A 55,665-nucleotide genomic window follows, 5' to 3' on the forward strand; every position below is an offset into this window, starting at 1 on the left:
AGGGTCGCCTTTTCTTTGCTTACTTTCTTTTGGCGAAGCAAAAGAAAGTGAGGCGCCCGCCGGGGCGAGACCCGGCCCCCGCCCCCAGAAAAAGCACAACATCAACTACTAAAACAATAGCCGTCAGCGATTTATAAACAAGCTTCAGAGCCGCAAATTACCCCAAATCACCCCGCCCCATCTCCTCCAGGCAAGCCCGCATGACCAAAGGGTGAAACGCCATCTGCATATGCGCCACCCCCTGCACCAACCGGTTGTCCGCCCCCGCCAACATGGCCGTACCCGCCGGAAAAACGATGTTGTCGCAGTTCGAATACCAGCAGGTGAACAAGGCTGCACGGGCAGCCGGCTCGCCCTGCTGCAGCTGCTGCACCCATGCACCGCCCAACGCCATCTGCTGGCCGTTGACCGAACGGCTGAAACGCCCCGCCCAGGCGCCACCATGCGGTGTGCCCAGCGTGATGACCCGGTGCACGCGCGCGGTGGCGCTGTCTGCCGCCAGTGAGCGCAGCCAGGCGCGGGCCGCCAGCCCGCCCATGCTGTGCCCCACCACCACCGGTGCCAGGCCGGTGGCCTCTTGCATGCGTTGCACGGCGGCGTCGATGGTGGCCGCGTAATCGTCGATCGAGCCAAAAGCCGGCTCCAGCGTCACCGCCACAAAGGCATGGCCGCGCTCGCGCAGCGCCGCCATCCACGGCAGCCAGAAACCCCGGTTGCACAGAAAACCGTGCACCAGCACCACGCCCCGGCGCGTGGCCCGCTGGTTGGGCGCCAGGGGCGGAAGCCAGTCGGGAATGGCGCTGTGGCGAAAGGGCTGGCGCCAGCCAAACACCGCCAGCGCCAGGCGCGCCTCGGCCCACCAGGCCGTGACCAGTTGCCACCCTGGCGGCCGTGGCGCGGGGTCCGAGCGGTTCACGCGCAGCATGGTCGCGAACTGCAACCCCAGCACCAGCCCGAACAAGGCCAGCGCGGCGGCGACGCCCGCCAGCGCGGTCAGCGGCGAACGGGGCCACTGCCATGCCAACCAGGCGATCGTGGCCAGGGTGTTGACGAGGACCACGGCTTGCTGCCAGCGTGCGTTCATGGATTCGGGTGTTGCAAGGAAGGAGCACCATTGTGCGGCCTGCCCCCGGGAGGACTTGCACTGGATGCGGCCCACACCGTCCGCCACCGCAGCGCCGATGCCACGGCCCTGTCGCCAGCGGGACGGAGCTGGCACGCACCCTAGGACAAGCCCGGTAGCCGGCCCCCTGCCCCGCTCCCACAATCTGGGCCTTCCCCCACTGGAGCACCCGAGGACACCGCATGGAAAAGATCTGGCTCAAAAGCTACCCTCCCGGGGTTCCCCACGATGTGCAGCCAGAGCAATACCGCTCTGTGGCGCACCTGCTGGAAGAATCCTTTCGCAAGCACGCATCGAGCCCTTTTTCGGTCTGCATGGACCAGTGGATGTCCTATGGCGAACTCGATCGCCTGTCGGCGGCCCTCGGGGCCTACCTGCAGGGCCTGGGGCTGGAGTCTGGCGCGCGCGTGGCCATCATGCTGCCCAACGTGCCGCAGTTTGGCGTGACCATGGCCGCCGTGCTGCGCGCCGGCTACACCTGCGTCAACGTGAACCCGCTCTACACCGCCCGCGAGCTGGAGCACCAGCTCCAGGATTCGGGCGCCACGGCCATTGTGATCCTGGAGAACTTCGCCCACACCCTGAGCGAAATCGTCGAGCACACCGCCGTGCAGCATGTGGTGATGGCATCCATGGGCGACCTGCTGGGCGCGGTCTATGGCCCCTGGATCACCTTTGCCGTGCGCCATCTCGCCAAGATGGTGCCCGCCTACGAACTGCCCCTGTCCCAGGGCCGCAAGGTCGTCCGCTTCAAGAAAGCACTGGCGCTGGGCGAGCGCCGCACCCTGGCGCCCAGCCAGGCCACGCTCGATTCGATCGCTTTCTTGCAGTACACGGGCGGCACCACGGGCCTGTCCAAGGGCGCGGTGCTGACCCACCGCAATATCGTGGCCGCCACGCTGCAGGCCGAGGCCTGGTTCACACCGGCGCTCGCCAAGGTGGGCGACGTCAGCCGCGCCAACAGCATTGCCGCGCTGCCGCTGTACCACATCTTCGCGCTCACGCTGTGCCTGCTGGCCATCCGCCAGGGCTCCAGCCTCACGCTGATCCCCAATCCGCGCGACATTCCCAAATTTGTCGAGGTGCTCAAGAAGCGCCCCTTCCACATGCTGCCCGCCGTGAACACGCTGTTCAACGCACTGCTGCAGAACCCGCAGTTCAAGTCGGTCGACTTTTCGCACCTGTGCGTTTCGCAGGCCGGCGGCATGGCCGCGAGTGAAGGCACGGCCAAGCAGTGGCAGAAGGTCACCGGCAGCACCATGATCGAAGGCTGGGGCATGAGCGAGACCTGCGCCATCGGCACCAACAACCCCGTGACCAACACCGCGTTCAGCGGCACCATCGGCCTGCCCCTGCCCGGCATCGACATCGCCATCAAGGACGACGCGGGCAACAGCCTGCCCCAGGGCGCCTCGGGCGAAATCTGCATCCGCGGCCCCAACGTGATGGCGGGCTACTACAACCAGCCGGAAGAGAACGCCCTGGCCTTCACGGCCGACGGCTTCATGCGCACGGGCGATATCGGCACCATGGACGCGCAGGGCTACACGCGCATCATCGACCGCAAGAAGGACATGATCCTGGTGAGTGGCTTCAACGTGTTTCCGAACGAGCTCGAACAGGTCATCAGCCTGTGCCCCGGTGTGGTGGAATGCGCGGCCATCGGCATTCCCGACGCCATGCAGGGCGAATCCATCAAGATCTTCGTGGTCAAGAACGACCCCGCCTTGACCGAGGACCAGGTGGCCAGTTTCTGCCACGCCAACCTGACCGGGTACAAACGCCCCAAGTACATCGAGTTCCGCGACGAGCTGCCCAAAAGCAATGTGGGCAAGATATTGCGGCGGGAGCTGAGGACCACCTCCTGAGCGGCGGGGCGGCCGCGGGCCCCGGTCGCACCCACCTAATTACTTGATTTTGCATAGCTTATGACGCTTACCCCACCTGCGCTACCAGCCGAAATAACGGTATTCGAGCGCGGCTGGCTCTCTGCCAACAACATTCTGTTCATCGGTCAGCGCGACACCGCACTGGTGGACACCGGCTACTGCAGCCACGCCGACCAGACGGTGGCGCTGGTGCAGGGCGCGCTGGGCAACCGTGCGCTCGACCGCATCCTCAACACCCACCTGCACAGCGACCACTGCGGCGGCAACGCCGCGCTGCAGCAGGCCTGGCCGGGGGTGGAGACATCCATTCCGCCCGGCCAGGCCGCCCATGTGCGCGACTGGGACGCCTACGCGCTGAGCTACACCCCCACCGGCCAGGAATGCCCGCCCTTTCGCTACGACAGCCTGCTGGCCCCCGGCACCACCACGCTGCTGGGCGACAAACCCTGGCAGGTGCACGCCGCGCCGGGGCACGATACGCATTCGGTGGTGCTGTTCGAGCCGCAAGACAGCATCCTGATCTCGGCCGACGCGCTGTGGGAAAACGGTTTTGGCGTGGTGTTTCCCGAGCTGGAGGGCGACAGCGCCTTTGCCGACGTGGCCGCCACGCTGGACCTCATCGAGCGCCTGGCGCCGCGCACCGTGATTCCGGGCCATGGACCGGTGTTTGCCGACGCGCCCCGCGCACTCGCCGTGGCGCGCAAGCGGCTTGACGGCTTTGCCGGCAACCCTGGCAAGCACGCGCTCTATGCCGCCAAGGTACTGCTGAAATACAAGCTGCTGGAGTGGCAGCGCATCCCCGTGTCCGAACTGCGCGCCTGGACGGACGCCACGCCCTACTTCGGCGCCATGCACCAGCGGCATTTCAATGATCGCGGCCGAGGCGAGTGGCTGGAGGGGTTGATGGACGAGCTGGTGCGGTCGGGGGCAGCGCGGCGGGAGGGGGAGTGGTTGGTGAATCTTTGAGGATGGTGGGTTCGGTTGGTCTGCCTGCTGGTCTGAATTTTTAGCTTCGGCGCTGATGTATCAGGCGTTGATAGCTATTTTTTTGATAGCTGTCGCTGTGCCTTTGCATGGGGCGGGGGCCGGGGTGTGCGCCCGGCAGCGCAGTGGCTTTCTTTTGCTTCGCCAAAAGAAAGCCACCAAAGAAAAGGCGACCCTACAGGCTGCGTCCCTGCGCTTCGCTGCGGGCAACCTGCGGTGCTCGCGTTCAGCGGAGTCTCGCTCGAACTCGCTGCGCTCAGACAATCGCGAACCCTGATCCGCTGGCCGCTGCGCTCCTCGGCGCAGCCTGAAGGGAACCGGAGCAAACATCCCTTCGGGCCATCGCTGCGCTCGGCCCAGGCAGCACAGCGCGTGGCGCTTGCGTCCGCGAGAGGAGGCCGAGCGCAGCGATGGCCCGAATGGATGTCTGGATGTTCTTTTCCCACCCCATCTGGCTGCGCCTGCGGCGGGGCGGTTGCGGGGTGAGCATGCGCGTCGCAGCGCGCATGCCTCGTCAACTGACTCGCCGTGGCTGTCCGAGCGGCGCGCGCAGCGCAAAGCGAGTTCCACGGCGCACCCCGCAACCGCCCCGATGCAGGTTTGCCCCGTAGCAACGCGAAGGGGTCGCAGACTGTGGGTCGCCTTTTCTTTGCTTACTTTCTTTTGGCGAAGCAAAAGAAAGTGAGGCGGCCGCCGGGCCGAAACCCGGCCTCCGCCCTCAACCAAGGCACACTACAAACCATCAAAACAATAGCAACCAGCGCCTGATAAACAAGCACCAGCGCCTAAAAAGACCTCAAGGAAGCTCCTTGTTCGCCTCCGGCTCCGCACTCTCCCGCGGCCCCACCGTGCCCAGCCGGCTCTTGAGCGACTGCGGCTGCCCCGTCAGCAAGGCCGCGTAGTTGGTGGTGTTGGCCAGCACCTTCTTGACGTAATCGCGCGTCTCGGCAAAAGGCACGTTTTCGGCCCAGATGGCGGCATCGAGCACCGGGCCGTTGCGCCAGCTGCGCGGGCGGCCGGGGCCGGCGTTGTAGGCGGCCGCAGCCATGGGCATGGAACCCGCGAAATCGTCGAGCGCCAGCTTGAGGTAGGCCGTGCCGATGGTGATGTTGGTGTCGCGGTCGGTGATCTGGTCGGGCGTGAAACCGGCCAGCCCGATCTTGCGGGCCGTCCAGCGCGCGGTGGCGGGCATCACCTGCATCAGGCCCGAGGCGCCCACGCCCGAGCGGGCATCCATCACAAAGCGGCTTTCCTGGCGGATCAGGCCGTAGACATAGGCAGGGTCGAGCCCGATGCCCTGCGCGCGCTCCACCACGGTGTTGCGAAACGGCGTGGGAAAGCGCTGTGCCGCATCGGTCACGGCCTTGGTGCGCTCGCTGGTGTTGATGCAGCGGTCCCACACCTCGCGCTGGCAGGCAAAATCGGCTGCGGCCAGCAGTTCGCGGTCGGCCATGCCGCCGGGGGTGTGCAGGTTGGTGGTGTAGTTCCACTCGCGCACGCCTTCGCTGCGCAGGCCCAGCAAGATGGCGTAAAGGCCCCGGTTGAGCCCCGGGTTGGCGCGCGCAGCCGCTTTTTCCTCGGCGGTGAGCGGTGCCGGTGCGGGCGGCGTGGCAATGCGCTGGCCCAGCTCTTCCAGGGCCAGCTGCTCATAAAAACCGCGGGTGCCGGCAATGCCCTCCAGCAATTGCCGTGCTTCAGCGCGCTCGCCTTCGCTGGGCCTGGCGGCCAGCAAGGCGCGGGCTTTCCAGTACACCCAGGTACTTTCCTGGCGGGTATCGTCGCCCATGGCGTCGATGGTCTTGCGCACCACCTTCCATTGGCCGGCACGCAAGGCGGCGCGCGCCTTCCAGCCCAGGGTGTCGTCGTTCAGGTCGCTGTCGCGGGTCACGTTGGCGAAATACCCCATGGCATCGGGCGAGAGCTTTTGCGCGGCCTGCTTGCCGATCACGCCCCAGACCCAGTTGCGCTCTTCGGCCGACAGCTGCACGCCCCATTTGGCGTCCAGCAGGTTGGCGGCGGCCTGCGGGTCGCCGGTGGCCAGCTTGACCAGGGCCAGCACCACCAGCTCCTGGTGCATCTTGCCGCGCACGGTGGTGCGGCCGAGCAGGTATTTGGTGGGCGAGTCGAACACATCGCGCAGCTGGGGCAGGGCATCGGGCGCGACAATTTCCACGGCATTGCGCACCACGCGCATGCGGTTGGCCTCTATGCCCAGGCGCGCCTTGCGCCACACATCCAGCGCACTGAGCTTCTTGTCGCTGTAAAACTCGCTGGCCGCGTGGGTGCAGCCGTCGTCCGCATCGCGCAGCGCATACCAGGTGCGGCGCACATCGTCGGCAGCACTGGTGGGTGCCGTGCCCTTGATCTGGTCGATCAGCAGGGCGTAGCAGCGCACCTCGCGGTCGTCCGACATGCGGTACTGCGGATGGTGCTCGGCAAACTGCGACCAGTCGCGCCGCTGGCCCAGCAGCAACAGCCAGTCATTGCGCAGGCGGTCTTCCTGGTAGCTGCCGGCATAGCGCTGCAAAAAGGCCTGCACCTCCTGCGGCGCGGCCTCTTCCAGACGCGCCTTCAGCGTCCAATAAGCGGCCCAGGGTTCCAGCGCATGGCCGCGCGCGGCGGGCAGCAGCTGTTCGAGCTTCCTGCGGTCGCCCTTGCGGAAGGCCTGCTGCATCTCCAGCAGGGTGTCGTCGCCACGGTTTTGCGCCTGGACCAGGGGCGCAGCAATGGCCAGCACGGCAGCGGCCACAAGGGGTGTCAGAATGGCTCTGAGTAAATGCATGGGGGAATTATCTGATGGACAAAGCAGCCCTTCGGCGCGCATTGATACAAGAACGCCTCAATTTGCCCGATCGCCTACAGCGATCCGACCTGTTGCAGCAAGTCATGCGCATCTGGCTGGTGAACCGGCCCGACACCGTGATCGGCGCCTACTGGCCCATCAAGGGCGAGTTCGACCCCCTGCCCGCCCTGCACCGCTGGAAGGAAGACGGCGAGCTGCTGGACGAGCCCCTGCGCCGGCGCATCGGCCTGCCGGTGGTGAACAAGCAGCACAAGACGCTCACCTTCCACGCCTGGCACCCCGGCTGCCCCATGGAAGAAGACGCCTACGGCATTCCCAAGCCCAAGGACACCGAGATGATCGTGCCCACGCTGCTGTTCGTGCCCTGCGTGGGTTATGCGCCGGGCGGCTACCGGCTGGGCTATGGCGGCGGCTTTTACGACCGCACCCTGGCCACGCTGCAACCCAGGCCATTCACCGTGGGCCTGGGCTTCACCCACGGCTACCTCGACGACTTCGAGCCCGACGCGTTCGACCTGCCGCTCGATGCCATCCTGAACGACAACGGCGTGGTCTGGCCGGTATGAGGAACACATCCCTGATGTGGCCTGCTCTGCGGCCTTCTGACAGGTGACCGCGCTTCAGTTTCAAAAGAAAGGTGCACCATGATCCAGCTCTACATCGGCAACAAGAACTACTCGTCCTGGTCCATGCGCCCCTGGGTGCTGCTGCGCCAGGCGGGCATTGTGTTCGAGGAAGTGCGCGTGCGCTTCGACAGCTTCGAGGCCGGCTCGGAGTTCAAGCGCACCGTCGGCACCGTCAGCCCCACCGGCAAGGTGCCGGTGCTGGTCGATGGCGATCTGGTGGTGTGGGACACGCTGGCCATTGCCGAGTACCTGGCCGAAACCTACCCCGAAAAGCAGCTCTGGCCCCAGGACAAGGCGGCCCGCGCCCGCGCCCGCAGCGTCTGCGCCGAGATGCACAGCGGCTTCACCGCCCTGCGCGGCGCCTGCCCCATGAACATCGAGGCCCAGTTGCCCGACACCGGCGCCCTGCTCTGGCGCGACAAGGCGGCCGTGCGCGCCGACGTGCAGCGCCTGGTCGAGATGTGGACCGGTCTGCTTGCGCAATATGGCGGGCCGATGCTGTTCGGCCAGTTCACCATCGCCGACGCCTACTTTGCCCCGGTGTGCATGCGCCTGCACACCTACGCCCTGCCAGTGCCGCCCCACATCGCCGCCTATGTGGACCGCGTGCGCGCGCTGCCCAGCGTGAAGGCCTGGATCGACGAGGCCCTGGCCGAGAAGGACTTTCTGGATTTTGAAGAACCCTACCGGTTGCGGCGCTGACGGGCCCGTTACCGGAACTGCTTGCGCAAAAACGGCTTGTGCCGCACGATGTGCGCCATCTGCGCCCCGGCAATCGTGCCGCCCAGGTCTTCCTCTTCCGCGTTGAGCACCGCGTTGGCATAGGCCAGTGCGCGGGCCACCACTTCCTCATCGCTCACGCCCTGCTGCGCGGCCAGGTCCAGCGCCACGCGCTTCATGGCGCGCTGCGACAGCATCCACATGGCACCGAAGGCATCCCAGGCGGCGGCAGCCTCCTTGAACCTGTCGCGGTCGGCCAGGATTTCATTGAGCGGCTTGGCCAGGATCTCCTGCAGGTCGTCCACCTTGGCCTGGAGGGCGTCGAACTGCGCCTCGCGCTGCAGGGCGGCGGCGGCCGCGTTGGCGGCGGCATCGGGCGCCGTGGGCACGGGCACGCTGCCGTCGGGGTTGAGTTGGGCAATGGTGAGGTCGGACGACAGGGGCATGGTGGGCTGGAATATACGGCCGGGGGCAGGTCCTAAACTACGCCGATGCAAATCTACATGGTGGGCGGCGCCGTCCGCGACAAGCTGCTGGGCCGTCCCGTGAACGACCACGACTGGGTGGTGGTGGGCGCCACACCCCAGCAGATGATCGACCTGGGCTATCTGCCCGTGGGGCGCGACTTCCCCGTCTTCCTGCACCCCGAGACGCGCGAGGAATACGCGCTGGCGCGCACCGAGCGCAAGAGCGGGCGCGGCTACCGCGGCTTCGTGGTGCAAAGCTCGCCCGATGTGACGCTGGAGGAAGACCTCTCGCGCCGCGACCTCACCATCAATGCGATCGCGAGCAGCGCAGGTGGACCGAGCGCTGAGGCTCTGTTTGACCCCTATGGGGGTGCCCGCGACCTGGAACAGCGCGTGCTGCGCCATGTGACCGACGCCTTCCACGACGACCCGGTGCGCATCCTGCGCGTGGCGCGGTTTGCGGCGCGCTTTACCGATTTTTCGGTGGCACCCGAGACCATGGAATTGATGCGCTCCATGGTGGCGCACGGCGAGGCCGACCACCTGGTGGCCGAGCGCGTGTGGCAGGAGCTCGCGCGCGGGCTGATGGAAGCACGGCCTTCGCGCATGTTCGAGGTGCTGCGCGCCTGCGGCGCCCTGGCCGTGGTGCTGCCCGAGGTGGACCGCCTGTGGGGCGTGCCCCAGCGGGCCGAATACCACCCCGAGGTGGACACCGGCGTGCACCTGATGATGGTGCTGGACATGGCGGCGCACCTGCAGGCGCCGCTCACCGTGCGCTTTGCCTGCCTGGTGCACGACCTGGGCAAGGGGACGACGCCAGCCGACATGCTGCCGCGCCACATCGGCCACGAGCAGCGCGGCGCCAAGCTCCTCAAAGGCCTGTGCGAGCGCCTGCGCGTGCCCACCGAATGCCGTGAAACGGCCGACGTGGTGGCGCGCGAGCACGGCAACATCCACCGCAGCGGCGACCTGGGCGCGGCCGCCCTGGTGCGCCTGATCGAGCGCTGCGACGGCATCCGCAAGCCGGCCCGCTTTGACGAGATCCTGCGGGCCTGCGAATGCGATGCGCGCGGGCGTCTGGGGTTTGAAGAAGCGCCCTACCCGCAGCGCCAGCGGCTGCGCGAGGCGCTGCTTGCGGTGCAATCGGTCGCTACCAGCGGGGTAGCTGCCCGCGCTGCAGAATTGGGCATTACAGGGCAAAAAGTGGGTGACATGATCCACGCTGCACGGGTGCAGGCCGTGGCGGCCTGGCCAGGGCTGGTGCCGGCGCCCGGCGCCTGATCAGGAAGCCTGCACCGAGCGCACCCAGCGCACGATGTCGGCCGCGCCCAGCGCGCCCGAAATGCGCGCCAGCTCGCGCCCGCCCTGGAACAGCACCATGGTCGGAATGCTGCGGATGTTGTAGGGCGCTGCCACCTGCGGGTAGGCCTCGGTGTCGAGCTTGGCCAGGCGCACGCCGGGCTCCAGCTCGCGGGCGGCCTGGGCAAACGCGGGCGCCATCTGGCGGCACGGCCCGCACCAGGGCGCCCAGAAATCGACCAGCACGGGGATATGGCTGCGCTGCACATGCTTGGCAAAGCTGGCGGCGTCCAGCGCCAGCGGCGCGCCCGTGAACAGCGGCTGGTGGCAGCTGCCGCAATCGGGCGCGCTGGCCAGCTGGGCCTGCTGGACACGGTTGGTGGTGTGGCAGTGGGGGCAGACGATGTGCAAGGCTTCGGTCATGGCAGGGCTTTCAGGGCGGTGTCTTTGGGACATCGGGCCACGGCCCCCGAAATTCAAGCCCGCAGACTTCAGCCATCAGAGCCACTTCACCAGCAGGCTCAGCACAAAGCTCAGCAGCACCGTGCTGGCCAGCGGAATGAACCATTCGCGCCCGAACAGCCGGAAGCGAAAGTCCCCCGGCAGCCGCCCCAGCCCCATGCGCTGCAGCCAGGGCGAGAGGCCGTTGATGAACACCAGCGCCAGGAAGACAACAATCAGCCAGCGGATCATGGCGAGGCCTGCTTCATAGCCTGTGCGAGCGGTCGCCTTGCGCAAACCCCAAGGGCTCCCACGCCTCGCCCACGCCCAGGGCCAGCACCTTGAACAGCTCGCCCATCTCGTGCTCCATGATCAATTTGGCTGCCAGCGCACGATCTGATTGCGGCAGAAGCTCCATTTTCGATAGCAAGCCGCAGTTGATCAGGAAATGCGCCTGCGTGGTGTAGCCCAGCACGTTGAGCCCCGCCTCCTGCGCCGCCAGCGCCATGGCGGTGAAATTGACATGGGCAGTGATGTCCTTCAGGCCCACCTTCGCCAGCGGGTCGCCGTCGGCCAGATGGCCCTGGTGGCACATCACGGTGCCCATGTGGCGCTGGGGGTGGTAGTACTCGCCCTCGCCAAAACCATAGTCCAGCAGGAAGATGGCGCCGCGCACCAGCCGGTCGGCCAGGGTGCGGATGAAGGCTTCGCCCTGGGCGTGAATCTCGGTCAGGTAGTCCTGCGGGCCTTCGATGGCTATGGGCGGGCGCAGGTCGGTGGGGCGGTCGGCCCAGGCAAAACTGCCGTCCTCGGCCAGCACCACGCCGCGCTCGTGCCACCGCCCACCCTCTTGGCCGCCATGGCGGGCCAGCAATTGCACGGGCATGGCGTCGAGCACCTCGTTGCCCACCACCACGCCGCTGAATTGTTCGGGCAGCGCATCCACCCAGCGCAGCTTGTGCGCATGGGCCACCAGTTTGGCCTGCTGGCGCGCGCGCAGGCTGCCCGACAGGTCGACGATGGTGTAGCGCTGCACCTGGTCGCCCAGCGTGTCGAGCAGCTGCAGCGCCAGTGCGCCCGAACCCGCGCCGAACTCCCAGACCTCGTGGGTGCCAGTGTGCGCCAGGGCCTCGCCCACCTGCACGGCCAGCGTCTGGCCGAACAGCGGCGTCATCTCGGGCGCGGTCACGAAGTCGCTGCCCGACCCGGGCATGGCGCCGAATTTGGTGGAATCGTTGGCGTAATAGCCCAGGCCGGGGGTATAGAGGGCCAGCGCCATGAAGCGGTCGAACCCGATCCAGCCGCCCGCGGCGGCAATGGCCTGGGCGATGTGGGTTTGCAGGGCGGTCGTTAAACTGTCGGGTGTTTTTGTCACGGCCCGCATTGTCCCCCACATGTCCATTTCTCCCCGACCGCGCACGGTTCTGGTGACGGGCGCCGCCCGGCGCCTGGGTCGCAGCATTGCGCTGGCGCTGGCGGCTGGCGGCTGGCAGGTGGCGGTGCACTACCGCGCGTCGGCCCAGGACGCTATCGATACCGCAGCTGCTTGCGCAGAACTGGCAGGTACCAGCGCCCATTTTGATGCGGATTTCTCTGACGAGGCAGCGGTGCGCGCCCTGCTGCCCCAGGTGATCAACCACTTTGGCAGCGTGGATGCAGTGGTCAACAGTGCCTCGCTGTTCGAGCACGACGATGCCCAGACCTTCGGTTTTGCCGCGCTGGAGCAGCACCTGCGCAGCAACACCGGCGCGCCCATCGTGCTGGCCCAGGCCCTGCACCGGCATCTGCAGGACCGCGCCGCTGCGGGCGAGGCCGACGCGCACGGCGCCGTGGTCAACCTGCTGGACCAGAAGCTCTGGAACCAGAACCCCGATTTCCTGAGCTATACGCTCTCCAAGGCCGCGCTCGAAGCCGCCGGCACCATGCTGGCGCTGGCGCTGGCGCCGCGCGTGCGGGTGGTGGGCGTGGCGCCTGGCCTTACGCTCACCAGCCACATGCTGAGCGACGAGAAGTTTGCCCGTCTGCACGCGCTGAGCCCGCTGGGCCGCTCGTCCACCGCCGACGATGTGGCCGCCACCGTGCGGTTTGCGCTGGAAAACCGGTCGATCACCGGTACCACGCTGCTGGTCGACGGTGGCCAGCACCTGATGAAGTTCGAGCGCGACTTTTCCCTGATGTGAGCGCATGCTCAGCCCCAATACCATGAACCAAGCCACCGGTCTCCAGACCCTGACCCTCACCGGGCTGCGCTTCGATGCCAACCTGGGCATCCTCGCGCACGAGAAAAACGCGCCCCAGCCCATCCAGGTCGATGCCGAGCTGAGCCTGGGCGCGCAGCCGCTGGCGCCGCACGACGACGACATCGCGCATGTGCTCGACTACCGCAAGGTGCGCCAGATCATCATCGACGAGTGCACGGCCGAGCATGTGAACCTGCTGGAGAGCCTGATCGGCAAGCTGGCCCAGCGGCTGATGCAGCTGCCCGGCGTGTGCGGCGTGCGCGTGAAAATCGCCAAGCTCGAAATTTTTGACGACTGCGAAGTGGCGATCCGCATGGAAACAGGACAGTGGTGAACGCAATGAATGCAATCGACAGCAACGCCTGGACGGGCGAGGAAGCCGCAACGGCGGTGGCGGAACCGGCCCGCGCGCCGGCCGACTTCAAGATCGAGCGCGAAACGCACAAGCTCGAAAAACGCCTGTGCCGCGAAGTGGGCAAGGCCATCGTGCACTACAACATGATCGAAGAGGGCGACAAGGTCATGGTCTGCATGTCGGGCGGCAAGGACAGCTATGCGCTGCTCGACATCCTGCTCAAGCTCAAGGCCCGCGCGCCCATCCATTTCGACCTGGTCGCCGTCAACCTCGACCAGAAGCAGCCCGGCTTTCCCGAGCATGTGCTGCCCGATTATCTGAAGAGCACCGGCGTGCCGTTTCACATCGAGAACGAGGACACCTACAGCATCGTCAAGCGCCTGATCCCCGAGGGCAAGACCACCTGCAGCCTGTGCAGCCGCCTGCGCCGGGGCATTCTGTACCGCGTGGCCGACGAACTGGGCTGCACCAAGATCGCCCTGGGCCACCACCGCGACGACATCCTGCAGACGCTGCTGCTCAACATGTTCTTCGGCGGCAAGATGAAGAGCATGCCGCCGAAGCTGGTCAGCGACGACGGCCGCCATGTGGTGATCCGCCCGCTGGCCTTCGTGGCCGAGAAGGACACGGCACGCTGGGCGCAGCACCGCAACTTCCCCATCATCCCGTGCAACCTGTGCGGCAGCCAGGAGAACCTGCAGCGCAAGCAGGTGGGCGAGATGCTGCGCGATTGGGAAAAGCGCTTCCCCGGCCGCGTGGAGAACATGTTCAACGCGCTGCAGAACGTGGTGCCCAGCCACCTGCTCGACGGCGCACTGTACGATTTCAAGGGCGCACGCGCCACGGGCGTGGCCGACGAGAATGGCGACAAGGCGTTTGACGCCGAGGAATTCCCCGCGCCATCGGCCCTGCCCGGTTTGCAGGTGCTGCGCATCCAGTAAAGGTCGGAGCAGCGCTGCCGGCGCTTTTTTCAAGGAGCTGCCATGAAATGGATCACTTTGCCCCTGCTGTGCGCGGCGCTGTGGCTGACCGGCTGCGCCAGCAGCCGCCTGGTGGACAGCGATGTGCAGTCGTTCTCGCAGCTCGCCCGCGCGCCGGCGCGGCCCACCTACCAGTTCGAGCGCCTGCCGTCGCAGCAGGCCCAGGGCGCCCAGCAGGACGCCGTGGAAGAACAGGCCCGGCTGGCGTTGGCCAAGGTGGGCCTGCGCCAGGACAGCGCCGCCCCGTTCCTGCGCGTGCAGGTCCATGCCCGCACCAACCTCCAGGCCTATCCGGACTACTGGGATGGCCCCGGCTGGGGCTGGGGCGGCTGGGGCGGTGGCCGCGGTTTTCATGGCGGCCTGTCGATGCGCTTTCCACCTCCCACGCTGTACCGGCGCGAGGTCGGCCTGGTCCTGCGCGAGGCGGCCAGCGGCACCGTGGTGTATGAAACCCGTGCCGTGCACGAGGGCGTGTGGAGCGACAACCCGGCCGTGTTCGCCGCCATGTTCGACGCGGCCCTGAACGGCTTTCCCACCCCACCCGCCGGGCCGCGCCGCATCGTCCTGGAAATACCGCGCTGAGGCGCTCTGCACCCATGAACGCCACCCGCATCATTGCTGTTCGCCACGGCGAAACCGCCTGGAACGTGGACACCCGCATCCAGGGGCATCTCGACATCCCCCTCAACGACACCGGCTTGTGGCAGGCGCGGCAGCTGGCGCGGGCCCTGGCCGACGAGCCCCTGGCCGCCATCTACACCAGCGATCTGCAGCGTGCGCAGGCCACGGCCCAGGCCGTGGCAGATGCCACGGGCGCGCCACTCACGCCCGAGACCGCCCTGCGCGAACGCAGCTTTGGCGCGCTGCAGGGGCGCACCTTTGCCGAGATCGAGACCGCGCTGCCCGAGCAGGCCTTGCGCTGGCGCAAGCGCGACCCGCACTTTGCGCCCGAAGGCGGCGAATCGCTGACCGCGCTGCGCGAGCGCATCAACGCCACGGTGCACCGCCTGGCCGCACGCCACCCCGGCGAGCAGGTGGTGCTGGTGGCGCACGGCGGCGTGCTCGACGTGCTGTACCGCCTGGCCACCGGCCAGGAAATCCAGGCGCCCCGCACCTGGCAGCTGGCCAACGCCGCCATCAACCGCCTGCTGTGGACGCCCCAGGGCCTGAGCCTGGTCGGCTGGGCCGACACCCAGCACCTCGACCACGCCGCCCGCGATGAAGCCACTGCCTGAGACGCTGGAGGCCCGCATCGGCCTGCGCGTAAACCAGCTCGACACGCCCGCGCTGGTGGTGGACCTGGACGCCATGGAGCGCAACATCGCGCGCATGGCCGACTTTGCCCGCAAGCACCGCGTGCTGTGGCGCCCGCACGCCAAGATGCACAAGAGCGCCGAGATCGCCCTGCAGCTGCAGCGCGCCGGTGCCGTGGGCGCCTGCGTGCAAAAGACCGCCGAGGCCGAGGCGCTGGCCGCAGGCGGCGTGCGCGACATCACCATCACCAACCAGGTCATCGCCCACCCCAAGCTGCTGCGCGTGGCGCGGCTGGCCGCACGCCTGCAGGCCCAGGGCGGGCGCCTGGCGCTGGCGGTGGACAGCGCCGAGGGCATCCAGCGGCTGGCCGAGGCCATGGCCCAGGCAGCGCCGCAGGCGCGCATCGACGTGCTGGTCGAGATCGACGTCGGCCAGGGCCGCTGCGGCGTACCACCGGGCGAGCCGGCCCTGGCGCTGGCCCAGGCCGTGGCGCGGCTCACGCAGCTGCGCTTCGCCGGCCTGCATGCCTACCACGGCCGCGCCCAGCACCTGCACGGCGCGGCCGAGCGGCGCGATGCCATCGCGGCGGCCGTGCAGGCCGCGCGCCACACGCGCGACCTCCTCACCGCCGCCGGGCTGCCGGTGCCGCTGGTCACCGGCTCGGGCACCGGCACACTGGTGCACGAAGCGGCCAGTGGCGTGTATGGCGAACTGCAGGCGGGCTCGTTCCTGTTCATGGACGCCGACTACGCGCGCAACGAGCGCGAGCCGGCCCAGCCCGCATTCGAGCAGGCGCTTTTCGTGAAAACACAGGTCATCTCGGCGTGTGACAGCCATGCCGTGTGCGACGCGGGGCACAAAAGCCACGCCATCGACTCGGGTCTGCCCACCGTGGCCCTGCTGCCGCCCGGGCGCGCCCTGCGCTATGCCAACGGCGGCGACGAGCACGGCCTGCTGTATGCCGACAGCCCCCAGGCCCGGCTGCCCGCGCTGGGCCAGATGCTGTGGCTGGTGCCGGGGCACTGCGACCCCACGGTGAACCTGCATGATTTTTTGATCGGCGTACGCGGCGGGCTGGCCACGGGCGTGGTGGAACGCATCATCAGGGTTGATGCCAGAGGCGCCTTGACCTGATTGGGGCAAGAATCCGGCGGCATGAGCCCCAGCCAGATCATCGTTCTCGCCACGCCCGTATTCTTGGCACTGATCGCCATCGAGCTGGCCGTCGGCATCCGGCGCCAGCGCAACACCTACCACCTGGCCGACGCGGTGAGCAGCATCAGCCTTGGGGCTCTGAGCCAGACCAGCGCGGTGTTCACCCGGCTGCTGCGCATCGGCATCTACACCGCGCTGTTCGAGCAGGTGGCGCTGTGGCGCAACGATGCATTCTGGACCAGCCTGCCCGGCTGGCTGCTGGCGCTGGTGTTCTACGATTTCTGCTATTACTGGCTGCACCGCATGGGGCACGAATCGGCCGTGCTGTGGGCCGCGCACGCCGTGCACCACCAGAGCCAGGACTACAACCTCGGCACCGCGCTGCGCCAGACCAGCTCGGGCGCGCTGCTGGGCTGGGTCTTTTACGTGCCCATGGCGCTGGCCGGCGTGCCGCCGCTGGTGTTTGGCGTGGTGGCGCTCATCGACCTGCTCTACCAGTTCTGGGTGCATACCGAACAGGTGGGGCGCCTGGGCTGGTTTGACCGCTGGTTCTGCAGCCCCAGCAACCACCGCGTGCACCACGCCGTCAACGACGCCTACCTCGACAAGAACTACGGCGGCATCCTCATCCTGTGGGACCGCCTGTTTGGCACCTTCAAGGACGAGGACGCGCAGGAAAAATGTGTATACGGCACGCGCGGCCGGCTCGATAGCTGGGACCCGGTGTGGGCCAATGCCCAGGTGTATGCGGGGCTGGCGCACGACAGCTGGCACGCGCGCCGCTGGGGCGACAAGCTCAGGGTGTGGCTCAAGCCGCCAGGCTGGCGGCCGGCCGATGTGGCCGAGCGCTTTCCCAAGCCGGCCTTCGACATCGCGCAGATGCCGCGCTTCAACCCGGCCATGGCGCCGGCCACGCGCTGGTTTGCCTGCGTGCAGTTTGCGCTGTTGCTCGCGGGTATTTCGGTATTTCTGTGGCACGCCGACAGCGCCCCGCTGGCGCACAACCTGGCCTGGTTCGCGGCGCTGCTGGCCGTGCAATGGGCCCTGGGCGCCGTGGTGCAGGGGCGCATCGGCATGCTGTTGGCGCTGATGATCGAAGCGGGCGCCCTGGCCACCGCCACCAGTGCCGTGGGCTGGACCGAGTGGCACTGGTTTTTCAAACCCCTGGCGATGGTCATTGCTATTATATTAATAGCATTTAATGCTTTATCCATAGGCGACAAAAGCCAATTCGATGCAAAACCCTGGGCCACGATGGTGCTGGCGCTGGTGCTGTCTCTGGCCGGTGATGTGTTCCTGATGCGGAACGGATTTTTCATTCCCGGCCTGGTGAGCTTTCTGGGCGCGCACCTGGCCTATATCGCCCTGTTCCGCCGGGGGGTGCCGTGGTTTGCCCACCGCGGCGCAATGGCAGGCACGCTGGCCGTGGGCGCCGCCATGTACGCCTTTTTATGGGCCGGTGGCCTGCCCGCCGCATTGCGCGGCCCGGTGGCGGCCTATGTGCTGGTGATCGCCCTGATGGCCGCGCAGGCCCTGGGGCGCGCCCAGGTGCTGGGCAGCAGCGCGGCGCGCAAGGTGGCGGCGGGCGCCTGCTTTTTCATGCTGAGCGATTCACTGCTGGCCACCCACCGCTTTGTGCAGGCCTTGCCCATGGCGCAGTTCTGGGTGCTGTCCACCTACTACGCCGCGCAGATGCTGATCGTCTGGGGCTGGCTGCGGAACCCCTCGCCCCTGCAGGCAGACGCCACCCCAGGGGCTGGCGCACCCGAGTGCGCAGCGGCAATCCCAGCGGCGCTCGACCATCCCCGCGCCGTGGCGACCCGCGCAGGCTGATCAGGCGGTGCAGGCCCGTGCCGGTGCGGGCGCAGCGTCGGGGGACCCCGGCAAGCCGGTGAACACCCCGATGGGCGATCCGATTTGCGCCTGCAGCGCCACCGTTTCACCAATCATGATCAGCGCAGGCGGATGCACGCCGTGGGCCACACTCAGCGCGGGCAGTGTTTGCAGCGTGCCCACGATGCTGCGCTGGCCGGGCAATGTCGCACGCTCGACCATCGCCGCCGGTGTGCTGGCGGGCAAGCCATGGGCGATGAGCTGGGCACAGATGGTGGGCAGGGTGCCCACGCCCATGTAGATCACCACGGTCTGGCGGGGCCGCGCCAGTGCAGCCCAGTCGAGCGCAACGGTGCGCTCGCCCTCTTCGCCCTGCAGGTGGCCCGTGGCAAACACCAGCATGGCGGAATGGTCGCGGTGCGTGAGGGGGATACCCGTGGCCGCTGCGGCACCCTGGGCCGCGCTGATGCCGGGCACGGTCTCGCAGGCAATGCCCATAGCGGCCAGCGCCTGGGCCTCCTCGCCGCCGCGCCCGAAGATGTAGGGGTCACCCCCCTTGAGCCGCACGAGCGACCGGCCGCTTTGCGCCAGCCGCACCATCAGATCGATGATGCCCTCCTGCGGCAGGGTGTGGTTGCGGCTTTGCTTGCCCACGTAGATCCGCTCGGCGCCGGGGGCCACATGCTGCAGCACGTCATCGGACACGAGGTGGTCATACAGCACCAGGTCGGCGCTGGCGAGCACGCGGGCCGCCTTGAGCGTGAGCAGTTCGGCATCGCCGGGCCCGGCGCCCACCAGGGTCACCCGCCCCCACTCGGAAGACGCCAGCCGGTTGGAAGGACCACCCGAAAGGGCGGCGGGAGTGCTGTCGTGGGAGGGCAGCGAAGTGGGGCAGGCGGTATCCATCGGGGTTTCCATGTGGAACGGGGCACGGTTGTAAGGCAATGGCTCGATTGTCAAAACGCCAGGGTCTGCCGTCCTTGATAAACATCAAGGACGATGGCGGCAAATCCAGCGATATTGGGCCATGCACGACAAGAACGCGCCGCAGTCGCACCGCCTTGCACAGGCGGGCACCTCACCCAAGGCCGGCAGCTCCCTGCGGGGCCTGCCCCGGCTCGGTATCTGGCTGGCCTTGCTGGCCGGTACCGCCGGACTCCATGCCCAACCCGTCCCACCCACCGCGCCACGCCAGCAAGAGCTGGTGCGCATGGTGCGCCAGGACTGCGGCTCGTGCCACGGCCTGCGCCTGACCGGTGGCCTGGGCCCCGCACTCACCCGCGAAGCCCTGGCCGACAAGCCGTTCGACTCCATCGTCGCGACCATCTACCACGGCCGCCCCGGCACGCCCATGGCGCCCTGGAAAGCCATGCTCAGCGAAGCCGATGCCCTGTGGATTGCCCAGCAACTGTTCGCCGGGTTCCCCGAATCTGTGAAAGACCGTCCATGAATCGCCGCCACTGCCTGAGCCTTCTGGGCACCACCCCGCTGCTGCTGAGCGGCTGCGCCAGCGTTGCCGGGGCTTCCGGCGCCCCCGCCGACCTGCCATTGCGCGGCACGGGCGACCTGGGTGTGGTGGTGGCGCGCGCCACCGGCACCCTGGCCATCGTCGACACCAGCCAGCGCACGCTGCTGGCCCAGGTGACCGGCCTGGGCGACCTCTCGCACGCCTCGGTGGTGTTCTCGCGCGACGGCCGCTACGCCTATGTTTTCGGGCGCGACGGCGCGCTCACCAAGGTCGACTTGCTGACGCGGCGCATCACGGCGCGGGTGATGCAGGCGGGCAACTCGATTGGCGGCGCCATCAGCGCCGACGGCAGCCTGGTGGTGGCGCAGAACTACACGCCCGGCGGCATCAAGGCCTTCAACGCCGCCACGCTGGAGCTGGTGGCCGACATTCCGGCCGCGTACGAGAACGGCAAGCTCTCGCGCGTGGTCGGCCTGGTCGATCTGCCGGGCCGGCGCTTTGCCTACAGCCTGTTCGACGCCAACGCGATCTGGATCACCGACCTGTCCGACCCGGCGCGCCCCGTCACGACCCAGCTGCCGAACATCGGCCGCCAGCCCTACGATGCGCTGGTCACGCCCAATGGCCGCCACTACATCGCGGGCCTGTTCGGCGAGGACGGCCTGGCCATGGTGGATCTGTGGGAAGAGAAGCCCCGCGCGCGCCGCATCCTGGCCGGCTACGGCCGGGGCCAGGAGCCGCTGCCGGTCTACAAGATGCCGCACCTGCGCGGCTGGGCCGTGGCCGGGCGCCGCGCCTACCTGCCGGCCATCGGCCGCCACGAGGTGCTGGTGGTGGACACCGACACCTGGCAGGAGGTGGGCCGCATCCCGGTGGCAGGCCAGCCCGTGTTCGTGATGGCCCGGCCCGACGGCCGCCAGGTGTGGGTCAACTTCTCGGTGCCCGACTACCACCGCGTGCAGGTCATCGACACCACCACGCAGTCCATCGTGCGCACCCTGGAGCCCGGCAAGGCCGTGCTGCACATGGAATTCACGCCGCGTGGCGAATCGGTCTGGATCAGCTCGCGCGACGACCACCGCGTGAGCGTGATCGACACACAGAGCTTTGCTACCCAGGCCACCCTGTCGATCGATTCACCGAGCGGCATCTTCTTCACCTCGCGCGCCGCGCGGCTGGGGTTTTGACATGGCCCAACCCCCTGAGCGGCTGCGCCGCTTCCCCCTTCTCTCGCCTCGCTGCGCGACGCGGGAAGGGGGACGCCGCCAGCGCGGCGGGGCGGCCCTTGCGCGGCGTCCGCTGGCCTGGGCCGCGCCAGTTTCATGGCCGGCGGGCAAAGCGCAACACAGCGGATGGACGGCATGCTTCTGAATACTGACCTGCGCCTGGCCCTGCTCAACCCCTGGCAGCGCGATTTTCCGCTGGTGCGCGAGCCCTTCGCGCACATTGCCACCAGCCTGGGCATGGCCCCCGATGAAGTCCTGGCGGGCTACGCCCGGCTGCAGGGCGAGGGGGCCCTGAGCCGCATTGGCGGCGTGTTCGCGGGCAACGCCGGTGGTGCCGCGCTGCTGGCCGCCATGGCCGTGCCGCCCGAGCGGCTCGATGCCGTGGCCGCCGTGGTTTCCAGCCACCCGGGCGTGAACCACAACTACCAGCGCGAGCACCACTACAACCTCTGGTTCGTGATGACCGGGCAGGACGACGCCGCCGTGCGCGCGGCCATGCAATCGCTCGAAGAAACCACGGGATTGATCGCGCTGCAGTTGCGCATGCTGCGCGCCTACCGCATCGACCTGGGCTTTGATCTGCGTGAACGCACCGCCCCGGCCCCCATGGCGGCCGCACGCGCGGCCCAGCCGGTGGCCGAGGCCGACCGCCCGCTGGCGGCCCTGCTCGAAGACGGCCTGCCGCTCACGGCGCGCCCCTACGACACCTGGGCGCAGGCGCTGGGCCGCACGCCCGAATCCGTGCTGCAGACGTTGCAGCAGTGGCTGGACGAAGGCACGCTGCGGCGCATCGGCGCCATCGTGCGCCACCACGAACTGGGTTTCGACGCCAACGCCATGACCGTGTTCAACCTCCCCGACGCGCAGGTCGATGCCTTTGGCGAGGCACTGGCACGCGAGCCCGGCGTGACGCTGGCCTACCGGCGCGAACGCGCCGAGGGCTGGCCCTACAACCTGTACTGCATGGTGCATGGCCGCGACCGTGCCGCAGTGCACGAAGTGATCGCGCGCGCCATCGCCGACGTGGGCCTGGCGCCGTACCCGCACGAGGTGCTGTTCTCGTGCCGGCGCTTCAAGCAGACCGGCCCGCGGCGCTTTCGTGCCCTGCCCGCAGCCACCGCCCCGGAGGTGCTCGATGCTCTCGCCGGATGACGCCCGCCTGCTGGAGCGCCTGCATGGCGACCTGCCGCTGACCGAGCGGCCGTTTGCCGACGTGGCCGCCGAGTTCGGCTGGACCGAGGCCTACGTGATCGGGCGGCTTGCTGCACTGCTGGAGAGCGGCATGCTCACGCGCTTCGGCCCGCTGTTCCAGATCGAACGCGCGGGCGGCCTGTTCGTGCTCGCCGCCATGGCCGTGCCCGAGGAGCGCATTGATGCCGTCACGGCCCAGGTCAACGCCCACCCCGAGATCGCGCACAACTACCGGCGCGACCATGCACTGAACATGTGGTTCGTGCTCGGTACCGAAACGCCGGCGCAGTGCGCGGCCGCCATTGAGCGCATCGAGGCCGAGACCGGCTTGCCCGTGCTGGCCTTCCCCAAGGAGCGCGAGTTCTTCGTCGAACTCAAGCTCCCCCTCACGAGCGGAGAAGCCCATGGCGCTGGATGATTTCGACCGCGCCCTGATCGCCGCCACCCAGGGCGGCCTGCCGCTGGTGCCGTGCCCCTACGACGCCGTGGGCGAACGCCTGGGCGTGTCGGGCCAGCAGGTGCGCGAGCGCCTGGCGCAAATGCTGGAGAGCGGGCTCGTGCGCCGCATTGGCGCCGTTCCCAACCACTACCGCCTGGGCTTCACCGCCAACGGCATGAGCGTGTGGAACGTGGACGATGCGCTGGTGGACGCTTTAGGCGAGCGCATCGGCCAGCTGCCCGGCGTGAGCCACTGCTACCGCCGACCGCGCCGACTGCCAGCCTGGCCCTACAACCTGTTCGCCATGCTGCATGGCCGCACGCGTGCCGAAGTCGAGCAGCAGGCCCTGCAAGTACGCGAGCTGCTGGGCTCGGCCTGCACGGGCCACGACATTCTTTACTCCACCGCCATCCTGAAGAAGACCGGATTGCGCCTCAAGGAAAGCTAAACCATGTTCCGCATCAGCCACTACATGCGCGAGCTCGCGCACGCAGAAAAAACCGGCCAGTACCCCGAGGCCGTGCTCGCGCGCCGCGGCAGCGGCGGGGCCCCAGGCCCGGTCGTCATCTGGAACCTGATCCGCCGCTGCAACCTGACCTGCAAGCACTGCTACGCGCTGTCGGCCGACCACGACTACGAGGGCGAGCTGTCCACCAACGAAGTGTTTGGCGTGATGGACGATCTCAAGGCCTACCGGGTGCCGGTGCTCATCCTCTCGGGTGGCGAGCCCTTGATGCGGCCCGACATTTTCGAGATCGCCGAGCGCGCCAAGGCCATGAAGTTCTACACGGGCCTCTCGACCAACGGCACGCTGATCGACGAGGCCATGGCCGACCGCGTGGCCGCCACGGGCTTCGACTATGTGGGCATCAGCCTCGATGGTCTGCGCGAGACGCACGACCATTTCCGTCGCCTGGAAGGCGCCTTCGAGCGCAGCCTGGCCGCCGTGCGCCACCTGCACGCGCGCGGCGTCAAGGTGGGGCTGCGCTTCACCATGACGGCCATGAACGCGCACGACCTGCCGGCACTGCTGGAGCTGATGCGCACCGAGGCGGTGGACAAGTTCTATTTCTCGCACCTCAACTACGCCGGGCGCGGCAACATCCACCGTGGCAAGGACGCGCAGTTCCAGGCCACGCGCGACGCGCTCGACCTGCTGTACGAGCGCGCCTGGCAGTCCGCGCTGGAGGGCCGCGACGAAGACTACGTGACCGGCAACAACGACGCCGACGGCCCCTACCTGCTGCAGTGGGTGCGCGCGCGCCTGCCGCAGTGGGAGGCCCCGCTGCGCGAGCGCCTGGTGGCCTGGGGCGGCAATTCGAGTGGCGTGAACGTGGCCAATATCGACAACCTGGGCACCGTGCACCCCGACACCATGTGGTGGCACCACGACCTGGGCAACGTGCGCCAGCGCCCGTTCTCGGCCATCTGGTCCGACGCCTCCGAGCCGCTGATGGCCGGCCTCAAGGCGCACCCGCGCCCCGTGGGCGGGCGCTGCGCACAGTGCCACTACTTTGCCGTGTGCGGTGGCAACACCCGCGTGCGTGCCCAGCAGCTCACCGGCGATGCCTGGGCCGAAGACCCCGGCTGCTACCTGCGCGACGACGAGATCGGCCTCGAAGCGGGCAGCGATGCGCAGCGCGTGGCGGTCACCCCGTTCAGCAGGGGCCGCCGCATCATAGCCATCCAACCGGAGAACGAACATGCGTGACACCCTGCGCCACCTTGCTGCAGGTGCCGCGCACCTGGCCCTGAGCGCGGGCCTGCTCTGGATGGGCCACAGCCTCGCCCAGGCGCAGCCCCACGGCACCGCAGCGGCGGCCGGCACGGTGGCCACCCAGGCTGCACCGCCCACCACCGCGACCACCGCATCTGCCGCCGCGCTGTACCGCGAACACTGCGCCAGCTGCCACGGAGCCCAGCGCACCGGCGGCATGGGCCCGGCGCTGCTGCCCGAGAGCCTGGCGCGCCTGCGCCGCCCCGAAGCGCTGAAGGTCATCCAGGAGGGCCGCGCCGCCACGCAGATGGCGGGTTTCGCCGGCACGCTGGCACCCGCCGACATTGCGGCCCTGACCGACTGGATCTACCAGCCCGTCACCCCCACGCCGGCCTGGAGCGACGCCGATGTGCGCGCCTCGCGCGTCGAAACCGCAGGCGCCAGGGACCTGCCGGGCCGCCCCGCCTGGAAGGCCGACCCCATGAACCTGTTCGTGGTGGTGGAGGGCGGCGACCACCATGTCTCGCTGGTCGATGGCGACCGCTTCGAGGTCATCCACCGCTTCGCCAGCCGCTACGCGCTGCATGGCGGCCCCAAGTTCACCCCCGATGGGCGCTTTGTGTTCTTTGGCTCGCGCGACGGCTGGATCACCAAGTACGACCTGTGGAACCTCACGGTGGTGGCCGAGGTGCGCGCCGGCCTGAACATGCGCAACGTGGCCGTCAGCGGCGATGGGCGCTGGGTCATGGCCGCCAACTACCTGCCGCGCACCGTGGTGCTGTTCGATGCCGACCTGCATTTCGTCCAGCGCTATGACGCCACCACGCTCGACGGCAAGGAGGCCTCGCGCGTGTCGGCGGTGTACGACGCGGCCCCGCGCAAGAGCTTTGTGGTGGCGCTCAAGGACATTCCCGAGGTCTGGGAGATTTCCTACGACCCCAAGGCGCCGCCCATTTATGACGGCCTGGTGCACGACTACAAGATGGGCGAGTCCATCGCCAAGCCGGGCTACCACGGGGTGCGCCGCACCCCCCTCGACGAGCCGCTGGATGATTTCTTCTTTGACCAGGACTACCGCCATGTGCTCGGCTCGACCCGGCCCAAGACCGGTGCAGCCGACGGCGCCCCCACAGCGCAGGTGGTCAACCTCGATGTGCGGCGCAAGATTGCCGAGCTGCCCATTGCCGGCATGCCGCACCTGGGCTCGGGCATCACCTTTGTCTGGAACGGCACCACCGTGCTGGCCAGCCCCAACCTGAAAGACGGCGCCATCGACGTGATCGACATGAAGAACTGGAAAACGGTCAAGACCATTGCCACGCCGGGCCCCGGATTTTTCATGCGCAGCCATGAGGCCACCCGCTACGCCTGGGCCGACTCGATGATGAGCCCCACGGCCAAGGACACACTCACCCTGATCGATAAAGCCACGCTCACGCCCGTGGCCACGCTGCGCGAGCCCGGCCGCACGCTGGCGCATACCGAGTTCACCAAGGACGGCCGCTACGCGCTGGTGAGCGTGTGGGAGACGGACGGCGCGATCATCGTGTTCGATGCGCAGACGCTCCAGGAAGTCAAGCGCCTGCCCATGAGCAAGCCCGTGGGCAAATACAACGTGTGGAACAAGATCACGCGCTCGGAAGGCACCTCGCACTGACAGAGCACATCCCCCTGAGCGGCTGCGCCGCTTCCCCCTTCTCTCGCCTCGCTGCGCGACGCGGGAAGGGGGACGCCGCCAGCGCGGCGGGGCGGCCCTTGCACGGCGTCCGCTGGCCTGGGCCGCGCCTGTGCGGCGGGTTGGGTCACAGCCCGCACCGCTTTTGCCACATATTTGATCGCTTTTAGCGCTTTATTGACGGGCGCTACAAGCCATTTTTATTGGGAATTTTCGGATGGAGCGATGGGCTCATCGCGCGCAATGCGGCCGTCGATCAGCTCCACCAGCCGGTCGCAGCGCGCGGCCAGGCGCGGGTCGTGCGTGACCACCACAAAGCTGGTGCCGCGCTCGGCATGGATGCGGCGCAGCAGCGCGAACACCTCGGCCGAAGATGCGGTATCGAGGTTGCCCGTGGGCTCGTCGGCCAGCACCAGCGGCGGGTCCATGACCAGCGCGCGCGCAATCGCCACGCGCTGCTGCATGCCGCCCGACAGCTCGCCCGGCCGCTTGTCGATGGCCTGGGCCAGGCCCACGGCGTCCAGCAGGCTGCGTGCGCGTTCGCGCTGCGCGGCACTCACCCGGCCTTCGGCCATGAGGGCTGGCAGCGTCACGTTCTCCAGCGCCGAGAAAGCCGGCAGCAGGTGGTGGAACTGGAAGACGAACCCCAGCGTGCGGCGCCGGCGCAGCGTGAGCGCGGCATCATCGAGTCCCTGCACCGCCTCGCCATCCAGCCGGTAGCTGCCCGACGTCATGCGTTCCAGCAGGCCCAGGATGTTGAGCAGCGTGCTCTTGCCCGAGCCCGAGGGGCCCATGAGCGCTATGAACTCGCCACGGCGCACCTGCAGGTGGATGCCGTGCAGCACCTCGGCCTCGCTGGCGCGACCTACGTTGTAGCTTTTGCGCACATCGCGTAGTTCGATCAACATTTTTGCAATCCATTGCGCTGCGTATCGCCCGGGACGCAAGAAACCGGCGCAGCCAAGGCCAGCGCCCCCCGCGCAAGGGCCGCCCCGCCGCGCTGGGGGCGTCCCCCTGCCCGCAGTGCGCAGCACTGCGAGAGCGGGGGGAAGCGGCGCAGCCGCACAGGGGGGAATCTCATCACTACATGCGGATGGCCTGCGCCGGGTCGAGCGCCGCCGCACGCCGCGCCGGTGCCACCGCTGCCAGCACGCCGCAGACCGAGGCAATCAGCGCCACCTGCAGCGCCGTGGCGGGCGGCAGGGTGATGGAAAACAGCGGCAGGCCGTCCGATCCGCGCACGAAGTGGGTGAACACCCAGATCAGCGCCACCGCCAGCAGCAGGCCCAGCACCGAGCCCAGCGCCCCCACCACGGCGCCCTGCACCAGAAACACGCGCAGCACCTGCCCGCGCGTGGCGCCCATGGCGCGCAGGATGCCGATCTCGCGGCTCTTTTGCACGACAGACACCACCAGCACGCTGGCGATGCCCAGCACGACAACCGCCAGAACCACCCCCCGGATGATGCCCGTGCTGATCGACTGCGCATTCAGCGCCGACACCAGCTGGGCGTTGGTTTCCTGCCAGCTCTCGATCTTGTAGGGGAACCGGGACTGCAGCGCGCGTGCCAGGGCCTGGGCGACCCACACATCCTTGAGGGTCAGATCCAGCTGGCTGGCGCCGCCGGGCAGCGCCAGCAGGCTCTGCCCGGCGCGCAGGGGCACGATCACGGTGCGCCGGTTCAGGTCCTTCACACCCAGGTCCACCAGGGCGGTGACGCGCACGGAATCGCTCACGCTCCCAGTCTGCACCGTGAAACGGTCGCCCACGCGCACGCCCAGGTCCTGCGCCAGCTCGCGCCCCACGATGGCCTCGCCGGGCGACAAGCGGGCGCTGCCGCTCACCACCTTGGAGCGCAATCCCACCACCCGGTCATAGCGGTCCAGGTCGACGCCCATCAGGGCGATGGCCTGCGATGCCTCGCCGCGCAGCGCCAGGCCGCTGCCCGACACCATGGGCGAGACCCCGGCCACTTCGGGCAAGCCCTCCAGCAGCGGCACCAGGGCCTGCCAGTTGGCCACCGCGCGCAGGCGCTGCGCACGCGGCTGCGTTTCGGTCAATACGGCCGTGCCGGGCGCCGGCACGGCCGCCGGAGTGACGAGATCATCAGGGGCCCGCAAGGTGATGTGCGCCTGGGCGCCCAGCGTCTTGGCCAGGGTGTTCGATTGCAGGCCGTTGATCAGCGCCGAGATATAGGCGATCACCGCCACCCCCGCCGCCACGCCCACGATGATGAGCACCGTCTGCATGCGCCCCTCGCGCAGAAAGCGCAGCGCCACACGCAACTCGAAGCCAGGCCAGATCCACATGACCGTGCGCTCAGCGGCCCATGGCGTTGGTCAGCGCGGCGCCAGCGTCGGCGCCCTGCCCTTGGCCCAGGGCACCCGCCCCCGGCGCCGTAGAGCCCGCGGTCCATGCCACGGTGCGGGCACGCACGCGCTCGCCTGCCTGCAGCACGCCGCCGCGCAGCACGGTATCGCCCTGCGCCAGGCCTTCCAGCACCTCCACGGCATCGAGCGTGCGCAGGCCCAGCCGCACGTTGCGCACCTGGGCACGGCCATCCTGCAGCACCAGCACGGTGCCGGCGTCACCCACCACAGCGCCGCGCAAGGCAGCCTGGGGCAGCACCAGGGCGGTTTCGCGCCGGGCGGTCTCCACCTCGACCGACAGCGTCATGTCCTCGCGCAGATAGGCGGGCGCCTGCGCGTCCAATGCAAATTTCACCTCGATGGCGCCGCGCTGGGCATCCACCGACGGTGCGATGGACAGCACGCGTGCCGCGAAGCGCTGGCCGGCAAATGCATCGGCCACCACCGAGGCCTTCTGGCCCGGCTGCAGCTGGTCCAGAAAGCGCTCGTCCACCTGGGCCACCAGCTGGGTCGGACCGGCCAGCGCCAGGCTGAGCAAGGCCTTGCCGGGCTGCACGATCTGCCCGGGCTCGACCGCGCGCACCAGCACGCGGGCTTCGCTGGGCGCCACCAGTGTGGCCTGCGTCAGGCGGGCCTGGGCCGCCACGGTGGCGGCCTGCGCCAGCGCCAGCTGCGCCTGCGCCTGCGCCACGTCGGTGCCTGCATCGGCGTTGGCATCGATCTGCGCCTGCGCATTGCGCTGCTGCGCGCGGGCCACATCGACCGCGCGGCGGGCTTCGTCGAGCTGCGCGGGGCTGTAAAAACCGTCCGCCACCAGCTGCTGCACCCGCGCCAGGCTGGCGCTTGCGGCCTGCAGCGTGGCATCGGCCTGGGCCCGTGCGGCCTGCGCAGCCCTGCGGCCGCTGCTGCGCAGGCCCGCCAGGCGCGCCTGCGCCTGGCGCTCGGAGGCCACCGCCTGCGCCAGCGCGGCGCGCAGCTCGTCCGATTCGAGCTGCACCAGCACCTCGCCCTGGCGCACCTGCGCACCTTCGCGCACGCGCACCTGCGCCACCCGGCCGGTGACCGTGCTGCCCACATCCGCGCGCGACAGCGTGGCCACGCGGGCCGAGAACTGCAGGGTGCGCACCAGCGGGGCCGACTGCACCGTCAGCGCATCGACCTGCGGGCCGCGCAGCGCCCAAGCCGCCACACCGGCAGCCACCACCAGCACGGCAGCGCCCAATGCCACGGTGAGCCAGCGGCGCTTCACAGCCAATTCCTCAATGCCATGGGTGCGCTTCGATCATTCGGAGAAAAGTCCGCCAGCCGCCTGCGGCGGCGTGACGCCCAGATGCCGGTACGCCGCCAGCGTGGCTATGCGCCCGCGCGGCGTGCGCTGCAGGTAGCCTTGCTGGATGAGATAGGGCTCGATCACGTCCTCGATGGTGCCCGCCTCCTCGCCAATGCTGGCGGCGATGTTGTCCAGGCCCACGGGGCCGCCGTCAAAGCGGTGGATCAGTGCCTCCAGCAGCTTGCGGTCCATCACGTCAAAGCCCTGCGGGTCCACGTCAAGCATGGCCAGCGCGCGGTTGGCGATGTCGCGCGTGATGCGGCCCGAGCCCTTCACCTCGGCGTAGTCGCGCACGCGGCGCAGCAGCCGGTTGGCGATGCGCGGCGTGCCGCGCGAGCGCCGCGCCAGCTCGAAGCCGCCTTCGTCATCCATGGGCGTGCCCAGCAGCCCGGCGCTGCGCGTGACGATGCGCGCCAGCTCTTCGGGCGTGTAGAACTCCAGGCGCGCGACGATGCCGAAGCGGTCGCGCAGCGGGTTGGTCAGCATGCCCGCGCGCGTGGTGGCGCCCACCAGGGTGAAGGGCTGCAGGTCGAGCTTGATGGAGCGCGCCGCCGGGCCTTCGCCGATCATGATGTCGATCTGGTAGTCCTCCAGCGCGGGGTAGAGGATTTCCTCGACCACCGGGCTCAGGCGGTGGATCTCGTCGATGAACAGGACGTCGTTCTTTTCGAGGTTGGTCAGCAGCGCGGCCAGGTCCTTGGGTTTTTCGAGCACGGGGCCGCTGGTCTGGCGCAGGTTCACGCCCAGCTCGGCCGCGATGATGTGGCTCAGCGTGGTCTTGCCCAGCCCGGGCGGGCCGAACAGCAGCACATGGTCCAGCGCCTCGTCACGCTTCTTGGCCGCGCCGATAAAGATTTCGAGCTGCTCGCGCGCCTTGGCCTGGCCCACATATTCCTGCAGCAGCTTGGGGCGCAGGGCACGCTCGATGGCTTCTTCCTGCGGCGATGCGGGTGCAGCGGAGATCACGCGCTTGGGCGGCGCGGGGGCGAAATCGTCGGTCTGGATGGTCATGCCATGTGCTGCCCCTGCGGGCGGTTGGGGTGCCGGTTCATGGCGTCGGTTTCAGCCAGTTCCTGAGGGCCGCCTGGAATGCCAGGTCATAACGGCCGTAGTAGTCGTAACTGGCGGGATTCTGGCAACTCGCGGCACCGCCCAGCAGCTGCCCGGCCACGTAGCGCTTGCTGCCAATGGGCAGGAACAGGCTGGAGCCGCTGCTGCCACCCTCGGTGGTACCGGCATTCCAGCCCACAGCCAGAAAACGCCCATCCTGTGGTGTGCTGATCTGGCAGGTCTCAAAGGTGCAGTTGTTGAACTGCTTCACCGCCCCCTCGCTGAGCTTTTGCAGATCGCCCTGGGGGTGGTGGATGCCGGCCATGCCGGCGCCCACGGCCACGGCGCCAAAATAGGAGCCGGCAAACACAACACCAGCCGGCGGTGCTGCGTTGAGCCGCATGAACGATGTGTCGGTAGCCTCCTGCGCGTACAGCAGGGTTGCGCCGCCATTCAGGCGCCGCGCGCCCGCGTTGACCTCGGTGGTGTTGCAAGCGGCTGATCGGTAGAACCAGTCGGTCGTCACGGAAGACGCCGCCGTCTGCGTGGAAACGCAGTGGTTGGCGCTCAGAAAATACGGGGTGGCGCTCGACTGTGCATCGTTGAGCAGGGTGCCCGTGCAGACGAAGGTGCTGCCGTTGTCCACAAAAATCATGCGCGCCACCGAGCGGCTTTCGCTGCTGTATTCGGGCCGGCATGACACGTCGATATTGCAGGTGGCCGCCTCGCCCACCTTGGTCAGGCTGTTTTGCGCTGCACGCTCGGGTGACACAAAAAAGTGCGACAGCGTGGGCACGGCGATGTCGAGCTGGTCCAGGTCGGCGCTGGCCGGCAGCTCCAGCTCCAGCGTGGTCTCGGCGCCGCCGAAATCGGGGCTCCAGTAGGTGCGGGCCGCATCATCCGTGTCTCCCGCCTGCAGGTTGCGCGCCAGGGTGCCCAGCACCTCCTGGCCCGACACCTCGAACTCCGCGTCACCGCTCTGCGCATAAAACCGCAGCCTGGTGCCCGCCGGCAGCGAACGCACCAGCAGCCCCAGGCGCACGCCCTGTGCACCATCCGCCACAAAGCGGATGGCGGCACGCTGCGTGCCCCGGTCGGTGGCGGACCATTGCAACTGGCCCCGCAGGCCCGATGAAGTGGCCGTGGCGGTCACCTCCCGGGCCAGGCCAATTTGCCGGCGCACGCCGCTGCCCGGGTTGGACGCCGCCTTTTTCTGCAGGGGCTGCAGCGCTGCGGCCGCCAGCGGCCCCAGCCGCACGGGCGTGGCCTGCGGTGCACGCCCGGCAGTGCGCAACGGGGATGCCGCTGCCTTCGCCGCCTTGCCCAGGCTCGGGTCAAAGGGCTCGATCCGGTCTGCCGCCGATACCTCTGGCGCAGGCGAACCGCCACCGCCGCACGCGGCCACGAGCAGCGCTGCACCCGCAGCGCACAGCCAGTGCATCGAATATCGGTACCTCATTGCCATCTCTTCCTGAAATCTGACGTTGGGGGTTATTTCGCCAGCGCCTTGAGCGCCAGCTTGATGCCGTCACTGACACCCACATCCGGCGGCAAGGCCTTCAGGGCCGCCGCCGCCTCCTTGTCGTTGTAGCCCAGTGCCAGCAGCGCCTGCAGGATGTCGGCCTGCGCCTCGCTGGTGGCGTGGGCGTGCGCCGTGCCCATGTCGGCGCCCAGCTTGCCCTTGAGTTCCAGCAGCAGGCGCTCTGCGGTCTTCTTGCCGATGCCCGGCACCTTGACGAGGCGACCCGCCTCCTGCAGCGTGACGGCCTGCGCCAGATCACCCACGCCCATGCCCGAGAGGATGGACAGCGCCGTGCGCGGGCCCACGCCACTGATCTTGATGAGTTCGCGGAACGCCTGCCGCTCGGGCACCGTGGCAAAGCCATACAGCAGCTGTGCATCCTCGCGCACAATGAACTGCGTGAGCAGGCCCACGCGCTCGCCCACGGCGGGCAGGTTGTAGAAGGTGCTCATGGGCACATGCACTTCGTAGCCCACGCCGTGGCAGTCGAGCAGCACCTCGGGCGGGTTCTTCTCCAGCAGGGTGCCGGTCAATTTGCCTATCATGGATGTCCTTTGCCGGCGAATACAGCCACTGCTGCGCCGTCATTCTTGCCGTGTTTTCCTTTGTCTGACTGGAATTATCCGCGTGATCCTGCGCCACACCTTCACTCCCCACAACAACACCCGGCTGACGCACCTGTGCGGACCGGCCGACGTGCACCTGCGCACCATCGAGATTGCGCTGTCGGTGAACATTGCGCACCGGCACGAGCAGTTCAAGGTGGACGGCCCCAAGGCCAAGGCCACGCAGGCCATGGAACTGCTGCAGGCCCTGTACGAGATGGCCGAGCGTCCCATCACCGAAGACTACCTGCAGCTCATGCTGGCCGGCGATGCCGCGCTGGTGGAAGTGCCCGAGGGCGCCATCGTGCTCAACACCCGCCGGGCCGACCTGCGCGGGCGCACGCCCACGCAGAACCTGTACCTCGAAAACATCGCAGCGCACGACATCACCTTCGGCATCGGCCCGGCCGGCACGGGCAAGACCTATCTGGCCGTGGCCTGCGCCGTGGATGCGCTGGAACGCAGCGCCGTGCAGCGCATCGTGCTGACCCGCCCCGCCGTGGAGGCGGGCGAGCGCCTGGGCTTCCTGCCGGGCGACCTGGCGCAGAAGGTGGACCCGTATCTGCGCCCGCTGTACGACGCGCTCTACGAGCTGATGGGTTACGACAAGGTGCAAAAGGCCTTCGAGCGCAACGCCATCGAGATCGCCCCGCTGGCCTTCATGCGCGGGCGCACGCTGAACAACGCCTTCGTGATCCTGGACGAAGCCCAGAACACCACGCCCGAGCAGATGAAGATGTTCCTCACCCGCATCGGCTTTGGCGCCAAGGCCGTGGTCACGGGCGATGTGAGCCAGATCGATTTGCCCAAGGGCGCGATGAGCGGCCTGATCGACGCCGAGCGGGTGCTCAAGCGCGTGAAAGGCATCGCCGTGACGCGCTTCACCAGTGCCGACGTGGTGCGCCACCCGCTGGTGGCGCGCATCGTGGACGCCTATGACGCGTCCCGCCGCGCGCCGACCGTGCGCAGCCGTGCCAGTTAAAACGCCTATTTCAATCGCTGCCAGCGCTTGATGCATGAGCGCTAGAGGCCAAAAAAGATCAAGAATGTCTCTCCACCAACTCTCCCTGTCGCTGCAGTTTGGCCGTTTTGACGGCGCCGCCGCCCACCGCGCCGTGCTGCCGCGCCACAAGGTCACGCGCTGGATCCGCCACGCACTGGCCAGCGATGCGGAAATCACCGTGCGCATCGTCGATGCCGACGAAGGCCAGGCCCTGAACCGCGACTACCGGCACAAGGACTACGCCACGAATGTGCTCACCTTCGATTACACACAGGAGCCCGTGGTGACGGCCGACCTGGTGCTCTGCGCCCCCGTGGTCGAGCGCGAGGCGCGCGAGCAGAACAAGAGCCTGGAGGAGCACTACGCCCACCTGCTGGTGCACGGCGCCCTGCACGCCCAGGGCTGGGACCACGAAACCAGCGAAGCAGATGCGCAGGAGATGGAGGACTACGAAACTGCCATCCTGCAGGAGCTGGGGTTTGCCGACCCTTACGCGAAATAGCGCCGGGCGCAGGATGGCCCACGGCAAAGCAATTCCACCTTTTTTTGCACGCAATCAACCGCAAACAACGGTTTTCTTCCACCTAAGATCGACGCAATAACCCAGCGTTCGCGCCCCCGAAGACATGTTGGAAACCGCCCTGCTGCTTGCCGCCGCCTTCGTGGCCGGTGCCCTCAATGCCGTTGCCGGAGGCGGCAGCTTTCTGACCTTGCCCGCCCTGGTCTTCACCGGCGTGCCACCCGTGGTGGCCAACGCCACCGGCACCGTGGCCCTGCTGCCGGGCTACCTGGCGGGCGCCTGGGGCTTTCGCGAAGACACGGCCCCGCCGCCCGGCTTGTCGATGCGCCTGCTGGTGGTGCTGTCGCTCATCGGTGGCGCGGCGGGCGCTGCGCTGCTGCTGTTCACGCCCGACGCCACCTTCCGCCGCGTCGTGCCCTGGCTGCTGCTGGCGGCCACGGCGCTGTTTGCGTTCGGACCGCAGTTGCGCAAGGTGCTGGCCGGCGGTCAGCCTTCGACCGCCAAGGCCACCCTGGGCGTGCTGGCCGTGGCGGCCTACGGCGGCTATTTCAACGGCGGCCTGGGCATCTTGCTGCTGGCGCTGTTCGGGCTGCTCGGGCAGACGAACCTCCACGCCATGAACGGCCTGAAGAACGGGGTGTCGGCCCTGCTCACCGCGATTGCGGTGGCCATTTACGCCGCAGGCGGCCTGGTGCTGTGGCCGCAGGCGCTGATGATGATGGTGGCCGCCACCGCGGGCGGCTACGGCGGCGCGCGCGTGGCACGGCGCATTCCGGCGCCCATGTTGCGCTGGGGCATCGTGGCGACGGGGCTGGTGATGGCCGCCCTGTTCTTCTGGCGCCAGTAAGCCCTGGCAGTCAACGGGTCAACGCCGTGGCACGACCGGCCGGCCAGGCCAGCGCCCTGGCCTTGAGCCACTGCGCGCAGACCAGATAGAGCAGCACCAGTGCGCCCATGCCCGCCAGCATGTCGGCCGGTGGCACCACGAAGCCGAACCAGGCACCCACCGGCGTGAACGGCAGCACCATGGCCACCAGCAAGGCCATGAGCGACGACGCCGCCAGGGCCGGGTGCGGGAGGTCCCGCCACGGGCGGACGCGGGTGCGGATGATGAAGATCACCAGGATCTGCGTGGCCATGGACTCCATGAACCACAGCGTGCGAAATTCCTCGGGGGTGGCCTGGAAAAACCACAGCAGCCCACCAAAGGTGGCCAGATCGAACAGCGACGACAGCGGGCCCATGGTGCCGGCAAAGCGCAGCAGGCCCTGCATGTCCCACACCTGCGGCCGGGCAATGGCCTCGGGGCGCACGGTGTCGAGCGGAATGCCAATTTCCGAGAAGTCGTAGAGCAGGTTGTTCAGCAGGATCTGCGTGGGCAGCATGGGCAGGAACGGCAGGAACAGCGACGCCACCGCCATCGACAGCATGTTGCCGAAGTTGGAGCTGGCACCCATGCGCACATACTTGAGGATGTTGACGAAGGTGCGCCGCCCCTCCTCCACGCCATCGGCCACCACTTCCAGGTCGGACGCCAGCAGGATCATGTCGGCAGCCGCCTGGGCCACGCCGCTGGCGCCTTCCACCGACAGCCCGATGTCGGCCACCTTGAGCGCGGGAGCATCGTTGATGCCGTCGCCCAGAAAGCCCGCCACCGCGCCGCGCGACTGGAGCGCCCGCACAATGCGCGCCTTCTGGTCGGGTGCGAGGCGGGCATAGATGTCCACCGACTGTGCCTGCACCGCCAGCGCATCGTCGGTGAGGGCGGCCACATCGGCGCCGGTCAGCACCCGGTCGGCAGGCAAGCCCACCTGCTGCGCCAGCCGCTGCACCACGATGGGGTCGTCGCCCGACAGGATCTTCAGGCGCACGCCGGCCGCCGACAGCCGGGCGATGGCCGCCGCCGCCGTGGGCTTGGCCGGGTCGGCAAAGGCGCACAGGCCTTCGAAGACCAGATCCGTTTCATCGGCCGACGACAGCGGTATTGCCCTGTCGGCAGCGTCCGCCCGCTGGCGCGAGGCCACAGCCACCACGCGCAACCCCTCCTGGGCCAGTGCGTGCACCCTTTGCAAGCCCTCGGCCCGCCCGGCATCGCCCAGGGGCTGCACCTCGCCCCCCAGGCGGTGGCGCGTGCACAGGGCCAGCACGGCCTCGGGCGCGCCCTTGACGATGAGCAGACGCTCGTGCGGCCCCTCGGCCCACACGCTGCCCAGGCGCCGGTTGAAATCAAACGCGTGCCGCTGCAGCAGCGTCCAGCCCTGCGACGCATCGGGGTGGCTGGCCAGCAGCGCCGCATCCAGCGCCCCGCGGTCGCCGCCCAGGCTGGCGGCCATGGCACCGAGCCGGGCCGCCAGCGGGCTGTTCTGCCCGGCAGCATCCAGGCTGCGTGACAGGGCGATCTCGGCGCTGGTCAGGGTGCCGGTCTTGTCGGTGCACAGCACCGTCATGGCGCCCAGGTCGTGAATGGCGGCCAGCCGCTTGACGATGACCTTGCGCCCCGCCATGCGCAAGGCGCCGCGCGACAGCGTCACGGTGGTGATCATGGGCAGCAGCTCGGGCGTGAGGCCCACGGCCAGCGCCACCGCAAACATCAGCGATTCGAGCACCGGGCGGCCAAACAGCATGTGCGTGGCCAGCACCACCACCACGAGCGCCAGCGTGAGGCGGGCGGTGACCAGGCCAAAGGCATGCATGTCGCGCTGGAAGGCGGAGACTTCCTGCCCCTCGCCCAGCACGGCGGCGGCCGCGCCAAACAGGGTGTTGCGGCCGGTGCCCACCACCAGCGCCCGCGCCTCGCCCGTCTGGGCGACCGCGCCGCGAAACAGGGCATTGCTGGCCTCGCCCGCCGCGGAAGTGGTCACCACGCCGGGACGTTTTTCCACGGGGTAGGGCTCGCCGGTCAGGGCCGCCTCGCCGGCCGTGAAAGCCTCGCTGTCCAGCACCAGGGCATCGGCCGCGATGATGTCGCCGGCGCGCACGCGCATCACATCGCCGGGCACCACTGCTTCCACCGGCACCTGGCGAAAGGTGCCGTCCCGCAGCACCTCGGCCCGCAGTGCCACGGCGCGGCGCAGCATCTCGGCGGCGCGGTTGGCCCGGCCTTCCTGCACGGTGTCGAGTCCGATCGACAGCCCCAGGATGGTCACGATGATGCCGCCGCCCACGCCATCGCCCGTGGCCACCGACACCACGCCCGCGCCCAGCAGGATCAGCGACAGCGGCTCGCGCAGCCGCCTGCCAATGGCCGCCAGCAATCCCCTGGCCTGCGGCGGTGCATCGGCGTTGGGGCCATGGCGGGCCAGCCGGGCCTGTGCCTCGGTGTCGCTCAGGCCGTCGGGGCCGCACTGCAGCTGTTCGCACAGGACCTGCGCGGACAGGTTCCAGAAATGCGGCGATGCAGCCTGCGGGGCATGCGCCATGGTTCGCTTATTTCAGGAACAGGCCGGGTTCAGGCGCCGCGCACCAGCAGCACGGGCACCGGCGACTGGCGCAGCACCTGTTCTGCATCGCTGCCCAGCAGCATGCGGCCCACGCCGCGCCGGCCATGGGTGCCCAGCACGATGAGCTGCGCACCCCATTCACGCGCCTTGGTGATCACGAGATCGCTCACACGCCCGGCGTAGCTTTCATACAGCTCGGTTTCCACCGGCACCCCGGCGGCACGCACCCGGTTCTGGGCTTCCTGCAGCACTTCCTGGCCGGCCTTCTTGAGCGACTCGAACACTTCTGCGGTCAGCGCCATGCTCGACTCGAAGCTCGTCATGAACGAGATTTCGTCCACCACATGCAAAAGCCGGATCGTCGAGCCCATCACCCGCGCCAGGGCAATCGCCTCCTGCAGCCCCGCCAGCGAGGTGGCGCTGCCATCCACGGGAACCAGAATCTTTTCGTACATGGAAAACTCCTGCGAAAAAATACATGGTAGTCCTGTCCATCCCGGGTGGGGTGACAGCAGTGAAGGCGCTGGTGCAATTAACTGACGGCAGGCGCCACGCGCAGGGGAATCGTCACCGGCCCGTCGTTCACCAGATGCACCTGCATGTCGGCCGCAAACTGGCCGGAGGCCACCTGGGGATGGGCGGCGCGGGCCTGCGCCACCAGGTAGTCATAGAGCCTGCGCCCCTCTTGCGGCGCCGCCGCCTGCGTGAAGCTGGGGCGGTTGCCGCCCGTGGTGTCGGCCGCCAAAGTGAACTGGCTGACCAGCAGCACGCCGCCGGCCATGCCCTGGCCGTCCAGGTCCTGCACGCTGCGGTTCATCTTGCCCGCGTCGTCACTGAAGATGCGCAGCTTGAGGACCTTGGCCAGCAGCCTGTCTGCCTCGGCCTCGGTGTCACCGCGCTCGGCGCACACCAGCACCAGCAGGCCGGGGCCAATGGCGCCCACCACCTCGCCGGCAATCTCCACGCGCGCCTGCCGCACGCGCTGCAACAGGCTGATCATTCTTCGCCCGTCACCAGCCGCGCCTTCACGGTCTTGCCCTTCACGCGGCCCTGGTTCAGGCGCTGGACGGCCTGGGCGCCGATGGCGCGGTCCACCGCCACGTAGGTGGAGAAGTCGTTCACATTGATCTTGCCGATCTGCGCGCGGGTGTAGCCCATGTCGCCGGTCAGCGCGCCCAGCACGTCGCCCGCGCGGATCTTCTCCTTGCGGCCACCGATGATCTGGAGGGTGACCATGGGCGGCACCAGCGGGCCGTTGCCCGTGGGCGCGAGGTCCGCCACCGGGAACCAGCGCGACTCGCGGCCCTGCAGCACCTCGATCTTGCCCACGCTGCCCATCTCGTCCAGACTGGCCAGGTTGAGCGCCAGGCCTTCGGCATCGCCCCGGCCGGTGCGGCCGATGCGGTGGATGTGCACCTCGGGGTCGGGCGTCACGTCCACGTTGATCACGGCGGCCAGGCTGGCGATGTCCAGGCCGCGCGCCGCCACGTCGGTGGCCACCAGCACCGAGCAGCTTCGGTTGGCAAACTGCACCAGCACCTGGTCGCGCTCGCGCTGCTCCAGTTCGCCAAACAGCGCCAGCGCGCTGAAGCCCTGGGCCTGCAGCACGGCCACCAGGTCGCGGCACTGCTGCTTGGTGTTGCAGAAAGCTATCGATGATTCGGGCCGGAAGTGGTTGAGCAGCAGCGACACCGCGTGCAGGCGCTCGCTGTTCTTCACCTCGTACCAGCGCTGCTCGATCTTGCCCTCGGCGTGCTGGGCCTGCACGGTGATCTGCACGGGCGTCTTCATGAACTGGGCGCTGAGCTTGGCGATGCCCTCGGGGTAGGTCGCCGAGAACAGCAGGGTCTGGCGCTGTGCGGGGCACTGGCGGGTCACGGTGGCGATGTCGTCGAAGAAGCCCATGTCGAGCATGCGGTCGGCCTCGTCGAGCACCAGGGTGTTCAGCGCCTCCAGCGTGAGGTGCTGGCGTTCCAGGTGGTCCATCACGCGTCCGGGCGTGCCCACCACGATGTGGGCGCCATGCTCCAGGCTCAGCATCTGGCCGCGCAGCGGCACGCCGCCGCACAGGGTCACGACCTTGATGTTTTCCTCCGCGCGCGCCAGGCGGCGGATTTCGGTGGTCACCTGGTCGGCCAGCTCGCGCGTGGGGCACAGCACCAGGGCCTGCACCGCAAAACGGCGGGGGTTGAGCTTGGCCAGCAGGGCCAGGGCAAACGCGGCGGTCTTGCCGCTGCCGGTGCTGGCCTGGGCGATCAGGTCCTTGCCCAGCAGCGCAGGCGGCAGGCTGGCCGCCTGGATGGGCGTCATTTGCGTGTAGCCCAGCTGCTGCAGGTTGGCCAGCATGGCGGGGCTGAGGGCCAGCGTGCTGAAATCAGCGCGGGCTTGGTTGTCTTTGGAGGTCATGGGCCGATTATCCGATGCGCCCCTTCTGGCCGGGGTGCGCTGGCAACCACGGAAGGCTATTGCAGGGCCAGCACCCCCACGAAGGCCAGCGTGTGCGCCAGAATGCCCGGCGCCACGGCCAGCGCATAGCGCCAGCCGCCGCTGGTCAGCGCCACCGCGCTTTTGCTGCCGGCATGCACCAGCAGCGCCACCATCAGCGCAGACGCAATGGCGGGTGCCGCAACGCTGTCAGGGCCGCCCCGCACCAGCACCGCGGCCGTGGCGGCGTGCACATCCGCCAGGGCCGCCAGCAGGGCACCGGCCAGCATGCCCGCATCGCCTTGCCATGCCGTCAGCAGGTGCACCCCCACCTGGATGCCCGTGAGCAGGGCGGCGATGAGCAAGGCGTCGCGCAGCTTGAACATGGGCGTGTCGGGCAACATGCCGGCCACCGCCTCACCCTCGGCTGCGGGCGCGGGCACCTGCCGGTGCGCCACACCGCGCCCGCCCCACCACCCCAGGGCCGCCGCAACACAGCCACCCGCCAGGGCGGGCAGCCACAGCCGTGCCAGCCACTGGGGCTGCACCGTAGCGGCCACCACCACGATCTGGACCATGGTGGCCACACACGACAGCACGGCAGCCGCCCCATGGACGCGCGGCGTGGCCTGCCCCGCACGCACCTCCATGCCCAGGCTGGCAATGGTGGCGGTGCTCGACACAAACCCCGACGCCAGCACCGACAGCGCCAGCGCATGGCGCGCCTGCATCAGCCGCTTGGCCACATGCGCCAGCGACTGGATCACCAGCAGCACGATGACCAGGCGCACCACCAGGCGCGGGTTCAGCGCCCCCTGCCACAAGGGCGTGTCGGGAGCCAGCGGATACACCAGCAGGGCCAGCGCCGCCAGAATGAGCCCGCTGCGCACCTCGCCGGGCTGCAGCCACTGGCTGGAGAACTGGTGCAACGCATCCCGCAGCGCCAGCAGCCCCGTCACCACCACTGCCAGCGCGGCGGCCAGCAACTGGTCGCGCGCGCAGGTCACCCCGATCAGGTAGGCCAGCAGCAGCGCGATTTCGGTGGTCACCCCCGGATCGCCCGAGCGGTCGCGGGCATAGGCCACCACGGTCAAAGCGGCCACCAACGCGGCACCCACCACCACCAGGGCCTCCATGGCCGTCAGCGCGGCCGCCGCCCCGCCAATGGACGCCAGCGTGAACGAGCGCACCCCGGCCGGCGCCCGGCCCGGCCCCTCGCCCTTGCGACGCTCGCGCTCGATGCCCATGAGCAAACCGCATCCCGTCGCGCTCGCCAGCACGGCCAGTGCCGTGGAAAAACCTGCCAGATCCTGCATGGGGCTTGTACACCTCTCTGTCAAACCATCGCTCATGGTGACACAACGGGCCGTTGGGCCGACGGCGCAGGTTCCACGTCCTGCGCAATTGCCCCGAGGCAGGCATCACGCAAGAACGTTTTGACGATCTCCCAGAGGCCGCGCAGCGGTCTTTGCTGGCCGGAATGCAGATCGCTGTCACACCGGCTGCGCCTGCGTGTGGACAATAGGCGCATGCCGCAGATCCCCGACTTCATCGCCCCCACCCGCCACACCGACCCCGCCGACGCGCTGGCCCAGGTGCAGCGCATCTACCAGCAGCAGATCGGCCACCTGCGCGCTGCCATGCAGCGCTTCGTGGCCGGCGAGACGCCTGACGGCGCCGTGCGCGCGTTCTACCCCTTCGTGCGCGTGCACACCACCACTGTGGCGCGGGCCGACAGCCAGCTGGCCTACGGCTTCGTGGAAGGCCCTGGTCGCTACGAAACCACCCTCACCCGCCCCGATCTGTTCGCCGATTACTACGCCGAGCAGTTCCGCCTGCTGCGCCACAGCCACAGCGTGGCGCTGGAGGTGGGCACCAGCGCCCACCCCATCCCCATCCACTTCTCGTTCGCCGAGCACGACCATGTGGAGGGCACGCTGAGCCCCGAGCGCCGCATGCTGATGCGCGACCTGTTCGACCTGCCCGACCTGGCCGCCATGGACGACGGCATCGCCAACGGCACACACCAGCACCGCCCCGGCGAGGCGCAGCCGCTGTCGCTTTTCACGGCCCCGCGCGTGGACTATTCGCTGCACCGCCTGCGCCACTACACGGGCACGCAGCCCGAGTGGTTCCAGAACTTCGTGCTGTTCACCAACTACCAGTTCTACATCGACGAGTTCGTGCGCCTGGGCCACGCCGAAATGGCCAATCCGGACAGCGAATACATCGCCTTCATCGAACCCGGCAACGTGGTCACGCGCCGCACGGGCCTGGCCGCCGAGGCGGGCGACGAGCTCGGCGCGCCGCCGCCGCGCCTGCCGCAGATGCCGGCCTACCACCTGGTGCGCGCCGACCGCAGCGGCATCACCATGGTCAACATCGGCGTAGGCCCGGCCAACGCCAAGACAATCACCGACCACATCGCCGTGCTGCGCCCGCACGCCTGGATGATGCTGGGCCACTGCGCCGGCCTGCGCAACACCCAGCAGCTGGGCGACTACGTGCTGGCCCACGCCTATGTGCGCGAGGACCATGTGCTCGATGAAGAACTGCCGCTGTGGGTGCCCATTCCGGCGCTGTCGGAGATCCAGCTGGCGCTGGAGCAGGCCGTGGCCGACGTCACGCGCATGGGCCGCGACGAACTCAAGCGCATCATGCGCACCGGCACCGTGGCCAGCACCGACAACCGCAACTGGGAGCTGCTGCCCGACAACCTGCCCCAGCGCCGCTTCAGCCAGAGCCGCGCCGTGGCCTTGGACATGGAAAGCGCCACCATCGCCGCCAACGGCTTTCGCTTTCGCGTGCCCTACGGCACCCTGCTGTGCGTGAGCGACAAGCCCCTGCACGGCGAGATCAAGCTGCCCGGCATGGCCAACCACTTCTACCGCGAACGCGTGGACCAGCACCTGCGCATCGGCATGCGCGCCATCGACATCCTGCGCCAGGGCGGCGTGCAGCGCCTGCACAGCCGCAAGCTGCGCAGCTTTGCCGAAGTGGCGTTCCAGTAAGCCCGCGCGTCGGCGACGGGCGCCAACGCGGCGGTCAACCACTTCGTTTTTAATAGCTGCTGGCAATTACCCGGAAACCGCTGCAGCCCCTTTTCAAGCGAACCCGGTCGCTCCAACTTCCTGGCACGGGCACCCGGCAGATCGCCCACAATCAGCCCATGACGGAACTCTTCACCGCCTCGCAGCTGAACAAGCGCTACGGCGACACCATGGTGGTCGATGGTGTCTCGTTCTCCATTGCCCCGGGTGAATGCCTGGGCGTGATCGGCCCCAATGGCGCCGGCAAGACCACCACCATCCGCATGTGCCTGGGGCACACCGCCCCCGACGGCGGCAGCGTGCAGTTTGACCCGGGGACGGGCGCGCCCCCGCTGCGGATGCCCCGCGATGCGCTGGCCATCAAGGCCCAGCTGGGCGTGGTGACCCAGTTCGACACGCTGGACCCGGATTTCACCTGCGCCGAGAACCTGCGCGTGTTCGGCCGCTACTTCGGCCTCAAGGGCGCGGTGATGGACGAGCGCGTGCCTCAGCTGCTCGAATTCGCGGCGCTCACGCACAAGGCGCATGCCAGGCCCGGCGAGCTGTCGGGCGGCATGAGGCGGCGCCTGTCGCTGGCCCGGGCGCTGGTGAACGACCCGCGCCTGCTGCTGCTCGATGAGCCCACCACGGGCCTCGACCCCCAGGCCCGCCACCTGATGTGGGAACGCCTGCAACGGCTGCTGCAACAGGGCAAGTCCATTTTGCTCACCACCCATTTCATGGACGAGGCCGAACGCCTGTGCTCGCGCCTGCTGGTGCTGGACCATGGCAAAAAAATCGCCGAGGGCCGTCCGCGCGAGCTGATCGCCCGGCACCTGGAACCCGACGTGGTGGAGGTCTATGGCGTGGGTGCCGTGGCCCTGGCCCAGGACGATGCCCTGCGCCCGCTGGCCGCGCGCGTGGAGGTCAGCGGCGAGACCGTTTTCTTCTACACCCAGAACGCCCAGCCGCTGCTGCAGGCGCTGGGCCAGCTGGACCATCTGCGCACGCTGCACCGGCCAGCCAACCTGGAGGATCTGTTCCTCAAGCTCACGGGGCGGCAGATCCGCGAGGACGGCTGAAAACGCACGGGGTAGCGCAAACGGTGTTCCCCAACGACATCATCTGTCGATGGCGGTAGCCAAAAGGCAAGACAGGCTGATCGGTGGAAAATACCCTCCGTCGCATTTGGCAAATCGGCACACGCCCGTGGCTCAGAGGAAGATTCAACGAGCCAGGAACACCAAGAACATGCAAAGGGAGTGGTTCTGATGGTTTTCAGCGAAGACTCACGGGTCAACATCCCATGCATCCTGCAGCTGGTGCGGCGTGGCTACCGCTAAAGGACAGCGAAACATGATCGATCAGCCCGTTTCCCTCGCACCTACGCCCGAAGGTTATGCAGACTGGCTGCTCGACCTGAAAACCCGCATCCACACGGCCCAGCAGCGTGCGGCGTTGGCAGTCAACCGCGAGCTGGTGCTGCTGTACTGGCAGATTGGGCGCGATATTCTGGCGCGGCAGGCGCAGCAGGGCTGGGGTGCCAAGGTGATTGAGCGGCTGGCGCATGACCTGCGCACGGCCTTCCCGGAAATGAAGGGCTTTTCGCCGCGTAATCTCAAATACATGCGTGCTTTTTCCGAGGCGTGGCCGGATGCGGAATTTGTGCAAGCGGTGCTTGCACAATTGCCCTGGTACCACCAGTTGGCCCTGCTGGACAAGCTGCCTGCACCTGAAGCCCGCCGCTGGTATGCGGCGCAGGCAATCAAGCACAACTGGTCACGCAATGTCTTGGTGATGCAGATCGAAACCCGCTTGCTGGAACGCAGTGGCTCAGCCGTCACCAACTTCGAAGCCAGCTTGCCCAAGCCACAGTCCGATCTGGCGCGCGAGTCGCTGAAAGACCCTTACCGTTTCGACTTTCTGGGCTTGACCGACGAGGCCCAAGAGCGCGAAGTCGAACACGCCTTGGTGAAGCACGTCACCGAATTTCTGCTGGAGCTGGGCGCGGGTTTTGCGTTCGTGGGGCGGCAGGTGCTGCTGGATGTGGGTGGCGATGAGTTCTTCATCGACCTGCTGTTCTACCACCTCAAACTGCGCTGCTATGTGGTGATCGAGCTCAAGGGCGGAAAATTCAAGCCCGAGCATCTGGGGCAGCTCGGTTTTTATTTGACTGCGGTGGATCGCCAAGTGAAAAGCGATCACGACAACCCCACCATTGGACTGTTGCTGTGCAAGAGCAAAAACAAGGTTGTGGCTGAATATGCCTTGGGCGATAAAACCCAACCTATGGGTATCGCCGAATACAAACTGCTGGAATCCCTGCCGGCCGAGTTGCAAACCAGTTTGCCTAGCATTGAGCAGATTGAAAGCGAGCTGGGCGGAGCGGAGTAAGCAGAAACCGCCCCACAAACAAATTACCCCTAAAAAGATAGCTTTTAGCGCTTGATAGATAAGCACTAGCAGCCAATTTCGCTCAAACCAAGTCATCGCGTCTTGCGTGGCCTGACCTGGCTGACGGCCAACCTGGCGTTGCTTCGCGCCGCGTCCACATCGGCCGCACGCGCCAGGGCCACCCCCATGCCGCGGCCAAGCGTTGGTGGTGACATTCAGCGATGGCCGCAGCACACAACCGGGCTGTCCTCTGGACGGCCAACATCGCACAATCAGCCCATGCCTACCGCCTCGTCTCCAACCACCACCGCCGCCCCGCCCATTGCGTCGGTATGGCGAGCACCCCGCCTTTCCGCCCGCTGCTGGCCGGTGTTCCTGCGCAACCTGCTGGTGTGGCGCAAGCTGGCCATTCCCAGCCTGGTGGGCAACATCGCCGAGCCGCTGATGTGGCTGGTGGCCTTTGGCTACGGCATGGGCGCGCTGGTGGGCGAGCTGAGCGTGAATGGGCAAAAAGTGCCCTACATCCTGTTCCTGGCCAGCGGCTCGATCTGCATGAGCGCCATGAACGCCGCCAGCTTCGAGGCGCTGTATTCGGCGTTCTCGCGCATGCATGTGCAAAAGACCTGGGACGGCATCATGAACGCGCCCATCAGCCTGGACGACGTGGTGCTGGCCGAGATGCTGTGGGCCGCCTTCAAGGCGCTGTTCACCGTGACCGCCATCATGGGCGTGATGCTGGCGCTCTCCATCAGCCACAGCCCCAAACTGCTGGTGGCCTGGCCGGTGCTGCTGGGGGTGGGCATCATGTTCTCCAGCATTGCCCTCATCTTCAACGCGCTGGCCAAGGGCTACGACTTCTTCACCTACTACTTCACGCTGGTGCTCACGCCCATGATGTTCCTGTCGGGCGTGTTCTTTCCGCGCGAGCAATTGCCGCCCATCGTGCGCGCCATTTCCGACTGGCTGCCGCTGACCAATGCCGTCGAGCTGGTGCGGCCGCTGTTCATGGATCAGTGGCCCGACCACGCGCTGCGCCACGCTGCGGTGCTGGTGGCCACCACCGTGGCGGCTTTCTGGGTGGCGTTGGCGCTCACGCGGCGGCGCTTTCGCGCCTGATTCAGCTATTCTTTGTATAGCCGCCAGCGCTTGCCATACCAGCGCTGCAAGCCAACAACATCCTCACCCCGCCCTACACCGCGGCACGCAGCAGGTCCACCGCCTTTTCGGCAATCATCACCGTGGGTGCATTGGTGTTGCCGCTCACGATGCGCGGCATGATGGACGCGTCCACCACGCGCAGCCCCTGCATGCCATGCACGCGCAACTGGGCATCCACCACATCCAGCGGACCCAGTCCCATGCGGCAGGAGCCCACGGGGTGGTAGATGGTGTCGGCATGCTGGCGGATGAACTGCTCGATCTGCGCATCGGTGCGGGCGCCGGCCGAGGCAGCCAGCTCCTTCGCGCCGAACCGCGCCAGCGCCGGTTGACCCAGGATGCGGCGCATCCGCTGCACACCGCGCACCATGCGCGCCATGTCGTCGGGATCGCTCAGGAAACGGGGGTCCACCAGCGGCAGCTGCAGCGGGTCCTTGCTGGCCAGCGAGACGGTGCCGCGGCTCCTGGGCTGCAGCAGGCAGACATGGGACGAGTAGCCATGGCCCAGCACGGTCTTGCGGCCATGGTCCAGCAGCTTGCCGATCACGAAATGCAGTTGCAGATCAGGCGCCGGCTCGGACGGATCGCTCCTGATGAAGCCCCCCGCCTCGGCGAAATTGGTGGTGAGCATGCCGGTGCGGCTGTGGCGCCACCGCAGCATGCCGCGCACCAGGTTCACCATGCCGGGCAGCGACAGCCCGAACAGATCGGTCAGGCCCGGCGCATCCATGACCTGCACCACGTCCGGATGGTCGTGCAGGTGCGCCCCCACGCCAGGCAGGTCGTGCTGCACCGTGATGCCATGGCGCTGCAGTTGCGTCCCCGGGCCGATGCCCGACAGCATCAGCAGCTGCGGCGACAGCAGCGCGCCGGCGCTCAGCAGCACCTCGCGCACGGCCCGTACCTGGTGCAGCTGGCCGCCCTGGCGGTATTCCACGCCCACGGCGCGGCGGCCCTCCAGCAGCACCCGCGTGGCATGCGCCTGGGTGATGACCTGCAGGTTGGGCCGCGCCAGGTGCGGGGTGAGATAGCCCTTGGCCACGCTGTGGCGCTCGCCGTTCTTCTGCGTGACCTGGTACAGGCCCACGCCTTCCTGCCTGGCGCCGTTGAAATCGGGGTTGTGCGGGTAGCCGGCCTGCACCCCGGCCTCGGTGAAAAACCGGCTGAACCGGTGGGGCGCGCGCAGATCGGCCACATTCAGCGGGCCGCCCTGGCCATGCCATGCGTCCGCGCCGCGTTCGTTGTTTTCGGCGCGCAAAAAGTAGGGCTTGACATCGTCCCAGCCCCAACCGGGATTGCCCTGCGCTGCCCAGTGGTCGTAATCGGCATGCTGGCCGCGCACGTACACCATGGCATTGATCGAACTCGATCCCCCCAGCACCTTGCCCCGGGGCTGGTACCCCTGGCGCCCGTTGAGCGCGGACTGCGGCGTGGTGTTCTGCCCCCAGCTGTTGAGTTCGAACTTCGCCATCACGGCCAGCCCGGCGGGACAATGGATGAAAACGCTTTTGTCGGCGGGCCCTGCCTCCAGCAGGCACACGCGCACACCGGGGTCTTCGGTCAGGCGCCCTGCCAGCACGGCGCCGGCCGATCCGCCTCCGATCACGATGTAGTCGAACATGGATTTTTGTCTCTTCCGCCTGTGGTGCGGCGGTCTGCGGACACGATAACCGAACGGACATGCGCTCCCTTTACCATCTCGGCTGTCTGTTTCACTTATGAAGAGGGCTTTTTCTATGACGATTCAAACCGTTGGCATCATTGGTGCCGGCACCATGGGCAACGGCATCGCGCAGGCCTGCGCCGTGTCGGGCATCAACGTGGTGATGGTGGATATTTCTGACGCCGCCGTGCAAAAAGGCCTGGCCACGGTGGCCGGCAGCCTGGACCGCCTGATCAAGAAGGAAAAGATCAGCGCCGCCGACAAGGACGCTGCCCTGGCGCGCATCAAGGTCTCCACCAGCTACGACGAACTCAGGGCCGCCCAGCTGGTGATCGAGGCCGCCACCGAGAACTACGCGCTCAAGCTCAAGATCCTCCAGCAGGTGGACGGCATCGTCGGCCCCGACGTGATCATCGCCTCCAACACTTCGTCGATCTCCATCACCAAGCTGGCCGCCGCCACCAGCCGCGCCGACAAGTTCATCGGCATGCACTTCTTCAATCCGGTGCCGATGATGGCGCTGGTGGAAATCATCCGTGGCCTGCAGACCAGCGATGCCACGCACGACGCCGTCAAGGCCATGGCCGAGGCGCTGGGCAAGAGCCCCATCACCGTGAAAAACGCTCCCGGCTTTGTGGTCAACCGCATCCTGGTGCCCATGATCAACGAAGCCTTCTTCGTGCTGGCCGAAGGCCTGGCCACGCCCGAGGACATCGACGCCGGCATGAAGCTGGGCTGCAACCAGCCCATCGGCCCGCTGGCCCTGGCCGACATGGTGGGCCTCGATGTGTGCCTGGCCGTGATGGACGTGTACCTGGCCGAGTTTGGCGACAGCAAGTACCGCGCCTGCCCGCTGCTGCGCGAAATGGTGGCCGCTGGCCGCCTGGGCCGCAAGACCGGCCGGGGCGTTTACAGCTACTGAGCCCTGCGGCAACGCATGGCACAGCACAAGGCGTCCGAGGGCGCCTTTTTTCGGCCCGGCGAGTTGCCAGAAGTCCTTCTCGCGATAAAGGTTTTTGGCAATTAAATTTCACACAATTTAATTGCCAGCAAAAATACAGGCCATGCCACGCAAGACCACGCCCCTTTCACCGAGCCCCGCCACGCTGCAACTGGACAACCAGGTGTGCTTTGCGCTGTATTCGGCTTCACTGGCCATGACCAAGCTGTACAAGCCCCTGCTGGACACCATCGGCCTGACCTACCCGCAATACCTGGTGATGCTGGTGCTGTGGGAAGGCGACGGCATCACGGTCAGCGCCCTGGGCGAGCGCCTGTACCTGGATTCGGGAACGCTCACCCCGCTGCTCAAACGCCTCGAAACATCGGGGCTGATTGCCCGCCTGCGCGACGCCGAGGACGAGCGGCGCGTGCGCATCCGCCTGACGCCCGCGGGGCGGTCGCTGCGCGATGCCGCAGAACGCATTCCGCCTTGCGTGCTGCAGCGCAGCCAGTGCACGCGGCCCGAGCTGGCAGCACTGACCGGCCAGCTCAAGACCCTGCGCGCCCGGCTGAGCGCGCCTTGATGGCATCCACCCGTTCACGTTCCCTCCCCGTCCCGCGCTGCGGGCATTACCTGCAAAGGAAGACACCATGGCCTCGCTTGAAAAAGTTCTGTACACCGCCCACGCCCACACCACCGGGGGCCGCGACGGCGCCTCGCGCACCGATGATGGCCGCCTGGACATCCAGCTGTCGCCCCCCGGCACCTCCGGCACGGGCACCAACCCTGAGCAACTGTTCGCGGCCGGCTACTCGGCCTGCTTCATCGGCGCCATGAAGGCCGTGGCCGGCCAGCAGAAGATCACCCTGCCCCAGGACCTGGCCATTGACGCCAGCGTGGACCTGGGCAAGCTCGGCGCGGGCTATGGCATTGCCGTGCGCATGGCCATCCAGCTGCCCGGCATGGACCGTGCAGCAGCGCAGGCCCTGGTGGATGCCGCCCACCAGGTCTGCCCCTACTCCAACGCCACGCGTGGCAACATCGACGTGACGCTCACACTGGTCTGAAGCACCGGCAGCGCCGGTAGGCCTGGTGCTCCGGCGACCCGCCGGCACAGCCTTCTGGTGGCATGCCGACAGGCCTCGGCTAGGATGGTGCCATCAAGGAGGCACCGATGAAGCTGGCGCTGCTGTCAGACATTCATTCCAACCGCCAGGCGCTCGACGCCTGCATGGACCACGCCCGCGCGCAGGGCGCGCAGCACTTTGCCTGGCTGGGCGACCTGGTGGGCTATGGTGCCGACCCCGGCTATGTGGTGCGGCAGGCCATGGCGTTGGTGGCAGAGGGCCACTGCGTGATCGGCGGCAACCACGACGCCCTGGCCGTGCACCCCCCGGCTCCAGGTGACCGGGCCGCCAGCACCGTGGCCGCACAGGGGGCCGGCTGGACCCACAACCAGCTCACGCCGCCGGAGCGCGCCTTTCTTGCCAACCTGCCCCTCGTCGCCGAGGTGGGCGGCGTCCTGCTGGTGCATGCCAGCGCCGACGCGCCCGAGCGCTGGCGCTATGTGGACAACGAAGCCGTGGCGGGCCAGTGCCTGGACGCCGCCGCCCAGCGCCCCGGCATCCGCCATGTGTTCTGCGGCCATGTGCACCGGCAGACGCTGTACTACCGTGGCACCGGGCGAGGGCTCATGCGCTTTGCGCCCCAGCCGGGCGTGGCCATTCCGGTGGCGCCACGCCGGCAATGGGTGGCCACCATCGGCTCGGTGGGCCAGCCGCGCGACGGTGACCCGCGCGCCATGTACGCCCTGCTCGACACCGACGCCTGGCTGCTGCGCTTTGAGCGCGTGCCCTACGACCATGCCGCCGCTGCCGCCGCCATCCGGGCCACAAACGCCATGCCCGATTACTTTGCCCTGCGGCTGGAGGCCGGCCGGTGAAGCTGCTCGAACCCAGCACCGAAATCGATGGCTTCACCGTGCTCGAATGCATCCATTCGGGCGGCATGGCCCATATCTACCGCGTGGAATACGCGGTGGGCGCGCCCAACCCGGGTTTTCCCCTGGCCATGAAGATCCCGCGCATGACGGCGGGCGACGGCGCCGAGAACATCGTCAGCTTCGAGGTCGAGCTGCAGATCCTGCCCGTGCTCACCGGCCCCCATGTGCCGCGCTTTGTCGCCGCGGGCGACCTGGAGCGCCTGCCCTACCTGGTCATGGAATACCTGACGGGCCCCACCCTGCAGCACTGGCTGGACGCAGCCGGGCGGCCCGACGTGGCCACAATAGCCCGCCTGGGCGCCGCCATGGGGCGTGCCGCGCACAGCCTGCACCAGCAAAACGTCTGCCACCTCGACCTCAAGCCCGGCAACGTGCTGTTCACCCACGACGACCATGCCGTGCTGCTCGACTTTGGCCTGTCGTGCCACGCCCACTACCCCGACCTGCTGGCCGAAGAGCTGCGCCGCGCCGTGGGCTCGCCCGCCTGGATCGCGCCCGAGCAGGTGGTGGGCGTGCGCGGCGATCCGCGCAGCGACATCTTCGCCATCGGCGTCATGCTGTACGAACTGGCCACGGGCGAGCTGCCCTTTGGCGCGCCCACCACGCCAGGCGGTCTGCGCCAGCGCCTGTGGATGTCGCCCATACCGCCGCGCCAGCACCGCCCCGACCTGCCCGAATGGCTGCAGGAAACCATCCTGCGCTGCCTGGAACCCGAGGCCGCCCGGCGCCACCCGTCGGCCGCCCACCTGGCCTTCGACCTGGCCCACCCCGACCAGGTACCCATCACCGAGCGCGGCCAGCGCCAGCGCGGCCCGGGCGCACGCACACACTTCAAGCGCTGGATCAAGGCCGCCGGCATGCACTACCAGCCCAGTCCGCTGCCTACGCGCCAGATCGAAGAAGTGCCCATCGTCATGGTGGCCGTGCCGCACGACGACGTGACCGACGCCACCCTGTACTCGCTGCGCCAGGCCGTGGGGCGCTCGCTGGGCATCCGCCCGGGCGCCCGGCTGGCCTGCGTCACCGTGATCTCGCCCTCGGCTAGCAGCAGCACCGACAGCGAACGCAGCGAAACCGCGCTGCACCGCCAGCACCGCGCGCGTCTGCGGCAATGGGCCGAACCGCTCGACCTGGCGAACCACAGCGTGAGCTACCACGTCCTCGAAGCGGGCGACGTGGCCCAGGCGCTGGTGCGCTACGCCGAGGGCAACCAGGTCAGCATGATGATCCTGGGCGCCGCCACGCATGGGCTGCAGACCCAGCGCTTCATCGCCACCGTGCCCATGCGCGTGGCCCGCGACGCGCCCTGCACCGTCATCCTGGTCAAGCAGGCCCTGCCCTTTGCCCAGCTGGCACGCGAATACAGCGAGTAAGCCCCAACGGGGCGGCCGCATCCACCCGTCTTTTTCTATTCAAAATAGCGCTTCTCGCGCAATGCCATCGGGTGGCAGAGCCCATTCATCCAAGATTCTGGTCATGCCAGGCGCCCTGCCATGCCCACGGTGGGGCCACTGCGGCCGGGCGACAATGGCCCGATGCACATTTCCTCCGAAGCGCCTGGTGCGCACCCCTTTGCCACCCTGACCCCCGACGCCGTGCTCGACGCACTGGCCAGCGTGGGCCTGTATGGCGACGGCCGGCTGATGGCGCTGTCGTCCTACGAAAACCGTGTTTACCAGGTCACGCTGGAAGACGGCGAACGCGTGGTCGCCAAGTTCTACCGCCCCGGCCGCTGGAGCGAGGCCCAGATCCTCGAAGAACACGCCTTCGCCGCCGACCTCATGGCCGCCGAAGTGCCCGCCGTGGGCCCGCTGGTGCTGGGCGGGCGCACGCTGCACCCGCATGGCGGCTTCCAGTTTTCCGTCAGCCCCTGGCGCGGCGGGCGCCAGCCCGAGCTGGACGATTTCGAGGTGCTCGAATGGATTGGCCGCTTTCTGGCACGCATCCACACCGTGGGTGCGGCGCAGCCCTTCACGCACCGCCCCGCGCTCGACCTGCAGCAGTTCGGCACCGAGCCGCGCGACTGGCTGCTGGCGCACGACCTGATCCCGCTCGACGTGCAATCGGCCTGGCGCAACGCCTGCCAGCAAGCTCTTGATTTGATAGCTGCAAGCACAAACGAAACAAGCACCACAGGCCCATTTGGCTTGAAAGACGCGACCATGCTGCGCCTGCACGGCGACTGCCATCCCGGCAACATCCTGTGGACGCCCTTGGATGAATGGGGGCGCGGCGGCCCGCACTTCGTGGACCTGGACGACGCCCGCATGGGCCCGGCCGTGCAGGACCTGTGGATGCTGCTGTCGGGCGACCGGCGCCAGCGCACGCACCAGCTCGGCGCCCTGCTCGATGGCTACGAACAGTTCCGCAGCTTTGACCGGCGCGAGCTGGCCCTGATCGAACCGCTGCGCACGCTGCGCCTGATCCACTACAGCGCCTGGCTCGCCCGGCGCTGGCAAGACCCGATCTTCCCGATCAACTTTCCGTGGTTTGGCAGCAGCGACTACTGGAAGGGCCAGGTGGACATGCTGCACGAGCAGATCGAGGCGATGCAGGAGGAGCCGCTGGTAGGGTGAGGCATGGAAGGCGGGATGCGGCCAGGAGCGACTCCGCTGCACATGCTTCCTGCCCTCTCCATTACCAACACCGCGCCCGATCAGTCCATTTTGACGCCGGAGATTTTCACCAGCTTCTGGATCACAGGGTCTACGGCGTCGAAGTCTTTGCGGAACTGGGCCGACCCGCCTGGCACGCCCTCCAGGCCAAAAACCTGGAAGCGCGCCTTCATGGCGGTGGAATGGATGATTTCCACCGTCTCTTTTTCCAGCCGCTGCAAGATGGGCTTGGGGGTGCCGGCGGGCGCCAGCAGGGTGAACCAGGCGACGGTGTTGAATTCGGCGTCAGGGAAACCCTGCTCGGCCATGGTGGCGACGTCCGGCATGTCGGCCAGGCGCCGGGGGCCAAAGATGGCGATCGGCCGCACGCGCTGATCCTTGATCACGCCCTGGGCCGCAGCGACGGTTCCCAGGCCCCAGGGCACCACGCCGCCCGCCAGGTCCTGGATGTGCGGCGCCTCGCTCTTGTAGGCGACGTGGGTCATGTCCAGCTTGCGCGAATCACTCAGGTAGGCGCTCATCAGGTGGCCCGCCGAGCCCTGGCCGTAGGAGCCGTAGTTGACCTTGCCCTTGTTTTGCTGCGCCCAGGCCATGAATTCCTTCATGTTTTTTACCGGCACGTTGGCGTTGACCATCAACACCAGGCTGGTGGACGCCAGCTGGGTGATGAACTCGAAGTCTTTGCGGATGTCGTAGGGCACCTTGGCAAACATGTGGTGGACATAGAACACCGGCGTGGAATAGGCCACCAGCAAGGTGTGGCCGTCGGGCGCGGCGCGGGCCACGGCCTGGGTGCCCAGCATGCCGGATGCGCCGGTCTTGTTGTCCACCACCACGGCCTGGCCCAGGCGCTTGCCCAGCTGGTCGGCCAGCACGCGCGCCACCACGTCCGTGCCGCCGCCTGCGCCAGCCGGCACCACCAGGGTGATGGGTCGGCTGGGGTAGTTGTTGGCAGCGGCGCCGGTTTGCGCCTGCGCGAGCCCGGTGGCACCCAGGGCCAGGGCCAGGGTGGCCAGCAAGGTTGTGGTCTTCATGTGCCGTCTCCGTTTGTGTCATCAAGGATGACGATGTTGGGGGAACGCGGCGCCCCATGCCATTAGGGGATACCTGCAGCGCTGGCTGCTTCAGCAGCCCCCGTGCACCCTGCAGGCAGGCACGATCCGGCCGCTGGAGTCGCGCCACTGGATCTGGCCAGGGTCGGGTGCTGGGGCGGGTGCGTCGGCGGGGATATCGGGGGCCGCTGCAGGCCGCTGCGGGTCATGCAGCACGGTCGATGTGCCCACGCCTGCACCAACGCGGGCGCCGCCCACGCCGGTGGATGCACCAACGCCCGCGCCGCCCACCACCTGCCCGCGCTGGTTGACGCCGACACCCACGCCCAACGGCCCGGCGCCCGCGCCCACGCCGGCGCTGACCCCGCCACTGCCCACCCCCACGCCCACGGAGACGGGGCCGACGGGGATGCCAATGCCCACGCCGGCGCCCACCGAGCCGCAGCCCGACAGCATGGCGGCCAGCACCAGTGCGACGCAGGGCAGTGCTCGCGACAAGGTCAGCATGGCCAGGCTTTGCGCGGTGCGGCTTACGCCAGCAGCGCGTTGACGCGCTTGACGTAGGCCGACGGGTCCTCGGGCAGGCCACCTTCGGCCAGCAGGGCCTGGTCGAACAGGATGTGCGCCAGGTCGTGGAAGTGCACGCTGCCGTCGAGCTTT

Annotated in this window: 54 protein-coding genes (1 of these 54 only partly in view); 32 read left to right on the top strand and 22 right to left on the bottom strand. The window is 68.2% G+C overall.

The features are described 5' to 3' along the window. Positions 1–157: 157 nt before the first annotated feature. Entirely contained in the window at positions 158–1,084 is a 927-nt protein-coding gene (locus AC1RDS_RS11910) for an esterase/lipase family protein (RefSeq protein ID WP_492227041.1), read from the bottom strand. A 221-nt stretch (positions 1,085–1,305) separates the two neighbouring features. On the opposite strand from AC1RDS_RS11910, the gene AC1RDS_RS11915 reads away from it, so the two are divergent. Next, complete coding sequence (locus tag AC1RDS_RS11915) at positions 1,306–2,991, top strand: AMP-binding protein (protein ID WP_303838253.1); 1,686 nt, start codon at positions 1,306–1,308, stop codon at positions 2,989–2,991. A gap of 60 nt (positions 2,992–3,051) precedes the next feature. Further along, a complete protein-coding gene (locus tag AC1RDS_RS11920) occupies positions 3,052–3,978 on the top strand; it encodes an MBL fold metallo-hydrolase (RefSeq protein ID WP_492227042.1) in 927 nt (308 codons plus the stop codon). 814 nt (positions 3,979–4,792) lie between these two features. Here AC1RDS_RS11920 and AC1RDS_RS11925 read toward each other — a convergent pair. After that, a complete protein-coding gene (locus AC1RDS_RS11925) occupies positions 4,793–6,778 on the bottom strand; it encodes a lytic transglycosylase domain-containing protein (RefSeq protein ID WP_492227043.1) in 1,986 nt (661 codons plus the stop codon). A gap of 14 nt (positions 6,779–6,792) precedes the next feature. Between AC1RDS_RS11925 and AC1RDS_RS11930 the strand changes: the two genes are divergently transcribed. Together AC1RDS_RS11930 and AC1RDS_RS11935 are read left to right on the top strand one after the other, a co-directional pair. Continuing rightward, positions 6,793–7,365 (top strand): 5-formyltetrahydrofolate cyclo-ligase, encoded by a 573-nt coding sequence (locus AC1RDS_RS11930; protein ID WP_026436165.1) that lies wholly within the window; start codon positions 6,793–6,795, stop codon positions 7,363–7,365. Between the two features lie 78 nt (positions 7,366–7,443). Beyond that, positions 7,444–8,127, top strand: coding sequence for a glutathione S-transferase family protein (locus AC1RDS_RS11935; RefSeq protein ID WP_026436166.1), 684 nt, complete (start codon positions 7,444–7,446; stop codon positions 8,125–8,127). A gap of 8 nt (positions 8,128–8,135) precedes the next feature. On the opposite strand, the gene AC1RDS_RS11940 is transcribed toward AC1RDS_RS11935, so the two are convergent. Then, on the bottom strand, positions 8,136–8,591 hold the full coding sequence (locus tag AC1RDS_RS11940; RefSeq protein ID WP_026436167.1) for a hypothetical protein: 456 nt from the start codon (positions 8,589–8,591) through the stop codon (positions 8,136–8,138). A 45-nt stretch (positions 8,592–8,636) separates the two neighbouring features. Between AC1RDS_RS11940 and AC1RDS_RS11945 the strand changes: the two genes are divergently transcribed. Continuing rightward, a complete protein-coding gene (locus AC1RDS_RS11945; RefSeq protein WP_026436168.1) occupies positions 8,637–9,893 on the top strand; it encodes a multifunctional CCA addition/repair protein in 1,257 nt (418 codons plus the stop codon). Here AC1RDS_RS11945 and trxC read toward each other — a convergent pair whose 3' ends face one another. The 3 genes from trxC to AC1RDS_RS11960 form a co-directional block, all read right to left on the bottom strand. Then, entirely contained in the window at positions 9,894–10,334 is a 441-nt protein-coding gene (gene trxC / locus AC1RDS_RS11950) for a thioredoxin TrxC (RefSeq protein ID WP_026436169.1), read from the bottom strand. It lies immediately after the preceding gene. A gap of 75 nt (positions 10,335–10,409) precedes the next feature. Then, positions 10,410–10,604, bottom strand: a complete 195-nt coding sequence (locus AC1RDS_RS11955) for a DUF2905 domain-containing protein (protein WP_026436170.1) — start codon at positions 10,602–10,604, stop codon at positions 10,410–10,412. Between the two features lie 13 nt (positions 10,605–10,617). After that, a complete protein-coding gene (locus AC1RDS_RS11960) occupies positions 10,618–11,736 on the bottom strand; it encodes a class I SAM-dependent methyltransferase (protein ID WP_026436171.1) in 1,119 nt (372 codons plus the stop codon). A 10-nt stretch (positions 11,737–11,746) separates the two neighbouring features. Between AC1RDS_RS11960 and AC1RDS_RS11965 the strand changes: the two genes are divergently transcribed. From AC1RDS_RS11965 to AC1RDS_RS11995, 7 genes are read left to right on the top strand one after another with little or no spacing between them, the layout of a single operon-like run. Beyond that, complete coding sequence (locus AC1RDS_RS11965) at positions 11,747–12,532, top strand: SDR family oxidoreductase (RefSeq protein WP_026436172.1); 786 nt, start codon at positions 11,747–11,749, stop codon at positions 12,530–12,532. A gap of 22 nt (positions 12,533–12,554) precedes the next feature. Then, complete coding sequence (locus AC1RDS_RS11970; protein WP_026436173.1) at positions 12,555–12,926, top strand: dihydroneopterin aldolase; 372 nt, start codon at positions 12,555–12,557, stop codon at positions 12,924–12,926. A 5-nt stretch (positions 12,927–12,931) separates the two neighbouring features. Beyond that, positions 12,932–13,888, top strand: a complete 957-nt coding sequence (gene ttcA, locus AC1RDS_RS11975) for a tRNA 2-thiocytidine(32) synthetase TtcA (protein ID WP_026436174.1) — start codon at positions 12,932–12,934, stop codon at positions 13,886–13,888. A gap of 42 nt (positions 13,889–13,930) precedes the next feature. Then, positions 13,931–14,509 carry a DUF4136 domain-containing protein gene (locus tag AC1RDS_RS11980; protein ID WP_026436175.1) on the top strand — a complete coding sequence of 193 codons (579 nt, stop codon included), beginning with the start codon at positions 13,931–13,933 and terminating at the stop codon, positions 14,507–14,509. A gap of 14 nt (positions 14,510–14,523) precedes the next feature. Further along, positions 14,524–15,162 carry a histidine phosphatase family protein gene (locus AC1RDS_RS11985; protein ID WP_026436176.1) on the top strand — a complete coding sequence of 213 codons (639 nt, stop codon included), beginning with the start codon at positions 14,524–14,526 and terminating at the stop codon, positions 15,160–15,162. After that, positions 15,146–16,315 carry a DSD1 family PLP-dependent enzyme gene (locus AC1RDS_RS11990; RefSeq protein WP_092697534.1) on the top strand — a complete coding sequence of 390 codons (1,170 nt, stop codon included), beginning with the start codon at positions 15,146–15,148 and terminating at the stop codon, positions 16,313–16,315. The genes AC1RDS_RS11985 and AC1RDS_RS11990 overlap by 17 nt, the downstream gene beginning before the upstream one ends. A gap of 21 nt (positions 16,316–16,336) precedes the next feature. Continuing rightward, positions 16,337–18,169, top strand: coding sequence for a lysoplasmalogenase family protein (locus AC1RDS_RS11995; protein WP_092697533.1), 1,833 nt, complete (start codon positions 16,337–16,339; stop codon positions 18,167–18,169). On the opposite strand, the gene cobA is transcribed toward AC1RDS_RS11995, so the two are convergent. Beyond that, positions 18,170–19,075: a uroporphyrinogen-III C-methyltransferase gene (gene cobA / locus AC1RDS_RS12000; protein WP_092697558.1), complete on the bottom strand. Its 906-nt coding sequence runs from the start codon at positions 19,073–19,075 to the stop codon at positions 18,170–18,172. 121 nt (positions 19,076–19,196) lie between these two features. On the opposite strand from cobA, the gene AC1RDS_RS12005 reads away from it, so the two are divergent. From AC1RDS_RS12005 to AC1RDS_RS12035, 7 genes are all read left to right on the top strand, one after another. Next, positions 19,197–19,619, top strand: coding sequence for a c-type cytochrome (locus AC1RDS_RS12005; RefSeq protein WP_092697532.1), 423 nt, complete (start codon positions 19,197–19,199; stop codon positions 19,617–19,619). Continuing rightward, positions 19,616–20,824, top strand: a complete 1,209-nt coding sequence (locus AC1RDS_RS12010) for a cytochrome D1 domain-containing protein (protein ID WP_287878553.1) — start codon at positions 19,616–19,618, stop codon at positions 20,822–20,824. Before AC1RDS_RS12005 ends, AC1RDS_RS12010 begins: the two co-directional genes overlap by 4 nt. A 174-nt stretch (positions 20,825–20,998) precedes the next feature. Further along, positions 20,999–22,015 (top strand): siroheme decarboxylase subunit beta, encoded by a 1,017-nt coding sequence (gene ahbB, locus AC1RDS_RS12015; RefSeq protein WP_092697557.1) that lies wholly within the window; start codon positions 20,999–21,001, stop codon positions 22,013–22,015. Continuing rightward, the gene (locus AC1RDS_RS12020) at positions 21,999–22,472 is read left to right on the top strand and encodes an Lrp/AsnC family transcriptional regulator (protein WP_492227044.1); all 474 of its coding nucleotides are present in this window, start codon (positions 21,999–22,001) and stop codon (positions 22,470–22,472) included. Before ahbB (AC1RDS_RS12015) ends, AC1RDS_RS12020 begins: the two co-directional genes overlap by 17 nt. Further along, complete coding sequence (gene ahbB / locus AC1RDS_RS12025; protein ID WP_492227045.1) at positions 22,459–22,941, top strand: siroheme decarboxylase subunit beta; 483 nt, start codon at positions 22,459–22,461, stop codon at positions 22,939–22,941. The genes AC1RDS_RS12020 and ahbB (AC1RDS_RS12025) overlap by 14 nt, the downstream gene beginning before the upstream one ends. Before the next feature lie 3 nt (positions 22,942–22,944). Next, positions 22,945–24,204 (top strand): heme d1 biosynthesis radical SAM protein NirJ, encoded by a 1,260-nt coding sequence (gene nirJ, locus AC1RDS_RS12030; protein WP_492227046.1) that lies wholly within the window; start codon positions 22,945–22,947, stop codon positions 24,202–24,204. After that, complete coding sequence (locus AC1RDS_RS12035) at positions 24,197–25,867, top strand: nitrite reductase (RefSeq protein ID WP_092697527.1); 1,671 nt, start codon at positions 24,197–24,199, stop codon at positions 25,865–25,867. The genes nirJ and AC1RDS_RS12035 overlap by 8 nt, the downstream gene beginning before the upstream one ends. A gap of 218 nt (positions 25,868–26,085) precedes the next feature. On the opposite strand, the gene AC1RDS_RS12040 is transcribed toward AC1RDS_RS12035, so the two are convergent. The 6 genes from AC1RDS_RS12040 to ruvA form a co-directional block, all read right to left on the bottom strand. Next, the gene (locus tag AC1RDS_RS12040) at positions 26,086–26,793 is read right to left on the bottom strand and encodes an ABC transporter ATP-binding protein (RefSeq protein WP_092697526.1); all 708 of its coding nucleotides are present in this window, start codon (positions 26,791–26,793) and stop codon (positions 26,086–26,088) included. A gap of 175 nt (positions 26,794–26,968) precedes the next feature. Next, the gene (locus AC1RDS_RS12045; RefSeq protein WP_287878560.1) at positions 26,969–28,195 is read right to left on the bottom strand and encodes an ABC transporter permease; all 1,227 of its coding nucleotides are present in this window, start codon (positions 28,193–28,195) and stop codon (positions 26,969–26,971) included. 10 nt (positions 28,196–28,205) lie between these two features. After that, positions 28,206–29,504, bottom strand: a complete 1,299-nt coding sequence (locus tag AC1RDS_RS12050) for an efflux RND transporter periplasmic adaptor subunit (RefSeq protein ID WP_492227047.1) — start codon at positions 29,502–29,504, stop codon at positions 28,206–28,208. A gap of 33 nt (positions 29,505–29,537) precedes the next feature. Further along, positions 29,538–30,596 (bottom strand): Holliday junction branch migration DNA helicase RuvB, encoded by a 1,059-nt coding sequence (gene ruvB / locus AC1RDS_RS12055; protein WP_287878566.1) that lies wholly within the window; start codon positions 30,594–30,596, stop codon positions 29,538–29,540. A gap of 37 nt (positions 30,597–30,633) precedes the next feature. Next, entirely contained in the window at positions 30,634–32,094 is a 1,461-nt protein-coding gene (locus AC1RDS_RS12060) for a trypsin-like serine peptidase (RefSeq protein WP_492227048.1), read from the bottom strand. 32 nt (positions 32,095–32,126) lie between these two features. Continuing rightward, positions 32,127–32,702: a Holliday junction branch migration protein RuvA gene (ruvA, locus tag AC1RDS_RS12065; protein WP_492227049.1), complete on the bottom strand. Its 576-nt coding sequence runs from the start codon at positions 32,700–32,702 to the stop codon at positions 32,127–32,129. Between the two features lie 82 nt (positions 32,703–32,784). Between ruvA and AC1RDS_RS12070 the strand changes: the two genes are divergently transcribed. The 3 genes from AC1RDS_RS12070 (at position 32,785) to AC1RDS_RS12080 (ending at position 35,132) form a co-directional block, all read left to right on the top strand. Further along, a complete protein-coding gene (locus AC1RDS_RS12070; RefSeq protein WP_092697521.1) occupies positions 32,785–33,744 on the top strand; it encodes a PhoH family protein in 960 nt (319 codons plus the stop codon). A 64-nt stretch (positions 33,745–33,808) separates the two neighbouring features. Further along, positions 33,809–34,267, top strand: coding sequence for an rRNA maturation RNase YbeY (gene ybeY / locus AC1RDS_RS12075; protein WP_492227050.1), 459 nt, complete (start codon positions 33,809–33,811; stop codon positions 34,265–34,267). Positions 34,268–34,391: 124 nt separating this feature from the next. After that, complete coding sequence (locus AC1RDS_RS12080) at positions 34,392–35,132, top strand: sulfite exporter TauE/SafE family protein (RefSeq protein ID WP_492227051.1); 741 nt, start codon at positions 34,392–34,394, stop codon at positions 35,130–35,132. A gap of 10 nt (positions 35,133–35,142) precedes the next feature. Here the strand turns inward: AC1RDS_RS12080 and mgtA are convergent, their stop codons facing one another. From mgtA to AC1RDS_RS12105, 5 genes are all read right to left on the bottom strand, one after another. Beyond that, positions 35,143–37,704: a magnesium-translocating P-type ATPase gene (gene mgtA / locus AC1RDS_RS12085; protein ID WP_287878574.1), complete on the bottom strand. Its 2,562-nt coding sequence runs from the start codon at positions 37,702–37,704 to the stop codon at positions 35,143–35,145. Between the two features lie 29 nt (positions 37,705–37,733). After that, positions 37,734–38,180 (bottom strand): universal stress protein, encoded by a 447-nt coding sequence (locus tag AC1RDS_RS12090; protein WP_348684129.1) that lies wholly within the window; start codon positions 38,178–38,180, stop codon positions 37,734–37,736. Between the two features lie 77 nt (positions 38,181–38,257). Beyond that, positions 38,258–38,725 carry a D-aminoacyl-tRNA deacylase gene (dtd, locus tag AC1RDS_RS12095; RefSeq protein ID WP_092697516.1) on the bottom strand — a complete coding sequence of 156 codons (468 nt, stop codon included), beginning with the start codon at positions 38,723–38,725 and terminating at the stop codon, positions 38,258–38,260. Next, on the bottom strand, positions 38,722–40,131 hold the full coding sequence (dbpA, locus tag AC1RDS_RS12100; RefSeq protein WP_287878578.1) for an ATP-dependent RNA helicase DbpA: 1,410 nt from the start codon (positions 40,129–40,131) through the stop codon (positions 38,722–38,724). Before dbpA ends, dtd begins: the two co-directional genes overlap by 4 nt. A 56-nt stretch (positions 40,132–40,187) precedes the next feature. Then, positions 40,188–41,465, bottom strand: a complete 1,278-nt coding sequence (locus AC1RDS_RS12105; protein WP_287878581.1) for an MgtC/SapB family protein — start codon at positions 41,463–41,465, stop codon at positions 40,188–40,190. Positions 41,466–41,678: 213 nt separating this feature from the next. Between AC1RDS_RS12105 and AC1RDS_RS12110 the strand changes: the two genes are divergently transcribed. From AC1RDS_RS12110 to AC1RDS_RS12125, 4 genes are all read left to right on the top strand, one after another. Next, entirely contained in the window at positions 41,679–43,160 is a 1,482-nt protein-coding gene (locus AC1RDS_RS12110; protein WP_092697513.1) for an AMP nucleosidase, read from the top strand. 158 nt (positions 43,161–43,318) lie between these two features. Further along, complete coding sequence (locus tag AC1RDS_RS12115) at positions 43,319–44,260, top strand: ATP-binding cassette domain-containing protein (RefSeq protein WP_092697512.1); 942 nt, start codon at positions 43,319–43,321, stop codon at positions 44,258–44,260. Between the two features lie 274 nt (positions 44,261–44,534). Then, positions 44,535–45,572 (top strand): PDDEXK nuclease domain-containing protein, encoded by a 1,038-nt coding sequence (locus tag AC1RDS_RS12120; protein WP_287878587.1) that lies wholly within the window; start codon positions 44,535–44,537, stop codon positions 45,570–45,572. A 279-nt stretch (positions 45,573–45,851) separates the two neighbouring features. Beyond that, positions 45,852–46,688 carry an ABC transporter permease gene (locus AC1RDS_RS12125; RefSeq protein WP_287878589.1) on the top strand — a complete coding sequence of 279 codons (837 nt, stop codon included), beginning with the start codon at positions 45,852–45,854 and terminating at the stop codon, positions 46,686–46,688. A 73-nt stretch (positions 46,689–46,761) separates the two neighbouring features. On the opposite strand, the gene AC1RDS_RS12130 is transcribed toward AC1RDS_RS12125, so the two are convergent. Next, positions 46,762–48,351, bottom strand: coding sequence for a GMC family oxidoreductase (locus tag AC1RDS_RS12130; protein WP_492227052.1), 1,590 nt, complete (start codon positions 48,349–48,351; stop codon positions 46,762–46,764). A 115-nt stretch (positions 48,352–48,466) separates the two neighbouring features. On the opposite strand from AC1RDS_RS12130, the gene AC1RDS_RS12135 reads away from it, so the two are divergent. The 6 genes from AC1RDS_RS12135 (at position 48,467) to AC1RDS_RS12160 (ending at position 53,914) form a co-directional block, all read left to right on the top strand. Continuing rightward, complete coding sequence (locus AC1RDS_RS12135; protein ID WP_092697508.1) at positions 48,467–49,315, top strand: 3-hydroxybutyryl-CoA dehydrogenase; 849 nt, start codon at positions 48,467–48,469, stop codon at positions 49,313–49,315. A gap of 142 nt (positions 49,316–49,457) precedes the next feature. After that, positions 49,458–49,919 carry a MarR family winged helix-turn-helix transcriptional regulator gene (locus AC1RDS_RS12140; protein WP_092697507.1) on the top strand — a complete coding sequence of 154 codons (462 nt, stop codon included), beginning with the start codon at positions 49,458–49,460 and terminating at the stop codon, positions 49,917–49,919. A 67-nt stretch (positions 49,920–49,986) separates the two neighbouring features. Then, entirely contained in the window at positions 49,987–50,403 is a 417-nt protein-coding gene (locus AC1RDS_RS12145) for an organic hydroperoxide resistance protein (RefSeq protein ID WP_287878594.1), read from the top strand. Between the two features lie 107 nt (positions 50,404–50,510). Next, positions 50,511–51,278: a metallophosphoesterase family protein gene (locus tag AC1RDS_RS12150; protein ID WP_287878597.1), complete on the top strand. Its 768-nt coding sequence runs from the start codon at positions 50,511–50,513 to the stop codon at positions 51,276–51,278. Continuing rightward, the gene (locus AC1RDS_RS12155; protein WP_492227053.1) at positions 51,275–52,711 is read left to right on the top strand and encodes a serine/threonine protein kinase; all 1,437 of its coding nucleotides are present in this window, start codon (positions 51,275–51,277) and stop codon (positions 52,709–52,711) included. Before AC1RDS_RS12150 ends, AC1RDS_RS12155 begins: the two co-directional genes overlap by 4 nt. A gap of 162 nt (positions 52,712–52,873) precedes the next feature. Then, on the top strand, positions 52,874–53,914 hold the full coding sequence (locus tag AC1RDS_RS12160; protein WP_492227054.1) for a serine/threonine protein kinase: 1,041 nt from the start codon (positions 52,874–52,876) through the stop codon (positions 53,912–53,914). A gap of 80 nt (positions 53,915–53,994) precedes the next feature. On the opposite strand, the gene AC1RDS_RS12165 is transcribed toward AC1RDS_RS12160, so the two are convergent. From AC1RDS_RS12165 to htpG, 3 genes are all read right to left on the bottom strand, one after another. Beyond that, positions 53,995–54,987: a Bug family tripartite tricarboxylate transporter substrate binding protein gene (locus AC1RDS_RS12165; RefSeq protein WP_492227055.1), complete on the bottom strand. Its 993-nt coding sequence runs from the start codon at positions 54,985–54,987 to the stop codon at positions 53,995–53,997. A gap of 90 nt (positions 54,988–55,077) precedes the next feature. After that, the gene (locus tag AC1RDS_RS12170; protein ID WP_492227056.1) at positions 55,078–55,512 is read right to left on the bottom strand and encodes a hypothetical protein; all 435 of its coding nucleotides are present in this window, start codon (positions 55,510–55,512) and stop codon (positions 55,078–55,080) included. A gap of 23 nt (positions 55,513–55,535) precedes the next feature. Further along, a protein-coding gene (htpG, locus tag AC1RDS_RS12175) for a molecular chaperone HtpG (RefSeq protein ID WP_492227057.1) crosses the window boundary here: on the bottom strand, positions 55,536–55,665 show its 3' portion. 1,844 nt of this gene lie beyond the right edge of the window; only the last 130 of its 1,974 coding nucleotides appear in the window; its start codon lies beyond the right edge, outside the window; its stop codon occupies positions 55,536–55,538.

This window comes from Acidovorax sp. GW823-FHT02H02, assembly GCF_058797075.1.

Coding starts and splice junctions, on each gene's coding strand:
- AC1RDS_RS11910 (WP_492227041.1), bottom strand. CDS start 1,084: ATGAACGCACGCTGGCAGCAAGCCGTGGTCCTCGTCAACACCCTGGCC.
- AC1RDS_RS11915 (WP_303838253.1), top strand. CDS start 1,306: ATGGAAAAGATCTGGCTCAAAAGCTACCCTCCCGGGGTTCCCCACGAT.
- AC1RDS_RS11920 (WP_492227042.1), top strand. CDS start 3,052: ATGACGCTTACCCCACCTGCGCTACCAGCCGAAATAACGGTATTCGAG.
- AC1RDS_RS11925 (WP_492227043.1), bottom strand. CDS start 6,778: ATGCATTTACTCAGAGCCATTCTGACACCCCTTGTGGCCGCTGCCGTG.
- AC1RDS_RS11930 (WP_026436165.1), top strand. CDS start 6,793: ATGGACAAAGCAGCCCTTCGGCGCGCATTGATACAAGAACGCCTCAAT.
- AC1RDS_RS11935 (WP_026436166.1), top strand. CDS start 7,444: ATGATCCAGCTCTACATCGGCAACAAGAACTACTCGTCCTGGTCCATG.
- AC1RDS_RS11940 (WP_026436167.1), bottom strand. CDS start 8,591: ATGCCCCTGTCGTCCGACCTCACCATTGCCCAACTCAACCCCGACGGC.
- AC1RDS_RS11945 (WP_026436168.1), top strand. CDS start 8,637: ATGCAAATCTACATGGTGGGCGGCGCCGTCCGCGACAAGCTGCTGGGC.
- trxC (WP_026436169.1), bottom strand. CDS start 10,334: ATGACCGAAGCCTTGCACATCGTCTGCCCCCACTGCCACACCACCAAC.
- AC1RDS_RS11955 (WP_026436170.1), bottom strand. CDS start 10,604: ATGATCCGCTGGCTGATTGTTGTCTTCCTGGCGCTGGTGTTCATCAAC.
- AC1RDS_RS11960 (WP_026436171.1), bottom strand. CDS start 11,736: ATGCGGGCCGTGACAAAAACACCCGACAGTTTAACGACCGCCCTGCAA.
- AC1RDS_RS11965 (WP_026436172.1), top strand. CDS start 11,747: ATGTCCATTTCTCCCCGACCGCGCACGGTTCTGGTGACGGGCGCCGCC.
- AC1RDS_RS11970 (WP_026436173.1), top strand. CDS start 12,555: ATGAACCAAGCCACCGGTCTCCAGACCCTGACCCTCACCGGGCTGCGC.
- ttcA (WP_026436174.1), top strand. CDS start 12,932: ATGAATGCAATCGACAGCAACGCCTGGACGGGCGAGGAAGCCGCAACG.
- AC1RDS_RS11980 (WP_026436175.1), top strand. CDS start 13,931: ATGAAATGGATCACTTTGCCCCTGCTGTGCGCGGCGCTGTGGCTGACC.
- AC1RDS_RS11985 (WP_026436176.1), top strand. CDS start 14,524: ATGAACGCCACCCGCATCATTGCTGTTCGCCACGGCGAAACCGCCTGG.
- AC1RDS_RS11990 (WP_092697534.1), top strand. CDS start 15,146: ATGAAGCCACTGCCTGAGACGCTGGAGGCCCGCATCGGCCTGCGCGTA.
- AC1RDS_RS11995 (WP_092697533.1), top strand. CDS start 16,337: ATGAGCCCCAGCCAGATCATCGTTCTCGCCACGCCCGTATTCTTGGCA.
- cobA (WP_092697558.1), bottom strand. CDS start 19,075: ATGGATACCGCCTGCCCCACTTCGCTGCCCTCCCACGACAGCACTCCC.
- AC1RDS_RS12005 (WP_092697532.1), top strand. CDS start 19,197: ATGCACGACAAGAACGCGCCGCAGTCGCACCGCCTTGCACAGGCGGGC.
- AC1RDS_RS12010 (WP_287878553.1), top strand. CDS start 19,616: ATGAATCGCCGCCACTGCCTGAGCCTTCTGGGCACCACCCCGCTGCTG.
- ahbB (WP_092697557.1), top strand. CDS start 20,999: ATGCTTCTGAATACTGACCTGCGCCTGGCCCTGCTCAACCCCTGGCAG.
- AC1RDS_RS12020 (WP_492227044.1), top strand. CDS start 21,999: ATGCTCTCGCCGGATGACGCCCGCCTGCTGGAGCGCCTGCATGGCGAC.
- ahbB (WP_492227045.1), top strand. CDS start 22,459: ATGGCGCTGGATGATTTCGACCGCGCCCTGATCGCCGCCACCCAGGGC.
- nirJ (WP_492227046.1), top strand. CDS start 22,945: ATGTTCCGCATCAGCCACTACATGCGCGAGCTCGCGCACGCAGAAAAA.
- AC1RDS_RS12035 (WP_092697527.1), top strand. CDS start 24,197: ATGCGTGACACCCTGCGCCACCTTGCTGCAGGTGCCGCGCACCTGGCC.
- AC1RDS_RS12040 (WP_092697526.1), bottom strand. CDS start 26,793: ATGTTGATCGAACTACGCGATGTGCGCAAAAGCTACAACGTAGGTCGC.
- AC1RDS_RS12045 (WP_287878560.1), bottom strand. CDS start 28,195: ATGTGGATCTGGCCTGGCTTCGAGTTGCGTGTGGCGCTGCGCTTTCTG.
- ruvB (WP_287878566.1), bottom strand. CDS start 30,596: ATGACCATCCAGACCGACGATTTCGCCCCCGCGCCGCCCAAGCGCGTG.
- AC1RDS_RS12060 (WP_492227048.1), bottom strand. CDS start 32,094: ATGAGGTACCGATATTCGATGCACTGGCTGTGCGCTGCGGGTGCAGCG.
- ruvA (WP_492227049.1), bottom strand. CDS start 32,702: ATGATAGGCAAATTGACCGGCACCCTGCTGGAGAAGAACCCGCCCGAG.
- ybeY (WP_492227050.1), top strand. CDS start 33,809: ATGTCTCTCCACCAACTCTCCCTGTCGCTGCAGTTTGGCCGTTTTGAC.
- AC1RDS_RS12080 (WP_492227051.1), top strand. CDS start 34,392: ATGTTGGAAACCGCCCTGCTGCTTGCCGCCGCCTTCGTGGCCGGTGCC.
- mgtA (WP_287878574.1), bottom strand. CDS start 37,704: ATGGCGCATGCCCCGCAGGCTGCATCGCCGCATTTCTGGAACCTGTCC.
- AC1RDS_RS12090 (WP_348684129.1), bottom strand. CDS start 38,180: ATGTACGAAAAGATTCTGGTTCCCGTGGATGGCAGCGCCACCTCGCTG.
- dtd (WP_092697516.1), bottom strand. CDS start 38,725: ATGATCAGCCTGTTGCAGCGCGTGCGGCAGGCGCGCGTGGAGATTGCC.
- dbpA (WP_287878578.1), bottom strand. CDS start 40,131: ATGACCTCCAAAGACAACCAAGCCCGCGCTGATTTCAGCACGCTGGCC.
- AC1RDS_RS12105 (WP_287878581.1), bottom strand. CDS start 41,465: ATGCAGGATCTGGCAGGTTTTTCCACGGCACTGGCCGTGCTGGCGAGC.
- AC1RDS_RS12110 (WP_092697513.1), top strand. CDS start 41,679: ATGCCGCAGATCCCCGACTTCATCGCCCCCACCCGCCACACCGACCCC.
- AC1RDS_RS12115 (WP_092697512.1), top strand. CDS start 43,319: ATGACGGAACTCTTCACCGCCTCGCAGCTGAACAAGCGCTACGGCGAC.
- AC1RDS_RS12120 (WP_287878587.1), top strand. CDS start 44,535: ATGATCGATCAGCCCGTTTCCCTCGCACCTACGCCCGAAGGTTATGCA.
- AC1RDS_RS12125 (WP_287878589.1), top strand. CDS start 45,852: ATGCCTACCGCCTCGTCTCCAACCACCACCGCCGCCCCGCCCATTGCG.
- AC1RDS_RS12130 (WP_492227052.1), bottom strand. CDS start 48,351: ATGTTCGACTACATCGTGATCGGAGGCGGATCGGCCGGCGCCGTGCTG.
- AC1RDS_RS12135 (WP_092697508.1), top strand. CDS start 48,467: ATGACGATTCAAACCGTTGGCATCATTGGTGCCGGCACCATGGGCAAC.
- AC1RDS_RS12140 (WP_092697507.1), top strand. CDS start 49,458: ATGCCACGCAAGACCACGCCCCTTTCACCGAGCCCCGCCACGCTGCAA.
- AC1RDS_RS12145 (WP_287878594.1), top strand. CDS start 49,987: ATGGCCTCGCTTGAAAAAGTTCTGTACACCGCCCACGCCCACACCACC.
- AC1RDS_RS12150 (WP_287878597.1), top strand. CDS start 50,511: ATGAAGCTGGCGCTGCTGTCAGACATTCATTCCAACCGCCAGGCGCTC.
- AC1RDS_RS12160 (WP_492227054.1), top strand. CDS start 52,874: ATGCACATTTCCTCCGAAGCGCCTGGTGCGCACCCCTTTGCCACCCTG.
- AC1RDS_RS12165 (WP_492227055.1), bottom strand. CDS start 54,987: ATGAAGACCACAACCTTGCTGGCCACCCTGGCCCTGGCCCTGGGTGCC.
- AC1RDS_RS12170 (WP_492227056.1), bottom strand. CDS start 55,512: ATGCTGACCTTGTCGCGAGCACTGCCCTGCGTCGCACTGGTGCTGGCC.